We start from the raw sequence: 56,816 nt of genomic DNA, 5'->3' as shown, positions 1-56,816 counted from the left end.
ACGACCTACCCGAGATTGTGACTGCCATGAACATGCGAACCGACCACGCGTTGCTGGCCGATCCCCAACTGAGCTTCGCGAATGTCGCATCGGGCATCTGCATTCCGTACATCGAACGCGGCGCGGGTGAGCCTGTGGTATTCGTCCACGGATCGCTGTGCGACTACCGTTACTGGGATGCGCAGATCGCGCCGCTCTCCGCGCGTTTTCGCTGCATCGCTCCGAGCCTCAGCCACTATTGGCCTGCTGCCGACGCGTGCATTCAGAACGATTTCAGCTGGCACGCTCACGTCACCGAACTGGCGGAGTTCATCGATGCGCTCGATCTTGCGCCCGTTCATGTGGTGGGACATTCGCGAGGTGGCTGCATTGCGTTTCATCTGGCGCGCGAATATCCGCGTCTTGTCAAAACGCTGACACTCGCCGATCCTGGTGGTCCGCTGCAAAAGGACGGCGTGCGCGAAGCATCGCTGCCCGCTGCCACGAACGCTTTGCGCGCAAAAGTCGCGGGCATGATCGAAGAGGGTATCGTCGAGCCGGGACTCGAACTGTTCGTCGATTCCGTCAGCTCGCCCGGTGCGTGGAGAAAGAGCACAACCGCCTTTCGCACGATGGCGCTCGACAACGCGAGCACGCTGCCCAAGCAGTTTTGCGATCCGCTGCCAGCCTATTCGCGCGACGCGGCGGCGGAGGTAAAGTGCCGAACACTGCTCGTCGATGGGCAAAAGAGTCCGCGCATGTTTCGCAATAACGTCGACAGTCTTCAAGAGTGGATCTATCTCGCGGACCGGGGAACGATTGCAGGCGCATCGCACGGCATGAACGTCGCGAGTCCGGCTGCTTTCAACCGGATGCTCAGTTCATTCATCGAGTGTTGATGGCCTCACGACGCTCGCTCATTTGACGCGCAGCATCATCTCGACTTCGCGATCCGTATCGTCGTCGATTCCGTCGACGCACCGTTCGTTCTCGACGGCTTCAAATCCCGTCGATCTGTAGAGCGCGATCGCGCCGGCGTTTTCGGCGTCCGTATTCAGCGCGATATGGGTCAGGCCCATTGCGCGCGCGTGATCGATGGCGGCGGCAATCAGTTGCCGCGCGACGCCGTTCCTGCGATGCGCCTGCGCGACGAACAAACCCCACAGAAAACCCTTTTGCTGCACGGGACGCAACGGGTAACGCCTGAGCCCCGCCACGGCGATCAGCGTGTCGCCGTCGAAGGCGCCGAACACGATCTGGTTCGCCGTCGAACAGATACGCGCCTCGATTTCATCGAGCGAGCGTTTTCCCTCATCTTCGCGCGTGGACGTGAACGCATGAGGCGCTTCGTCGATAGCGCACAGGCGCAGCGACGCGTAGGCGATTGCATCGCTCGGACACAAGGGGCGAATGTGAGGGCGAACTCGGTTCATCGCGCGATTTTAAGGCACGGGCACGCGGATCAGGCGCAAGTGCGCTTCGAAATTCGTCGACATATGTCATCGTATAACATGCGCCTGCGATCACTTCTCAAATCTCTTGATCACGCATTGCCAGACATGCTAAGCGCGTATGACATGCCGATACGAAGCGCTGTAGAGAAATATGCTAGGGTAAACGCGTTATTGCAAAAATCGGTGCACCGCTTCATTCTGTCATCAGACAACCTATAAGCATATCCTTTCATGCTGCGGTTGCGAATCTTGCCGGCAGCGCGCCGGTGCGTCAGGAGGAGACGATTCATGGCCAACGTTGTGCAGGGCGTGTCTGTGGCACAGAAGACGCGAATTCGCTACGGGATCGTCGCAATGCTGTTCCTTGTCACGGCCGTCAACTATGCGGACCGTGCGACGCTTTCGATGGCGGGCACCGCGATGTCGAAAGATCTCGGTCTCGACGCAGTTGCCATGGGCTTCATCTTTTCTGCATTCGGCTGGTCGTATGTGATCGGTCAATTGCCGGGCGGCTGGCTGCTCGACCGCTTCGGATCGAAACGCGTTTACGCAGCGAGCATTTTCATCTGGTCGGTGTTCACCGTATTGCAGGGCACGGTCACTTACCTGAGCGTTTCGCTTGCGGTCAGCACGCTGTTTGCGCTGCGCTTTCTCGTCGGCTTGAGCGAAGCGCCGTCGTTTCCTGCCAATGGCCGCATCGTGGCTGCGTGGTTTCCCGCCGCCGAGCGCGGCACGGCTTCTGCGATCTTCAATTCCGCGCAGTACTTTGCGACGGTGATGTTCGCGCCGATCATGGGCTGGGTCACGCATCGCTTCGGCTGGCCGTATGTCTTCTATTTCATGGGCGCAGTGGGCATTGTCGTGAGCGTCGCGTGGATGAAGACGGTCTACGGCCCCAAAGATCATCCGCGTATCAGTCGCGCCGAACTCGACCACATCAAGGAGGGCGGCGCGCTCGTCGACATGGATGGGCCTAAGAAGCGCAACGTCGCGGATGAAGCGGCGACGCGCGAATCGAACGTCGCTGCGCAATCCACCGACGAAGCGCCGAAGTGGGCGTACGTCAAGCAGTTGCTGCGCAACCGGATGCTGCTGGGCGTTTATATCGGCCAGTACTGCATTACGACGCTCACGTATTTCTTCCTGACCTGGTTCCCCGTGTATCTCGTCAAGGAACGCGGCATGTCGATTCTCAATGCGGGTTTCGTCGCCGCCTTGCCTGCTGTGTGCGGATTCATCGGCGGCGTGCTCGGCGGGATCTTCTCCGATTTCCTGATTCGCAAGGGATACTCGCTGACCGTCGCGCGCAAGGTGCCGATCGTAGTGGGCATGTTGCTGTCGACAAGCATGATCGCGTGCAACTACGTCGACTCGTCCGCTGTCGTCGTGGCGATCATGGCGTTCGCTTTCTTCGGCAAGGGGCTGGGCGCGCTCGGCTGGGCCGTCGTCGCGGATACATCGCCGAAGCAGATCGCCGGTCTGAGCGGCGGCATGTTCAATACGTTCGGCAACATTGCCGCGATCACCACGCCGATCGTCATCGGCTACATCGTCAAGCTGACGGGATCGTTTAGTGGCGCACTCGTATTCGTCGCTTGCAATGCGCTGGTGGCAATCGTGAGTTATCTGCTGATCGTGGGTGAAATCAAGCGAGTGCAGTTGAAGTGATCTTCTGAATGCCCGCATTTCAGTTCGACCGATTGCGGGCATTTCGCGTTTGGCCAAAAACACGCGCTCGCTCGCATCCGCGCCGATAGGCGCCATCACTTAGCCGAACTTCAGCCCGGTCTGCTTCATCGCCTCCTGCAAACCGAGCTTGGGGTACCTCTTCGCGACAGTGCGCATATCGTTGCGCGTCTCTTCAATGAGCCAGTCGCGCAGGTTGGCTACGATCTGCCGCAACGGTTTGTTAGGCGGCGTGAGAAGACAGCAACGCCAATTTGTCACCATCACTTCATGTTCGGCGGGCAGTAAAGCGCCTTGCGCGAGCCAATGCGACACGACATCGAGCCTGCCGAGCGCGATGCCCTTGCCAAGCAGCGCGGCTTGCACGGCGCTTGCGTAATCGGCGAAGCTCATCGTGCCCGCGATACGTCGTCCATTTCCGATGAATGCGCTAAAGCGTTCGTGCCAGTCGTGCTGTTCGTCGTCCGTTACGATCAGCGTGTCGCCTTGCGCGCGGCCGGCGTCGGTACGAACCGTGTCGAGATAGCGCTGATTGCAGACGGGCAGCAACGTTTCCGGCATCACGAACACGGCGTTCTCGTTGATCTCGTTGTCGAGCAGAAAGCGTATGCCCAGATCCACGTCATTGAGCGGCCCGTCGCTATGTCCGCAAATCAGTTGAAACCGCAAATCGATGTGAGGGAACGCCTGCCTCACGCGGCTCGTGCGCGGCATCAGCCAGTGCGTTGCGAAGCCCGTCGATACGGACAGCATGACCGGCTCGACACCCGTCGCGCGGGCCTCGATTTCGCGTATTGCATTTTCGATGCCATCGAAGCCTTCCGAAATCGCGCGATATAGAATCTTGCCGCTTTCCGTCAACTCGATGCCGCCGCGCACGCGTTCGAATAGACGCACGCCGATATGATCCTCCATGCGTGCGAGCATGCGGCTCACGGCCGGCTGGCTCACATCGAGTTCCTGCGCGGCATGCGTGAAGTTATGGCAGCGCGCGGCCGCTTCGAACACGAACAGCGCATTGGCACTGGGCAATTTCTTGCGAAGGCTTGGCATGATGATGCCCGATCCATCGGGTTGGAAATCGCTGTCGCGATGCGCCCGCCGCCTGCCGCGCGCGAGCGATCGCGTGTCGATGAATTCGCCGCCGCGAATCAATTTTCCCGGCGCGCGTCCTCTGTCATAAGAGCACTCGCGCGCGAATGTAGTTCAATCGGGTGCAATCACGCAAGCCGATGCGCAATCGCGGCGCCCACTTCCGCCGTGTTGGCCTTGCCGCCAAGATCACCCGTGTGCGGGCCGTCCTTCAGCACACCTTCGATGGCGTCGAGAATCGCGTCGTGCGCTTCCCGTTCCTTGCCCTGTCCGTTGCCGAGAAAGTCGAGCATCATTGCTGCCGACCAGATCATCGCGACCGGATTGGCGATACCCTTGCCCGCGATATCGGGCGCGGAGCCGTGCACGGGTTCGAACAGCGACGGGAACGCGCGTTCGGGGTTCATGTTCGCCGACGGCGCAATGCCGATCGTGCCCGTGCAGGCTGGGCCTAGATCCGAGAGGATGTCGCCGAACAGATTGGTCGCGACCACCACGTCGAAGCGGTCGGGGTTCAGCACGAAACGCGCGCACAGAATGTCGATGTGCTGTTTGTCCCACGCGACGTCGGGATAACGCGCGGCCATTTCGGCGGCGCGCGCGTCCCACCACGGCATGCTGATCGAGATGCCGTTGCTCTTCGTCGCCACTGTGATCTTCTTCGCACGGCGCTGCGCGAGATCGAATGCGAACTTCAGCACGCGCTCGGAGCCTTTGCGCGTGAAGATCGACTGCTGCATCACGAATTCGCGCTCGGTGCCTTCGAACATCGTGCCGCCCACCGACGAATACTCGCCCTCCGTGTTCTCGCGCACGATCATGAAGTCGATGTCGCCCGCCTTGCGGCCAGCGAGCGGCGACGGCACGCCATCGAACAGACGCGCCGGACGCAGGTTGATGTACTGGTCGAACTCGCGGCGGAACTTGAGCAGCGAGCCCCACAGCGAGATGTGATCGGGCACGGTGGCGGGCCATCCGACCGCACCGAACAGGATCGCATCGACGCCATCGAGCTGCGCCTTCCAGTCGTCCGGCATCATCTGGCCGTGCTGGGCGTAGTAGTCGCAACTGGCCCACTCGATGTGCTGATACGTGAGGCCGATGCCGTAGCGCTTGCTGACGATGTCGAGCGCACGCAGCGCTTCGGGCATCACTTCCTTGCCGATGCCGTCGCCGGGAATCACTGCGATGCGGTAGTTACGGGTCATAGATGTGTCCTCGTCGGAAATGGGTGGGACTGGATCGGGTTCGATCAGGCCGTATGAGCGAGAGCGATTAGTCTATTCGATTCGTCATTTGCGCACTGCCGCAAAACGCATGTAACCGGGGAGCTTCAATGCGTCCTATCATGGTAATGACAGTATCCATCAGCTCAGGAGTACACCATGCCCTCCAAGCCGTCCGCTGAGCCGACTGACAAGCCTCTCGACCCCGCGCAATCCCCAACCGGCACGAAGCGCAAAGCGGCCGCGCACGCCCCGGCGAAAACCAAAGACGCCGATCGGGTCGATGCCGACGCGGCCGAGCCTGTGCCTCACGAGCATCTTCCGAGCCGAAGCGACGACAACTGATCCGGCCGCAAGCGTCGGCGCCTTCCGCAACGAGTCATGCGGCAAGCCATGGACATAATCAAATGCGCTTGCACGGAATCGATGAACGGACGCTGGTCAAGCGAAGCCTCTTCCGGCTCGAACCCGATGGGAGCAGATCATGCAGAACGTACTCGTAGGCTATGACGGGTCGCCGTCCGCGCGACATGCCGTCACTTTCGCGGTCGATCTCGCGAAGCGCTTCGACGCGCGGTTGCACGTTCTCGTCGTGGCGCGCGCGCCCGATTGGGGTGCGATAGAGCTGGAAAGAAAGGAAATGATCGACTACGAGTTGCGCCACGCCAATGAAGTGCTCGACGACATCAAGGCGAAGCTCGCGTCCTCCGGCGAACAGGCCGAATTCGATCTCGTGGTCGGGCAGCCGGCGAAGGAGATCGTGCTCTACACCGAGCAGCACGGTATCGATCATCTCGTCGTCGGCCATCGCGGACACACGCCGTTCGACCGCTGGCTGATCGGCTCGGTCGCGCGCCAGGTGCTTGCCTATGCGCCGTGTGCCGTGACGATCGTGCGCGATCCGGCGTCGGTGAAGAAGCGTCGCACAAAGAGCGAACAACGTTCGACGGAAGACGCCTCGTTCTTCTGAACGCAACGCGTGCTTCGGTACCCCCGCCTTTTCGCCGCGTGCTTACGTCTGAGCAACGGACGCGCGTTGAAGCGTCATATCCATGCCCGCTTGAATGGATCACAACATGATATAAAATGAAATGAAGCCTTCGAGCGGCTGTCGGATGAGCGGGGACTTTGCTGTCGGTACGGACGGGAATAGTCCGCACGGCAAGATCCAATACCTCCATGGAGAAGAGAGCAGTCTCCGCATCAAGGCAACCGCTACGAAGGCCCTGCTTTTTTACAGGGGAGTAGCCTTGCTCGTCACCTTCCAGTCACCAGCAACACCGGATGTCGTCATGCTTCGCGACCTCGCGCAGTATCTGCTCGGGTTGATCGGCAAGCGTCTCGACCGTCAGGGTGTGATCGTGCATGACGATTTGCCGGAAGCGATCCGGCGTCTCGAAGCTGCAATCGAAGACGATGCTCAGTCCGGTACGGTCTACGAAACGCCGGCATCCCATGCCGATCATCACAAGCCGGGTCTCTCACAACGCGCATGGCCGTTTCTCGACATGCTGCGCGAAGCAAAGCGGCAGGACGCCGATATTCTGTGGGGGCTTTAGCACCCGTTGTGCGTGCCCCGTGGCGATTCATGGAGCGCTATCCGGCGAAACTTCGAAGAGAATGCCGCAACCGACGCGATCCAGCAGTTGCGCATGCCGCTCGCCCGTCCACCAGCGCGCGAAAGGTCCGAGGTGATGATGTCCGATCACGATGAGGTCGGCGCGAAGTTTGTCGGCCATCGTCGCAATGCGATCAACGGGGTCGCCTACGCAGAAATGTCCCGTCGCGTTCACGCCGCACGCCGATAACCGCTCGATGCCGTCGCTCAAGACGTTGCGTGCGGCCTGCTCGTCGATTTCGAAGGCCATCGAAGAAAGAACGTCGTACCCGCTCGACCACCACGACGAATCCACGACCGAAAGCAGATGCGTTTCGGCTCCGAGCTGATGTGCAAGCGCGGCTCCACTGCGAAGCGCACGACGTCCTTCGGGCGTGCCGTCGTAGCACAGCAGAATGCGTTTGAACGGGATCACTTTGAGACTCCCTCACTCACGGGCCATTCGAAAGTCACTTCCGAGGGCCCCTGACATTGCCGTCCTTCGGCGCGAGATGAACCCTCGCCGTTTCCAGTGTATATCACGTTGTGAGGTAAATGGTTGCTGAGCACTCGTACGGCAAGCGATGCGGTTTAGGGGTTCGATCGCGAGAACGCTAGAAACGCCAAGCGACAACCCAGGGTAACTACCGACAAGACTGTTTAAAAATTGTCAAATGATGTGTTTAGAATGTCGGTTCTAATGGTGCTTCGCACAAGCAACCACTTAATTACGAACACTCATGCGAATCGCATGACACAGTGCGGCCCCGCTGTGCATGCGACATCTAAGGACTTAGTAATACTAATGGAGTCTCGTCAATGAGCATTCGGAATTCCGAAGGTGTCATTTCGGCGTGGGAGTCGGGAATCTCCGCTCTCAACGCGTGGGCCAATCCCGTCGTTCAGGAACTGCAATCGGTCGCGGAACTCAATCTGCGCACGATCAGCGCCGCGAACAACGAGGTACTGAAAAGCCTGAGCACGATCGGCAGTACTCGCACCGCATTTCAATGGAATACGGCGAGCGAACTGGTAAGACTATTTGCGGACTACAGCACCGAATTGGGCCGCATCGTTTCGCGCCTGAACGGCAGCCTGCAGGACGTGGCGCACGCGCAGGCCGGGAAGAATGAAGTACTGGCGCGGTCCATCGTGGAAGCGTTCCAATGCCGCGCCAATGCAGCCTCGGTGCCGCTGACGTCGGTATTCCAGACGATGCTGTCGGCAGCGCCGAATTCCGAAGCAGCTGCCCGGCAGGAAACCGAACAGGCGATCGCGGCCGCGCGCGCCGACCGTCCCGTGCCTACCAGCCGTCCCCGCAAGGCGGTTGTCGATTAATACTACGAATCCTGCGTTGCTTGCGCAATGCACGCGGTGTCGCCTGCATGACACACGCATCATGTATTGCCTATTCACGCAGTGCAATTTGATTGCGAATTACCAGAAGCAGATATCAGAAGCGGTCCGCGAGCCGGAAACGGCTCGATGGGCTCTTTCGAATCAACCGATGCGCGCGGCTCACGCCGCAGCAACCACCGACACGCGACGTCGCAACGAATAGCGAACGCGCAGGCCAATGCAAAGCGAACGGCCGGAATAAAAGGATCAGTCGGGGAGACCAGTCAACGGCTGCAACTGCGAACCAGTCATTGACGATCGGGAAGTTTCGCAATGAATGTCTGATAGGTGCAAAGGATGACTAATCGAATTGCTTTGGTAACGGGTGGCATGGGCGGTCTTGGCGAGGCCATCAGTATTCGTCTGCACGACGCCGGCTATCGCGTGATCGTTACGTATTCGCCGAGCAACAAGGGTGCGGACGAGTGGCTTGCCGCAATGGAAAAGGCTGGCCGCGCATTCTATGCCGTTCCCGTCGATGTCGCCGACTATGACTCGTGTCACGAGTGCGTGGCGAAGATTACGGCAGAGATCGGTCCCGTCGACATCCTCGTGAACAATGCCGGCATCACGCGCGACATGACGCTGCGCAAGCTCGACAAGGTGAACTGGGACGCCGTCATGCGCACGAATCTCGATTCCGTCTTCAACATGACGAAGCCGCTGTGCGAAATGATGGTGGAGCGCGGCTGGGGACGCGTGATCAACATTTCTTCGGTGAATGGCTCGAAGGGCTCGGTCGGGCAGACCAACTACGCAGCGGCGAAAGCGGGCATGCACGGCTTCACGAAGTCGCTGGCGCTCGAAGTGGCGCGCAAGGGCGTGACCGTCAACACGATTTCACCCGGTTATCTCGCAACGAAGATGGTCACGGCCATTCCGCAGGAAGTCCTCGACACCAGGATCCTCCCGCAGATTCCCGCTGGCCGTCTCGGCAAGCCGGAAGAAGTGGCCGCGCTCGTCGCGTTCCTCTGCTCGGACGACGCGGGATTCATCACGGGTGCAAATCTGGCCGTGAATGGCGGCCAGCATATGAACTGATCGAAAGAAAGCGTCTAGAGCAAAGGCCCCGCCCGAAGCGAATAAAGCGGACCGAGGGCCTGTCAAGAAGGAAGAAGTGGTGGAGACAAAACAACAGTTGTATCAATGCCGGTGCACGAACCGAGTCGTCGTCGTGAACCGGACTTTCGGGCCACGGACACCCGCAGATCGTGATGCGGGCCGATACCGCGAACTCGTATTCGAGCAGTGCACGAACGCCGCTAACTGTCCGAAGTCGGGTCAATGCCCGCTTTGACCGTGCGGCAAAGTACTGCGAGAGTGTTTGCTACAGGGGATAGCAATGAACGAAACATGGATTGCAATCGCGCTAGGCGCGTCCGTGCTGCTGTTTGCGTTGCTGTCGATGGTGCAGCACTACCGTCGCGAGCGATTGCGCGCGGAATTACTGAAAAATCTCGATCATCATAGCTGGTGTCGTTTTTCGCGCGTGCGGAGGTAAGCCGGGTTCTCTGTTTACTTCAATCGCATTCATGCGATGACGAGAAAATCACGAATGGCTGCGAAATGCGGACGCAAATCAAAGCCAGTTTCCGGACTCGATAATCTGATTTCTATTCTCAACCCTGGGGCAAAACGAAAGCCGCGCTTCATCGTGAGGTCGCATTGAACGTGCACATTACCGCTGCCGTAACGATTGGTAATCTGGACTGGACATCACGCGAGGTGAACAATGAATCGTCTCTTCAGATGGGTTGGAGCGGGTGCCTTATTGGGTTCGGTGATTTTGCCGGCAGGGGCCGCGCAAGCGGACAACGCGCAAGATCATGATCAAGGCAACCAGGGCAATGCAATCAAGCATGTGCTGCTGATCAGTGTCGATGGTTTGCATGAGCAGGACGTGGCGCGATGCATCGGCGCGAATACTTGCCCGAACCTCGCGCTGCTGGCGAAGTCGGGTGTGACTTATACGAATGCCTATACGCCGGGCTTATCGGACTCATTCCCGGGTCTCGCCGCGCTGGTCACGGGCGGATCACCGAAGTCGGCAGGGCTCTTCTATGACGTGTCCTACGACCGCACCTTGTACGCGCCTGCGGATACCGGTTGCACGGGCAAGCAAGGCTGGAACGTCGTGTTCGATGAAACGACGGGTATCGACGCGCAAGGCGGCGGGGCGCTGATTCATCTCGATGGCGGCGGCGCATTCAATCCCGATGCGATTCCGCACGCGAAGGTCGGCAACAAGTGCGTGCCCGTTTATCCGCATGACTACATCAAGACGAATACGATTTTCGAAGTCGTGAAGCAGCACGTGCGCGACTCGCGCACTGCATGGGCCGACAAGCACGCGTGGGGTTATGACTGGTTGAATGGACCCTCCGGCCGTGGTGTCGACGATCTTTCCCGCACTGAAATCAATTCGATCAATCCGGCGACAGGCAAGGACTATACCGATGCCTATCAGAACACGGAGATCTTCGATAACTTCCACGTCGACTCGATCATCAACGAAATAGACGGCAAGGATTCGACGGGAAAGCGCAATGCGCCCGTGCCGACTCTGTTCGGCACGAACTTCCAGACGTTGAGCGTTGCGCAAAAGGCGACGGTCGCAACGGGTGGCGGTTATCTCGATGCGAGCTTCACGCCTGGTCCGCAGGTAACGGCGGCAATCGCCTACGTGGATGATGCGCTCGGCAAGATGGTCGCGGAGTTGAAGGCGCGCAATCTCGCGAGTTCGACGATGATGATCGTGACAGCGAAGCACGGACAATCGCCGACCGACCATACGAAGCTCGTCAAGAACGGCGATACGGTGACGGCGCTGCTCAAAGCGAACAACTACCTCGATCCGAACGGCAACTTTGGTCAGAACAACAACGCCAAGGCGCTGAACGATGGAACGGGTCTGGTCGGAACGGGCCTCGTGCAGACCGATGACGTCGGGCTCATCTGGTTGCGCGACCAGAGCCAGGTGCAGGCGGCCGTCGCGACGCTCAAGGCGAATCTGAGTTGCAACGCGCCGGGCATCTGCGCGGACGGCCCGCAGGCGTACATCCTGTCGGGACCGCGCCTCGCGGCGATGTTCGGTGATCCGTCGAATGGCCGGACGCCCGACATCATCGTGCAGCCGAATCCCGGCGTGATCTACACGTCGAGCAAGACCAAGGATGAAGAGCACGGCGGCAATGCACCGGATGACAGTCACCTCGGCCTGGTCGTGTCGTTCCCTGATGGTCGCTTTCACGGTGAGCGCATCGGGCGCCGTGTGACGACGACGCAGGTCGCGCCGACCATTCTTCGCGCACTGGGACTGAACCCGAACAAACTGCACTCCGTCAAGGTCGAGGGCACGCCGGCTTTGCCCGGAATTGACGCCAACAACTGATCGTCATCGATAGTCCGGTTGACGTGCGGCGTCTGTTTGATTTGTCTGCCGCACGTCTTTTTCTTTTCAGTGGGTGATTGTGCACACTGCACATTGAGGCGACCCATGCAGGGCCGCCTCAATGATCACTTCGTCGAGAACACCGAAATGCCGCCATTCGGGAATGCCGCGGCGCCAGGCTGATAAGGCACATAGACCTGACCGAGGCTGCTATCCACAGCGACCGAATGCGCGCCTGTTCCCACTGCGACCGTGAAGAGCAACTTGCGCGTCGCGCCGTCGATCACGCCCATCTGCGGACTGAAGCCCGATGATGCAGCCGTGCCACTCGTTACATAGTGGCGTGCCGGCAGGAAATAGCGATTCGACGCGGGATCGTATGTCACCTGATCCACGCCGCCAAATGGAATCGATGCGAGTTGAGCACCCGTGTTGCGGTCGAGTATCAGCGTGATCAACGGATCGCCCGCGGACGGATCGCAACCGATCAGCACGTCGCTGTTAGGGCCGAGCGCAATGCCGGAAGGCCCGCATTTGCCGAGCGGAAACGACTTGCTGACGATCGGCGCACCCGCTGTGACGGAACTCGCGGTAATGACGTCGAGTTCGCCGTCGGGATTGGCCGCTGTTCCATCGTTATTGATCAGGAAGTTCTTCGAGGCCGGATCGTAGGTGCATGCCTCGAGTCCCGAAGAACCGCTGAAGACCAGTTTCGATACGACGGCTTGTGTCGTCGTCGAGATGAAGGTCACGTACGGCGGCGACTCGCCGGGGCTTGCGAACATCACGAGATGGTCGTCGGGATCGTAGCAGCCTTCGTCGACGCGCGAGCCCGTAGTGCTGATGGCGATCGTCTTGACCGTTTTCATCGCGGACGTATCGACGATCTTCACGGAATCCACGTCGCCGACATACAGCGTATTCGCTCCCGTGATGCCCACGATACCGTCAGGTCCCGAAGCATCGGTCGTCGCGCCCACGCCGGTGAAGCCGCCTTGAATCTGCGCAATCAACGCATTCGATTTCGTATCGACGACATCGACGGATTTGTTGTTGCGGTCGGCCAGATAGTATTTGCCCGCTTCGACATAGCCGATGTCGAAGCTGAACGCCGGGCTCGATGCATTGGGCACGGCAATGTTGGTCAGCAGCTTGGGCGGGGTGGGTGTCGCTGCAGTCGGCGTCGTGCTGGAGTTGTCTCCTCCGCCGCATCCGGCGATTACGGCCGTCGCCACGAGTAGACAGGCCAATAACGGTTTTTTCATCAGTGAGCTCCTTTGAGTAGCAGAAAACGCAGGTCAACGCCTGAGTGCTTCAGAAAATCTGCCGGAGCGCCTCGATGGTTCATTGCACACGCGGGCTCACGTCATCCATGTCTTTGAAGCGGCTGAATTGCAGTGCTTCGATCTGGACGTAAGGATGCGGAACGCGCGTTGATAATGCACCGAAAATAAATTGATGGTTTCCATATGAAAGTGCGAATGAATGTATGGATGCCGAAACATTTAAAGGAAGAAAGAGGAATGGTTTTAGTAAGTTTCAGTCGGTGAATGCAAAATTTGAAAATGGTTTTGAGACGCAGTGCGTGATCGGATGATTGGAATGCTGCTGCATTGCCACATTCGTTTTATTCAAGCATGGACAAAGCATTAACGGTCCGCGATCAGTTCGCTAGCGTCGAATTGATGCGATGGCACATGGAATCGTCGGCACCCAGTCGATCAGATCTGCCACGCCAGCCAGTCGTGCTGCGTTGTAAGCCGTGGTTGTCGAACCGAAAGCGCCGTTAATGGCAGGTAGGAAGTCAAGTCGCGAGAGACGCGTCCGACGTCAGGGAAAACGCCTGGCGCGGATTGATTCATCGAATGGATAAGATGGCATTAATCAGAAAGAACTGCTTCGTTTAATGAAATGAATGAATGGGTCTGGCAACAATTTCCGTGGAACGGATCAAAAGTTTTAATGCCTGGAAGGTGGAGTTTCTTAAGCTTAATCTAAGATTGAGAGAATACAATTGCAGATTAAAGAGTCCGGGTTACTCCCTCATAGATTCCGGAGCCTTCTTGCCGGCGTTATCAGGGCCGGCTTTTTTGTCGAAAGCGCCAACACAAAGCGCCAACACAAAGCGCCAACACAAAGCGCCAACACAAAGCGCCAACACAAAGCGCCAACACAAAGCGCCAACACAAAGCGCCAACACAAAGCGCCAACACAAAGCGCACCTCTCTCACTGCCCGTTTCCCGCATTCCCAAATCCGTTTCCGCCGGATATTCAGACCATCGCGCATCTGTGAATCGCACAGGGCTGAGTGTTTTTGCGCGTGATGTCCGCGATGCTCTTTCTTTGGTACGCTTTGCCATCGCGGATGCCTGAGTATTCCGACGCAAACCGGAACACAAGCCTTTGCAGGCAACGCCATCTATACAGGAGATGCCTTGATGTCCGTTTTTGATTCGAAAGTACCGCGCGTTCTTCTGACCAATGACGACGGCATCGATGCCCCGGGTCTCGCGGTCCTCGAAGCCGTTGCTGCTGAACTCGCCGATGAAGTGTGGATCGTCGCACCTGAGCACGACCAGAGCGGCACGTCGCACTCGATCAGCCTCCACTCGCCGCTGCGTGTGAGCCGCCAGGGCGAGCGCCGCTTCGGCGTCGTCGGCACGCCAGGCGATTGCATCGTGATGGCAGTGCGTCATCTGATGCGCGAAGCGCCGCCGACGCTCGTGCTGTCCGGCATCAATCGCGGCGGCAATCTTGGCGTCGAGACGATGTTCTCCGGCACCGTCGGCGCGGCGATGACAGGGCTGCTGCTCGGGCTGCCGTCGATCGCATTGAGCCAGACGTTCACGGACCGCGAGAGCGTGCGCTGGGACACGACTCGTGCGCTCGCGCCAGGCGTGATTCGCCAGTTGCTTGCGATCGAGCACGACGCGCCCGTGTGCCTGAACGTCAATTTCCCCGATGTCGATGCGTCCGCTGCAGGGCCGCTGACGCCGACGCGACAAGGCGTGGGACTGGTCCAGGATATCGAAGTGCTGCCGCAGGTCGATCCGCGCGGCCTCGAATATCACTGGCTGCGTTTCCAGCGCGGCCCGCGCGACAACGCTCCCGATAGCGAAACGGCTGTGGTCGCATCGGGGCGCGTATCGGTAACGCCGCTCTATTTCGATCGCACCGACGAGAACACCTACGCGAAGCTCGCGGCGTCATTGAGTACATGAGCACGCGCTCAAATCAACTCCATCTTCGCCGTCAGATAAGTCAGTTCGATCCGGTTCGACACGCCGAAGCGCCTGCGCAGCTTGCGCAAATGGTAGTCGACGTTGTGCGCGCTGGTGTCGAGACGACGGCCGATCTCCTTGTCGGATGCACCCTCCGCGATTCCCGTTAGCAGTTTCTGTTCGAAGGCAGTGAGCCGGTTGGCCGCATGTTCGCGCGCGGTGGCGATCAGTTTCGGTGAACCGAACTTGTGTACGGACAGGCCTATCGACAGCGCCTGTTCGACCGTCGCGGACGTGATCCAGTCGCGATTGCGGCGCGGCGCGGTAAAGCTCATGAACGCATGCAGACGCGTGCCCGGCATCGCCATCGAATACATGATTCCGCTGCACATCGCATCGTCGCGCATTGTCTGCAGGAAATCGGCGAAGGCTTCGCGTTCGTCGGGCAACGCAAGCCCATGACGCTCACCGTGTTGGCGAAGATTGCGCAAGTCCCACACGATGGGCATGTTGCACATGCGCGCGCCGAACGTGCGCGGATCGACATCGAAGTGATGACGCTGCACGTATTCGCCGCGATACGTGGACGGCGTGAACGCCTCGTGCAGAAAGAGCCGCTCAACACGGTCGCTTGCGAATTCGAGCGCAAAGTACGCGAACGTCGAAAAGCCCGTCAGATGCAGCAGGCTCGACACGATGCGCGCGCGTTCCGCTTCGCTTTGCGCGCTCGACAAGATTTCAGCTACGCCAAGCCGCGGCGCATCCTTCTGCTCGACGGCAGCCTCTTTGGAATCGTTGTACCAGACCACGGGGATGCGGCGCGCACTCAACGCGGCATCGCCAGCCGCGCATGCAGTCGCGCCTGGCGCAACGCTGCGGGCGGAAGAATGTGGGCTCGACACAACTTCAGACATTGGCGCAGTCCTTGATGCGGCATCGCCGATTTCACGCAGGATCGCCAATCAACAGGCTTTTGCGTAGAGATCGCGCTGCGCGCGTGCAATAGCTAAACGAATGTTAGAGGCGAGAGGAGCAGTAAAGGGAAGCAATAAAGGGAAGCACTAAAGCGTTCGGGGGCATTGTACATACGAAAGTAGGCTCAAGTAATATGTCGCAGGACAAAGTGCGCTAAATGAAAAACGAATGTGCGCAATACATATAAAAAGGCCAGTGATATATCGGGGTTCGAAGTGTTGTCGACAGAACAAGAGAACGAGATAACGGCTCTTTATGACACCCCACGAAGGCACGCCCATTGTCGAATGGTTTTCACAGGCGGATGTTCAAGCGCATCGAAATCATTTGTCGTCACATCACGCCGCCGATGCGCGCGGCGACAACGACGTCGTTATTACCGGCTCACAGTTCGCAGCCGGAAAATCCGACCCATTCGAACTCGATTTTTGTCAAATCCATGCGCGTATGCGCGCGGCCGGATTTAGCACGCTGAGTTACGGCGCATATGAAATGATTGGCCAGCGCGTATTGCAGGCTTATGTACTGCGCGATCTCGCGCCTGTTTCTTTCGTGCAGGCTTATTTCGATGGCATGTGGTACGCATCCGATCCGCGTTTTGCCGAAGTACAGCAAAGCGGCTTTCCTGTCGCATGGCGGCTCGATCGCATCGACGAAGAGGCGCAGCGCACGGGCGACCGTCGGGCGCTCGCGCTCGCTGCATCGTTGCGGGCGCACGGGATAAATAGCGGCGTGATCTTCAGTCTGTCCGCGCCGCAACTCGATCTGAATGTCGGCGTCGGGCTCACTTCCGAGTTGCGCGATGCAGACTGGATCAATGATCGCGTCGTCGGCACGGCGCTTGCCATGAGCCTCGCCGTGCATCGTTTCGCGCAGCCCTATGTCGCGTCGCGCGTGCGACAGGCGCGCGCCATCACGCTCGACGACGAGCAGGAAGCCGTGCTCGAACGGCTCGTGCAAGGCCTGTCCGATCAGGACATCGCCGATGCGCTGCATATCTCGCTGCACAAGGTCGGCTATCACATCCAGACACTCGAACGGCTCTTCAACGTGCAAAACCGGGCACAGCTCGCGTATCTCGCCGCGCGGCGCGTGCGCGCGTGAACGCTTCATGACGCCCCCGCGCGTTTCGTAGTGACACTCGCGGATCACCCTAAAAGCGTGCGTGTGCCTACGAGGTGCACTGAAATTTATAAACACACGCGCCGCTACACTCGATCGCATCCGGATACCCGTCGGGTGTCGGGTCGCGTGCGCGCTGCGAAAACCGTCTCGCGCATGTCCACCGATCACGCGGCGCGCCAAGCCGATCAGGACCGCTTGCGCATACGGGTCCAACCACGATTCGCCTCAGCAGATATCACAAACCGTGTTTCAAACAGGGAGTGGGCATTCGACGATGGCAGATCTCAAGGCGCTTCCGCGCGGCTGGCAGCGGATGTTTCGCGCTGGCGCGAGCGTATCCGGCGCCCGCCGCGCCGCGGCGCCGCGCGCCGATCTGTTCCTCGCGGCGTTCATCGTCGCCGTCATTGCCCTGTTTATTCTGCCGCTGCCGCAAGCGGCGCTCGACGGGATGATCTCGCTGAATCTCGCCGTGAGCGTCGTGTTGCTGACGGTGTCCACATATGTGCCGTCCGCAGTGAGCTTTTCATCGTTTCCGGCCTTGCTGCTGTTCACGACGCTGTTTCGCCTTTCGCTGAACATCGCATCGTGCAAGCTGATTCTGCTGCACGCGAATGCGGGCCACGTCATCGATGCGTTCGGGCGCCTCGTTGTCGGCAATAACGTCGTCGTCGGCGGCGTGGTGTTTCTCGTGATCGCCGTCGTGCAGTTCATCGTGATCGCAAAGGGCTCGGAGCGCGTCGCGGAAGTGGGCGCGCGCTTTTCGCTCGACGCGATGCCCGGCAAGCAGATGAGCATCGACGCCGATCTGCGCGCGGGCATCATCAGCGCGGAGGAGGCGAGGGAGCGGCGCGAAAAGCTCGAACAGGAATCGCAGTTGCACGGCGCGATGGACGGCGCGATGAAGTTCGTGAAGGGCGATGCGATCGCGGGGCTCGTCATCGCGTTCATCAATATCGTCGCGGGCATCGCAGTCGGCACGGTGATGCACGACATGAGCATCGGCGACGCGTTGCAGCGTTACGCGATTCTCACCGTCGGCGACGGCATGGCGTCGCAGATTCCCTCGCTGCTGGTGTCGATCGCAGCGGGCATCGTGACGACACGTGTCGCGACACGCGATGCACGCCAACGCCAGCTCGGCGAGCAACTCGGCGAACAGCTAGGTGCGCATCCGCGCGCGCTGCTGATTGCGGCGCTGGTGCTCGCTGGCTTTCTGATCGTGCCGGGCTTTCCGAAATGGTCGTTCGCGCTGATCGCGCTCGCGCTCGGCGGCGTCGCGATCATGCAGATGAAGCGCCGCACGGCCGCGCCGTCGTTCAACCTGATCAACATCGCGGGCCGCGTCGACGGCGCGCAGGGCGAAGGGCAGGCGGCGCGCGTCTCGCATGTCGCGGGCGTGACGTCGCTGATCGCCGTCACGCTGGCCGCCGATCTGCGCAGCGCACTCAACCTCACGCAATTGCAGTCTGCGTTGTCGGCCGCGAAGGCGCGCGTCGATGCCGATATCGGCACGGTCTTTCCGCGCATCACGTTGAACGACGACGAAAGCGCGCCCGACGGCACCTATCGAATCTATCTGCAGGACGTGCTGGCCGCGCACGGCGCATTGAAGCCCGGCTGGCTGATGTGGGACGGCGTGTCGCCGTTGCCGGAGAGCGCGGAGCGTCAGCCTGCGGAAGCGTTCGGTCCCTTCGCGACAACGCTCTGGATCAGGACGGACGCAAACGCGCCCGCGGAAGGCAAGCATCTGTTGAACGAAGCCGTGCTCGCGGCGCACGTCGAACAGATCGTGCGGCAGCACGCCGACGAGCTGATCGGCATTCAGGAAACACAGGCGCTCGTGCATCTGGTGCGGCGCGATCATCCGGAGCTCGTCGGCGAACTGACGCGGCTCGTGCCGCTGCAACGCGTGACGGAAGTGTTGCGTCGTCTGCTTGCCGAGCAGGTACCCATCCGCAATCTGCGCGTGATCTTCGAGAGCCTCATCACATGGGCGCCGAACGAGCCCGACGACGTGATCGCGCTCGTCGAACTCGTGCGCATCGATCTGCGCAGGATGATCACCGACCGCCACGCGGGCGCCGCGCGCCAGTTGCGCGTCGTGCTGTTCGAACAGAACTTGCAGGAGCGCATTGAGAACGCGGTGATGCGCACGAAGCAGGGCAATTTTCTGGCGCTCTCCAGCGCGATCAAGCAGGACATCTGCGAGCAGGTGCGTGCGATCGTCAATGCGTCGAGCGCCGCGCCAGGGCAGCACGGCAATGCGCGGCTCGCCGTGATGGTCGCGCTCGGCGCGCGCCGCTACGCGAAGTCGATCCTGCAACCGGTGCTGCCCGATCTGCCTGTGCTGTCGTATCAGGAGATCGAGGAGGATGTGCAGCTGCATACCGTGGGCTGGGTGAAGAATCCGCCCGATGACGGCACGGTTGGCGCAGGCGCCGAAGTCCGCACGTCACAGGCCACGCCATGACGAGTTCGACGATCCTCGATCTCACGCAACAGGCGCTCGTGCTGGTGTTGCTGCTGTCGCTGCCCATCGTGCTGACGGCGACCGTCGTCGGGCTGATCGTGGCGATCCTGCAGGCGGTGACGCAGGTGCAGGACGCCAACATCGGCATCGCCGTGCGGCTGATCGCCGTGATGGTCGCGCTGGTGGTGTTGTCCGGCTGGCTGGGTGGCGAGGTGCTGCGTTTCGCGCAGCAGGCGCTGACGCGTTTGTTCGTTTCTTCGACGGGTGTTCTCTGATGGGCCTACGTGCCGTTCCGTTCCAGTTCGACAGAAGGCGCGCGCAGAACGCGCTCGCGGTGCTGTCCGTGGTCGCGCTGCTGTCGATGTCGATCCTCGCTTCGCTCGCGCAGCCCGCGCGCGCGGCCGAGCTGCGCTGGCGCAACCGGCCGTTCACGATCGTCGCAAACGGCCGCAAGATCGCGGACTTCATTCGCGAGCTGGCTTCGTCGCAAGGCGTGACGGCCGTCGTCGATCCGAAAGTGGACGGCACCATCAGCGGCCGCTTCTCGGGCACGCCGCAGCAGACGCTCGATACGATCTGCTCGACATACGGCCTCACGTGGTACTACGACGGCTCGTTCCTCTACGTCGATCCCGCCGATCAATCGCAAAGCCAGGTCATCCCCATTCCGCCGAATTCGGCCGGCGAAATCGGCCGCGCGCTGGAGACGATGCAGATCACCGACAAGCGCTTTCAGCTCGTCATCAATGACCGCGCGAACAGCATCTATGTGTCCGGGCCGCGCCGCTACATCGAACTCGTGCGCCAGGCCGTGAGCACGGTTGGCAATCCGTCGTCGAACGGACAGCTTGCGGATGTGCGCGCGTTCCGTCTCAAGTACGGCTGGGCGTCGGACTTCACGATCAACCGCTCGGGCAAGGAAGTCGTGATACCCGGCGTCGCGACGATGTTGAAGCGCCTGTACGGCAAAGGCGGCACGCGCAACAACTACGTGCCGACCAACGCGACGCTCGGCGCGGCCGCGCGGCAGATGAAGCTCGGCTCGGGCGTGACGATCGCGGTGCCGCGCCTCGAGTTTCCAGACATCGCGGGCGGCCCGGCCGGTTACGGCGGCTATGGCGCGACGGGCGCATCGCCGGATAGCTCTGTGCCGTTTTCGAACGACTCGTCGGCAGGCAGCGATACGCTGCCGCAGATCGAAGCCGATCCCGCGATCAACGCGGTGCTCGTGCGCGATCTGCCGGAGAACATGTATCGCTACCAGTCGCTGATCAACGAACTCGATGTGCGTCCGCGCATCGTCGAAATCAACGTGACGATCATCGACATCGACGAGAACTCGCTCGACAGTCTCGGTATCGACTGGCGTCTGCACACGACGCACGGCGACGTGCAGATCGGCAACGGCGCCAATCCGCTCAATGGCAACACGCAATACAACGGCAGCGGCAATCCGCCCCTCACGTTCGGAGTCGGCACGACCGAGCCGGGGCAGACGGGCAACTTCATGCCGACGGGCATCGCGCTCACGGCGTCGATCGGCGGCTCGTTGCGCGACTATCTGCTCACGCGTGTCAACGCGCTCGCGCAGACGGGCAAGGCCGAACTGCATTCGAAGCCGAAGGTGCTCGCGCTCGACAACACGGAAGCGATCCTCGAAAACCTCACGCAGTTCTATGTGCAGGTGCAAGGCTTCCAGGATTCGTCGCTGTACAGCGTGACGACGGGCACGAGCATCAAGGTGACGCCGATGATCGTCGACGATGCCGCCGCGCAGGCCGCCGCCGCACATGCGCCGAATGCGCAAAGCGTGATGATGTCGATCGACATTCAGGACGGCAACGTGGTGCCGGGACAATCGGTGTCGAACGTGCCCGTGATCCAGCAGCGCAACATCGTCACGAAGACGATGATCGACGAAGGCAGGAGCCTGCTGATCGCGGGCTTCAACAACGATCAGGTGCAACTGAACAAGAGCGGCGTGCCGTGGCTCTCCGACATTCCGCTGATCGGCAATCTGTTCAAGTACACCGACAAGACGGGCGAGCACATGGAGCGCTTCTATCTGCTCACGCCGCGCGTGGTCAGCAATGCGTCGATGTATGGGCCCGATGGCGCGCCCATCAATCCGAACATCGGCAGCACGCCCGATGCGAACGGGCTGACGACGTACCGGCCGCCCGATAACGACATCGCGGTGCCGCTCACGCCGAAGCCGTTGCCGGGCACGCGCTACGGGCCGCCGCTGCCGCCGCCCGCGCCGCAATCGCCGAACGACGCGGCGTCGCAGCCGGCAGCGGTGCAGCAGACAGCGCCGCAGGGAACGCAAGGAACGCAGGATCATGCCTACGATCACCCTTGATCCGCACGCTACCGCGCTGAGCGCGCCCGCTGCGCCCTCGCGGGATGCGGCGGCGTCGCCGTGGAATCTGTGCTTCCTGAGCGGCCCGATGTACGGACGCACGATGTCGCTCGCGCGCGGCGCGAACTGGGTCGGCACGGCGGCCGATTGCGAAGTGATCCTGCCCGACCGCGAGATCGCGGCGAAGCAGTTGTGCCTTCAGGTCGGCGCGCTTGCCGTGACGGTGCAGAACTTCGGCGACGGCAAGGCATCCGTGCTCTTCAATGACGAACCGCTCGGCGCGGGCCGCCGTTCGATAACGCCCGCCGACATCGTGACGGTCGGCTCGATACGCCTCGGCATCGCGCGCAATGCGCTCTCGACGGTCGCGCTGCCCGCCGAAAGCGAAAAGCCGCCGACGGGCCGCGACGCCGCATGGCTCGGCTGGCTCGCGGATGCGGGACGGCGCGTCGGCAGCAGGCGCTTCGTGCTCGTGCTGGCCGCGCTGTGGATCGGCGTCGCGCTCGGCGCGCTGGGCTATGGGCTCGTCGCGTGGTCGGGCGGCTTGCCGTGGCAGCACGAATCGGCGCTCTCGCGCGTGCACCGCCTGCAGCAGGCGCTGCGTGTCTATCCCGAACTCGACGTCGCGCCGCGCGACGACGGCGCGCTCGTCTCCGGCTATGTGAAGGACGGCGCGGAACGCGAGAAGGTCGCGCAGATCGTCGCGAGCGTCGACAACGCGGCGCTCGGCAACATCTATGTCGTGAGCGATCTGCTCGCGACCGCGCAGACGTACTTCAGCGATACGCCGCTGAACGTGACCTACAAAGGGCGCGGCCGGATCGAACTCACGGGCACGGCGCCGCGCGCGCAGATCGCGCAGCGCATCCAGAACTACATGAAGGACGCGCGGCCCGCGCTCGAAGTCGTCGACCACGTGCGTTACGACGATCCGCGCGCGCCGGCTCGCACGGGCATGCTCGGCGGCACGGCGGGCATTCCGGAGATTGTCACCGTGTTCGCGGGCGACGGCGATCAGCGCTACATCGAGACCGTCGACGGCAGCCGCTATTTCGAAGGCGCAAAGATGAAGCAGGGGCCGACCGTCGTGTCGATCGGCGCTGACGAGGTCGTGTTCGACGCGGACGGTCGCCGCATCACGATGCCGCTCGGCGGCAAGGCGGCGGGAACACTCGTGAGCGCGTCGGCGGCTGCGTCGGCATCGGTGGTCGCGAGCGGCGCGGCGGCGGGCGTTGCGTTGCCGGTATCGGGCGTGGCGGCGTCCTCCGTTGCGGGCGCGAAGCCCGCAGCGCAAACGCCGGGTTCGTCGCCGATGCAAACGTCGACCGCAACGGGGACGCCGACGCCGACGCAAGCACACCGAACACAGCCATGAAGACTCGACAGGATTCGCGCCACACACTCGCCGCACATGTTTTGCGCGCGGCGCGGCGCAGCGGGACGCAGGCTCGCGCATCGAGGCCGGTGCGAAGGCTCGCGTGACGGCTCACGGCATGGGGCCGTGCAGCCGGATGTTTCTTGACGCATGAAGGAGCGACAGATGGGTACGACGAACAACACAGGTCCCGTGACGGACACGGGCGCAGTGCAGAACCAGGCGAACCAGCTGATCCAGGCTCAGGAGAAGCTCACCGAAATCCAGTTCCAGGTGCAAAGCTCGACGAGCACGTTCCAGACGACGGGCGCTGTCACGTCCGCAGCCGGGACGGCCGCGTCTCAGGCCGCGGAGCATATCGGTTCCGCGGGACGCTCCTGACGCCGGGCATCGCTGGTCGCCCGCCGCCCGCCGCGCCATCGTGGCGCGCGATGCCCGCATACGCCGATGAAGCGCATCGGCGGCGGCCTCGTGCGCGCGCGTTGCGGCCGGCTGCCCGTGCGTCGACCGATGAGCACAAGGAGGACAGATCATGACTGTCTCAGGTGTCGCGCCGCCTTCGACGGCCGCGCTCGCCAATGCCGTGGCGTCGACTAACGCCGACGCGGCCCAGGCGCCCGACGCGGTGCAGGTCAAGCGTTTCGACGGCTTGATGCAGACGTCGAACGCAAGCGAGCCATCCGCAGCGCAACGCACGTCGTCCACATCGGCGATGCAGCAGACACAGCAGACGCCGCCCGTATCGACGGATGTCCGCATGACGCCCGCCGACGCGAATCGTTCGTCGCTCGTCGAACGGCTGCGCACGTTCACGACCGATCTCGATACGCGCTATTCGGGCTTGCAGAAGCATCAGGAGCAGATGCTCACGTCGATCGCGCAGAACGGCAACGACCCGTTGATGTCGATGGCGCAGGCGCTCGACTTTCAGTGGAGCGCGACGACGACGATTTCCGAATATCAGCTGAGCCTTGCCGTCGCGCAGGCGACCAACGGCTTGACGCATTCGATTCTGAAGAACCAGGAATGACGGATGACGGCTTCATGCAACGCGTGCAATAAGCGCGATAGATGCGATACGGGCGACACATGCGGTACGCGCAATAGCCGCACGCGAGCGTCACGCCTCGGGCCCGCCGCGCGCGTCGCGGCGGCGGGCGCGCTCGTGCTGCTGCTCGCGGGCTGCCAGAAGGAAGTGTATTCGGGCCTCACGGAAGCGGAGGCGAACCAGATGGTCGCCGTGCTCGGCGACGCGGGGATCGCTGCGTCGAAAGACAACGATGCGCGCGACGCGTCGGACCGGCAGGCATGGCTCGTCGAAGTCGCCGACGACGACATGCAGTCAGCGCTCACCGTGCTGCACGCGAACGGCCTGCCGAAGCCGCATTACGCGAGCGTCGGCGAGCTGTTCCAGAAGCAAGGGCTCGTGTCGACGCCCGCCGAGGAGCGCATGCGCTATCTGTACGGCGTCTCGCAGGATCTGACGCATACGTTGCAGGATATCGAAGGCGTGGTCGTCGCGCGCGTGCAGGTCGTGATACCGGAGAACGATCCGCTTGCGGACAAGATCAAGCCGTCGTCGGCGGCCGTGTATATCCGCTACAAGCCGGGCGTCGATCTGCGCGCGATGGCGCCGATGGTGAAGGATCTCGTCGCGCACAGCATCGAAGGCTTGCAATACGACAACGTGTCCCTGTTCCTGCAACCAGCCGCGACGAAGGCGGCGCCCGTGAACGGCATCGGCAACGCGCTCACGGACATCGTGCGGCTGCGCTCGCCGCTCGGCTGGCTGGTCGGCGCGCTGATTCTGCTGACGCTTGCGGTGATCGCGCTGTCGGCCGCGCGGCGCGGCATGTTTGGTGGACGGCTGGCGGGGCTGCTAGGCGGCGCGCGCAGCGACGGTGCGGCGTCGAACGGCGCGTCGGGTGCCACAATCGCCGCGCGCGGCGTGCGCATGAGCGACAGCGCGCGCGACAGTGCATGACGGTGTGCAATGCGCGCGCGGAGCCCGCGAGTATTCATGACGATGACGCAGCCCTGGACACACACGCTCGCACCACCGGCGCCGCCGCAGCATGTCGCGTTCTACCGGATGGTGTGCGAGTTCAATCTGCGGCCCGACACGTATCTGCACGTCACGCGCATTCCCGCCGACTGGCCCGTCGCGTACCGGCACATATCGCGTTTCGACGACGCGGGCCGCCGCTTGATCGCGCGTCATCTGCTGTCGCTGCATCGCGCGGAGCGGACGGACTTCGATGCGTCGACACCGCTTGCGCGGCTCGCGCTGCTGCCGGGCGCGGCGCTCGAACAACTGGCGTCGTATGCGGGGTTGCTGCTGCATCGCGTGTGGCTGCGCGACGCGTTGCAGCAGCGGCGCGTGCGCGCGGAGATCGTCGGCAAGCTCAGCGCGGATGCACTCGAACTGACGCTCGAACGCGCGCCGGAGTTTGGCGCGCTCGGCGAAACGCTCGAACCTTGGCGCGACGATCCCGCCGCGTTGCCCGCGCTGATCCGCGCGCGCGGCGGCCGTCTGCTCGCCGACTTCATCGGCGCTGCGGGCGAAGCCGTCGCGCGGCGCGTGACACTCAAATTCAATCTGGCGATCGACAGCGAAGCGCCGTATCTGCTGAATAGCGCGCAACGCGACCAGCTTGGCGAACTGCTGTTTCTGTTTCTGATCCCCGAGAGGTTCGCGACATGGGACTGGCTTTTCTGATTACGAGCGACAACCTGCAACTGCTCTCCGAGCGCAAGGTGCTCAAGGAACGCGAGTACGCGGCGCTGCTCGATGCGTCGGCAGTGATCGCGACCGCGCGCGAAGAGGCCGGGCGCATCGTCGAAGCGGCGCAGCGCGAATTCGATGCGCGGCGCGAAGCGGGCTATGCGGAAGGCTTGCGGCGCGCGCAACAGGAGCATGCGGTGCAGAGCTACACGCAGGCGCTCGCGGCCGCGAAGACGATGGAATCGATGAGGGACGCGATGGCCGAGATCGTCGTGAAGGCCGTGCGCGCGATCGTCGGCGAGATGAACACGCAGCGGCTCTATGAGGCGGCGCTCGCGCGCATCTTGCCGCTCGTGCGCGACGAGCCGTTTCTCGTCGTGCACGTCGCGCCGGGACGCCGCGAAGAAATGGAGGAAGCGCTCGCCAATGCTTCCGTGCAGCACGCGCAGTCGCGGAAGATACGCATCGTCGAGGACGCGCAGATCGGCCCGCAGGCGTGCACGGTCGAAACGCCGTCGGGGCGCATCGACGCGAGCCTGGATTTGCAGATCGACGCGCTGCGTCAGGCGATTCGCCGCGAGCCGTTGAAGGGGACGACGCGATGAACACGCCATCGACCGATACCGATATTGGCGACGACGACGCGTTGCCGCTCGACAGCGGCCGACTCGTCGGCGATCTCGATGCGGGGCTCGCGTTCTTTTCGCCCGTGTCGGTGCAGGGGCGCGTGAATCACGCCGTCGGGCAGATATTGAACGCGACGGGTATTCGCGCGCGGCTCGGCGAAATCTGCGAATTGCACACGCCCGGTCAGCCAACGCGTCTTGCCGAAGTCGTCGGCTTCTCGCGGCAAACGACGCTGCTGACGCCGCTCGGCGACGTCGAAGGGCTATCGCCGGAAACGACCGTCGTGCCCTCGGGCCGTGCGCATATGTTCGCTGTTGGGCCGTCGCTGTTCGGGCGCGTGCTCGACGGGCTCGGCGCACCGCTCGATGGCCTGGACCCGGTGGCGGGCGGCGCGTGGGTGTCGACGCAACAGCCGCCGCCCAATCCGCTCGCGCGCCGCATGATCGACACGCCGTTCGTGACGGGCGTGCGCGTGATCGACGGCTTGATGACGCTCGGCGTCGGACAGCGCGTGGGCATCTTCGCGCCGTCGGGCGTCGGCAAGAGCACGCTGCTCGGCATGATCGCGCGCGGCGCGCAAGCCGATGTCAACGTGATCGCACTCGTCGGCGAGCGTGGCCGCGAAGTGCGCGAGTTCATCGAGCATTCGCTTTCGCCTGAAGTGCGCGCGCGCTCGATTCTCGTCGTCTCGACGTCCGACCGTCCCGCGATGGAGCGCGTGAAGTCCGCCCTCGTCGCGACGGCGATCGCGGAGCACTTCCGCGATGCCGGGCAGCGCGTGCTGCTACTCGTCGATTCGTTGACGCGCTTCGCGCGCGCGCAGCGCGAAGTCGGTCTCGCGAGTGGCGAGCCGCCGACGCGCCGCAGCTTTCCCCCTTCGACGTTCGCCGTGCTGCCGCGTCTGCTCGAACGCGCGGGACAGGGCGAGCAAGGCTCGATCACGGCGCTCTACACGGTGCTCGTCGAAGGCGACGAAGAGTCGGACCCGATCGCGGAAGAAGTCCGCTCGATTCTCGACGGCCATATCGTGTTGTCGCGCAAGATCGCGCTGGCGAACCGCTATCCCGCGATCGACGTGCTCGCCAGCCTGTCGCGCGTGATGCCGCTCGTGACGAACGCAAAACATCAGCGCGCGGCGGGACGTGTGCGCGAGCTGATCGCGAAGTATCAGGAAATCGAACTGCTCGTGCAGATCGGCGAGTATCGCGAAGGCAGCGACCGTCTCGGCGATCTGGCCTTGCGCGCGCGCGATGCGATCGCCGGATTCTGCGCGCAGGCCGCGAGCGACAACGCATCTTTCGAGCCGACGCTCGCGCGTCTTGCGAAACTGGCGGATGATCATGTCTGATGCCGACGACGCAGCCGTGCTCGCGACACTCGCGCGCCTGAAGCGCGTGCGCGAAATGCGCTCGCAACTCGCGCGCGTCGCGGCGGCTCGCCAGCAGCGCATCGCCGCGCAAAGCCGGCGCGCGCTCGACGAAGCGCAGCGGCGTCTCGATCAGCAGATCGCGGCGAAAGCGGCGATCCAGCAACGGCTCGCGCAGGGCGAAGGCGGATCGGCGCGTCACTTCGAGGAGGCCGTTGCCGACACGCGCACGTTCAACGTGAGCATCGGCAGGGCATGCGATTCGGTGAAGCAGGCAAGCGTCGCGCACGACGGCCACGAAGCGGAGCTTGCGCAACTGCAACGCGCGGCACGGCGCGCGCAGGCCGCCGAGGACAAGCTCCAGAAAGCGGGCGAAAAAGCGCAACGCTCGCGGGCCGCGCGCGTCGAGCGGGCCGCCGAGGAAGTCGCGGACAGCTTCGCAACGAGGCGCTTCGGCGCATCGCAAGCTGCTGGCGCATCCGACGACGGCAACGACGCGCTGCCCTTCACCCGCGACGCGCGATGCTAGACCAGGCCCAGCAATTCACCGACATCGCTTCGGGCGCGCGACCTCTGCTCTATGTGATGCCGCGCCTGTTGCCCGTGATGCTGATCGTGCCCGTCTTCAACGAAGAGATCGTGACGGGCCTCGTGCGCAACGGGCTTGCCGTCGTGATCGCGGCATTCGTCGCGCCTGTGATCGATCCCGCGCAGATCGTCGATCTGCCGTTTCTCGTCTGGTGCCTGCTCGCCGCGAAGGAAGCGCTCGTCGGCGTGCTGCTCGCGGGCGCGATGAGCGCGGTGCTGTTCGCGATCCAGGGCATCGGCTATCTGATCGACTTTCAGACGGGCAGCGGCAACGCGTCGTTCTTCGATCCGATGGGCGGTCATGAAGGCGGGCCCACATCAGGCTTTCTGAACTACGTCGCGGTCGCGCTCTTCGTGACGGCGGGCGGCTTGCAGATGATCGTGCAGGTATTCGCGCAGTCGTATTCGTGGTGGCCGATCGGCACGTTGCTGCCGAACTTTTCGAAGGTGCTGTCGACGTTCGTCGTGAGGCAGACGGACGCCGTATTCGTCTGGATGGTCAAGCTCGCCGCGCCCGTCGTGATCGTGCTGGTGCTCGTCGAGGCGGGGATCGGGCTGGTCGGGCGCGGGGTGCCGCAACTCAATGTGTTCACGTTCTCGCAGCCGGTGAAGAGCGCGCTCGCGATGATGATGATGGTGCTGTTCCTGCCCGTCGTCTACGCGTCGCTGCACGATCTGCTGAGCCCCGACAGCGGCATGGTCGCGTTGCTGCGCTCGCTGTTGCAGCCGGCGCACTGACGGGCCGCTGGGGGTCTTTGGCGATGGCGGAAAAGAGCCAGCAACCGACCGCGAAGCGCCTGCGCGAAGCGCGTGAAAAAGGCGAGGTCCCGAAGAGCGCGGAGACCATCTCGACGGCGATGTTCGTCGGCGTGTGCGTCGCGCTCGCGAGCGGCCTGTCGCAGATGTTCACGCGCGTGCAGACGCTGTTTCGTCTCGTCTTCGACGCCGTCGGCGCGCCCGACCCTGGCGAGCGGATCGCATCGCTAGTCGGTGCCGCATCGCACGCATGGCTGATGCCGACGCTCGGCTTCGTCGGCATTGGGCTTGCGGCGGGACTGCTCGCGGGCTTCGTGCAGGTAGGCGGTTTGATGGCGTGGAGCCGGCTTGCGCCGTCGCTGTCGCGGATCAATCCCGCCGAAGGCCTCAAGAACCTGTGGTCGCTGCGCAATCTCGTCAATCTCGCGAAGATGATCGTCAAGACCGTGCTGCTCGTCGCGACGCTCGGCTGGGTGATCTACGCGTCGCTCGATCCGTCGGTGCAATCGGGCTTCACGCGGCCGCTGTCGATACTCGCGCTGATCGCGCACCTGCTGCTGTTGCTGTTCGGTTGGGCCGCGCTCGTGTTCATCGTGATGGCGCTGATCGACATCGTGCATCAACGGTTCGAGTTCAACCGGAAGATGAAGATGTCGATCGAGGAAGTGCGGCGCGAGCACAAGGAAGACGAAGGCGATCCGCATGTCCAGTCGCGCCGCAAGCAGATCGCGATGGAAATGCAGTTGGCGTCGCTGGGCGACAAGATCGGCTATGCGTCGGCCGTCGTGTATTCGTCGCGCGTGGCCGTTGCGCTGTACTACAGCGGGCTGGGTACGCTGCCGTGGGTGCTCGCGCGCGGCGAGGGCGAAGCGGCCGAGCGTATCGTGAAGCTCGCGCAAGCCAGCTTGCGGCCGACACTCGCGAACACGGGGCTTGCCGAAGCGCTTTATGAATCGACGCCCGAAAACGGCACGATCTCGCCGCATCACTTCGAGGAAGTGGCGCGGCTGCTGAAATGGGCGAAGGGCAGCGGATGACTGCGCGCTTCAATGCGCGTCGAGACAGCGCACGCACAGCACGCGAATCTGGGCCGCGCTGAGTCCGTGGCAGACGGTCACGAGCGGATGCGCGCTGCACGACGGCGCATCGTGTCTGGTGCTGCTCACAGGAGTGACGTGTGTCGTCGCGTCATGATTCGCCGGGCTTGCATGGCTTCGCACTTCGTTCAACGTCTCGTCGACTCTTGCATTGAGCGCCTTGTCGCGCGCAAGTGGCGGCGCGTGCGCATCGCTGACGACGGGTATCGGCTCGACGCCGCCGCGCACCGCGTTCATGCGCGCGCTCATCACTACTTTGCCGACATAGCCAGCACGAAAGCCCGTCGTGAAGTTGCCGCTGTAGTAGCACGACAAGGCCGCGCGCAATGCCATCTGCTGATCGACGGGCGCGCGGCTCGAACGCGCGAAGCAATCGGTGAGAATGGCGGCGCCGGCGCGCAGGTTGCGGCACGGCTCGAAGAGCGTCGCCGCCGTCTCGCCGTACTTCGCGAAGTTGCGGTTGTTCACTTGCGACAGGCCGACGCTGTAGCTGTAGCCGCGTGTTTCGAGCACCTGTACAGTCGCGAGCGCTTCCGCAAGCGACGCCGGCTGATGCGCGAGATGCGCGCCCACCACGCCGATCGCCAGCGGGTTGAAGCCCGACTCCGTGCGCACGAGCGCCGCGAGTGTGACGACATCGACGTTCGGCGCGCAACTGTGCGCGAGCTGAGCGAAGCCGTTGCGGGGATCGGCATGCGTTTGCGCGGCCGCATCGTTTGCGATGCTTGCCGCAAGCGCCATGAGCGCCGCAAGAGCCGCGAGCGCGGCGACGCTGCATGACAGCAGACACGCGATACGCGACAGCAGCGGCCAGCCCGCGTAGGCCGCGCGTTTCATCCCGCCACCCGGTATGACAGCACGAGGCCGTGCACGAGCAGCGACCATCCGTCGAGCGCGACGAACAGAAGCAGCTTGAACGGCACGGAGATCGTCGTCGGCGAAATCATCTGCATGCCGAGCGCGAGCAGGACGTTCGCGACGAGCAGATCGACGACGATGAACACGATGTAGATCACGAAGCCGATCTGAAACGCCTTCGTCAGTTCGGCGAGCGTGAAGCTCGGCACGAGCACCAGCAGATCGTCGTCCTTGAGGCCGTCGGCGCGGCTTTTCGGCCAGACGCTCGTGGCTGTCTTCACGAAGAACTCGCGATCGCGCAGCCGCGTGTGCGCAACGAGAAAGTCCTTGATGGGCGGCAGCGCGGCGTCGGCGAGCGCGCCGATGTCCGCCGTCGAGAGCTGGCCCGAAGGATTGAAATTGCGCTGTTGCAACGCGTCGCGGATGTTCATGCCGACGGGCGCCATGATGAACAGCGACAGGATCAACGCGATGCCGTTGAGCACCATGTTCGGCGGCACCTGCTGGATACCGAGCGCCGAGCGCAACAGGCCGAGCACGACGACGAGCTTCGTGTAGCTCGTCACCATCAACGCGGCGAACGGCGCAATGCCGAGCGCGACGATGACGGCGATCAGCGAGACGGGATTCGGCAGATTACCCATCCTGACGCTCGCGCGGCGCGTGCGCAGCGAGCGGCGTGAGCGAAGTGATGCGCACGCCGAGCTTCTGGCCCACGGCGATCAGATGGCCGGTGCCGATCTGCGTGCCGTTCGCGACGATGTGAATCACGCTCTGATTGATGCCCTGCTGCAACTCGATCACACCGCCCGGCTGCAGCGCGTTCAATTCGCCGAGCGGCATCGTGCAGGAAGGCAGCTGGAACGTCAGTTCGACCGCGAGCCCGTCGAACAGGCGCGCGGACTGCGTGGAAGAAGAAGCGGACGTGGTGTCCGATTGGGACGATTGCGCGCGAGGCGCTTCTGGCGATTGCGTAGGTTCCAAAGGCATCTCCCTGATTCGCTCGACGACGATGCGGTTGCCCGACGGCATGCCGAGAATTTCCCATGCGGGCGTCGCGTCCAGGTGCGCGACGCACAGCAGGTTTTGTCCTTGCGTGCGCCAATATTCGATCGCGACGATGTCGCCGGCTTCGACGTCGGCGAGTTCTTGCGTGGTCAGCGTCGTGCGGCCCAGCTCGAACGCGAGCGGCACGGGCAGCGTCGCGAACGCGTTTGCGGCTTGCGCGCGCGATGCGGCATCGTCGGCGGGCGGCGCGGCGAAGAACACACCGAGCGCGTCCGGCACATCGAACAGCAATGCGCCATGACAACGCCAGCCATCGTCGGTGCGGCGCAGTTCGAAACGCAGCGCTGCGCTGTCGGCGTGGGACGGCTGCGCCGGCTGTTCATCGCTTTGAGCGGCTGTTGGATCGATAACGGGCGGCAGCAATTCGACAAGTTGACGCGTGAGCGTTTGCAGCGCCTTCGTCAACGGCGCGCACAGATCGGCGAGCAACGCGGCGCGCAATACGGCGGGCACGGCGGGATCGGCTGCGTCGCCGAGCCATTCCGCTTCCGCCGATGGATCGATCCATACCGTGCCGTGCGCCGGGCCGACGACGAAGCGATACGCGTGCGCATTCGCGACGGGCTCGGCATCCGCTCGCCAGGCGACCTCGTATGCGTTGTCGCCGAGGCGCAGCGGCAGGGGCGCGCGCGCCGCGTAGGCGTTCGTCAATCCGCGCGCCGCGGCGGCGGTGAGGCGCGGCAGGTAAGGCGACGCATCGAGCGCGGTCGCGGGCGGCGTCTGTGCGGGCTCGGCCCGACGCGTGCCGTGCGCATGCGGGTCGCCCATCACCTGATCCATACGCTCGTCGACGTTGGCTCGCAAGAAAGGCAAGGCATGCACGGCGGAATCAAGTCGCGTTGAGTGTTGTTTGTGCCGGGAACAGAAGGGCGCGCTGCCGCAACGGCAACGTGCCCAGTCTGTCGATTGTAGGGATAGGCGCGCGCGATTTTGCGGCGCGACTCGTAGTCTCGCGACCACTCGGCCGCCGCGCGGATGGGGAAACTACGAAGGCGGTTGCGTGCGCATGCCTTCGCTGAAGCATTGCGCTGCGCAACCGCTTTGGATCATCAACCGCGCCGATGCTTCGACAGCGTGACGGTCTCGAAGAGTTCATATGTCTGCGTCGGCGTTTTGTCGGCGCCCGGCGCGTGGTAGTAGTTCATCGTGATCGTCGTCTTGCCGCCGTGCTGGCCCGGATCGTAGTCGAACACGGCGATGCCGTAGCCCGTGCCCGTGTCGCGTCGCGCGGACCAGATCGCATCTTCCAGGGCATCGGCGTTCGCGCGCGTGAAGGTGCCCGCCGTCGTGCCCGGTATCGGCCGGTTGGGCTTCGTGAACACCTTCGCTTGCGGATTGCCGTTACCGGTATCGACGCCATACACATCGAGCGGCGCGCTCGTGCCGCCGCCGCCGAGAATCAGGTGAATCGTGCCGTGGCTCGTGTCGAACGTGTTGACGCTGCTCGCATGCGGATGGATCGCCGGCTTCGGTTGCAACGTGTCGACTTTCTCGCCCGTCGTCGCGTCGATGCCCGCGTGGTGGTTGCAGCCGCGCACTGGGTAGCTGCGCTCGTAGTCGTGATCGTGGCCGCACAGTACGAGATCGACGCCATAGCGATCGAAGAGCGGCAGCCACGCTTCGCGGATGCCTTTGTCCGAGCCGTTGCCCGTGCTCGACGAGCTCAACGCGTCCTGGTGCATCTGCACGATGATCCAGTCGATGTCGTCATCGTCGGCGGCGTGGCGCAGCGTTTTTTCGAGCCAGCGCGTCTGTTCGCCGTTGCTGTAGCCGCGAATATAGAACGACGTGCCCGGCTGGATGGCGGGGTTGCCTGTGCTAGCGGCAGGCACGAGCGGGTTCGGTCCGGCGACGAAGGCGGCGCCGTCCTGATAGACGACATCGTCTGCATCGAGCGAGATGAACAGCACCGAGCTCACGCGGAAGCTGTACCAGCGGCCCGGAAAGCGCGTGCCGTTGCCCGGCAGCGTGTAGCGCGTCAGATACGAATCGAAGCCTTGCGCGCCGTTGTGGAATTCGACTTCGTGATTGCCGGGGCACGGCATCCACGGACGATTCGCCGCCGATGTCTGCGCGTTGTTGCCGAAGTCGCGCCACACTTCCGGCTGCTGCGTCGGGTTCAGGTTCGCGTAGCACAGGTCGCCATTCAGCAGATGAAAGAGCGGCTGAAAGCGCTCGACGGCCTGCACCGCGAAGCGGCTTTGCGACGACGACAGGACCCAGCCTGTGTTGGGCGTCGCAAGATCGCCGTAGCTCGTGAAGCGGAACGGCGCGCGGCCGCGCGGCGCTGTCGTGAAGGTCGCGGAAAAGGGCGTGCCCGAGTTGCTGTCGTTATCCGCCGTTACTTCGTATTGGTACGTCGTCGCGGCATGAAGGTCATGCAGACGCGCGTGATACGTGAACACCACTTCGCCGTTCAGGCCGTCGGTGTACGTGCGCTGAACGGCATGCACCGTCTCCTTCTTTTCGCCCGATGCGCCGAAGCGCACGCGCGGATTCGCAGCCGCCGCCGTCGATCCCCACGAGACCACGACTTCGCTCGTGGGGTCTTCGCCCCAGGTCAGATGGATCTGTTCCGGCGTGCCGTCGGGTGCCGACGGCGCGGCTTTGGCGGGGCCTGCGAACGTGCCCGCTGCAGTCGCGAATCCGGATGCGCCCGCGAGCTTCAGAAAGCCGCGGCGCGAAAACGTGGTTGACGGGTTGGCAGCCTGCTCGGCTGGCGATGCATCATCGGGAGTGTTCTTGTTCGACATGTCGTTTGTTCTCGCGGTGGAAGGCAGACGACGCAGAAAACGCAGTGGGGCGGGCGCGTCGGCGCGGGTAGGGAACGGAGAATGCAGTGTGATTCCGGGCAACACGATATTCCGAACTGTGTTACCTCGCTGTGACAACGTTTGCGTCGCGCATGCCGTCGTTTATCAGCGGAATCCCCACGCGTATGCGTAGCCGCGATGATGTGATAGACGATCAGGCGCGCGTTGTTTTCATGCTGTCATGCAGCGCGATCGGGCCGACGTAGTGTTGTATCGACGCACGCCCGTTACAGTTCGTCCCGTGTGCACGGTGCAGCGCGAGCGGAATTCACGTTTGCTTACACACGTACACAGATTCCCGATTGCGGTTTGCATATAGTCGCTCCCGAGATCAGAAGCCAGGAGTGAACGATGAAAGCAACACTCGCATGGACCACGTTCGCGCGCTTGCGTCGAAGCGCACTTGCCGGGCGCGATTGATCATGGCCACTTCATACGAACATCTGCACGACGGGGATGTGATCGTCAGCGTGGAGGAGCAACCGTCGTCGAAGGGCACGTGCGTGACCGTGCATCTGAACGGCAAGTCGATGTCCGCTGAATTCAGCGAGCTGACGGGGCAATTGTGTCTGCGCGAAAACGGCGCGATGGTGCAGGAGTGGTTTCCGCCGCATTCGTGGTTCGCGATTGCGTCGGTGGCGGGCGCCAGTAGATGGGGTACGCAGCCTAGTGCGGAAGATCTGCATGCGCTTATTTGCAATGAGATGTTGGCGAGGCGGGTTGGCTGACCGGGTTGCCTGATTTGGTCGCATTGCGTGGGGCGGCTGATCCACCAGTGCGGCACTAGCCCGCGCCCAACCACAAAAGCACCTGCTGCCAGCGTTCACCCGTCATTGCATCGAACCAGTCGTCGTGGTTCGCATCCGTCAACAGCATCGGATGAGCGCCCGGATGCGCGCTCGCGAGCGCGCGGGCGTGCGCGACAGGGATCAACGTGTCCTCCTGCGCGCCGATCACGACGACGGGGCTCGCATAATGCGCGAGCGCGGCGATCGAATCGAACGGATCGTGCAGCATCCAGCGTACGGGAAAGATCCATAGCGTCTCTGCGGCGACGCTTGCAAGTGTGTCCCATGGCGTGATGAGCACGACGCCCGCGACCGTCGACTCATTGCCTCGAATGACCTGCGCGGCCATCCCTGCGCCCAGCGATTCGCCCGCCAGAAAGACACGCCCGTTCCATTGCTCGCGGGCTGCGGCGAGCGCGTCTCGCGATGCGTTCAACGCGGCCTTCATCGTGCGCGAGCCCTCGCGCTTGCCGTGCCCCGGATACTCGGCCAGCACCACGCGATAACCTGCACGCAGGAAGACTTCGGCGAGCGGCAGCTTGTTCTCCGCCGATTCCGCATTGCCGTGATAGACGATGAACGTGCCACGTGGTTGATCGACAGCAGGCGTCGCGACATAGCCTGCATAGTGGCCATTCGCGTGCCACGGCTCGACGTCGTAGCCCGCGTGATGTCCCGTCGGCGGCTCGGCGTCATACAGCGTGGCAGGCAGCAGCATCCTGTCCTGCATGAAGTAAAGCGCGATCAGCGCGATCACATACGCGACCAGCGCGAGTCGAATACAGAAAGCGAGCAGAGGCATGCGATGACTCGCGCGTCGAACGTCGCGAACGGATGCGGCGAACGCATCGACGCATCGACCGTTACACGTCGAAGTACAAATAGAACTCCCACGGATGCGGCCGCAACCGGATGCTGTCGACCTCTCTCGCGCGCTTGTACGTCAGCCACGTGTCGATCACATCGTCGGTGAAGACATCGCCCTTGCGCAGGAACGCGTGATCCATTTCGAGCGCGGCGAGCGATGCATCGAGCGATCCCGGCACCTGCCGAACCTTGCGCGCTTCTTCGGGCGGCAGATCATAGATGTTGCGATCGAGCGGCTCGCCCGGGTCCATCTTCTTCTCGATGCCGTCGAGTCCCGCCATCAGCATCGCGGCAAACGCGAGATAGGCATTCGCCGACGGATCGGGACAGCGGAACTCGACACGCCGCGCATTCGGCGAATCCGAGTACATCGGAATGCGCGCCGCCGCCGAGCGGTTGCGCTGCGACATCGCGAGATTCACAGGTGCTTCGTAGCCCGGCACGAGCCGTTTATAGGAGTTCGTCGTCGGCGCGCAGAAGGCCATCAGCGCCGGCGCGTGCTGAAGCAGGCCGCCGATGTACCAGCGGCACATCTCGGATGTGAGCGCCCAGCCTTGCGCGTCGTAGAAGAGATTTTCGTTGTCGCGCCACAGGCTCTGGTGACAATGCATGCCGCTCGCGTTGTCGGCGAAGAGCGGCTTGGGCATGAACGTCGCCACCTTGCCGTAGCGCCGCGCGATGTTCTTGCAGATGTACTTGTAGATCATCACGTTGTCGGCCATGCGCGTGAGCGTCGCAAAGCGCATGTCGATTTCGTTCTGCCCCGCCGTCGCGACTTCATGATGATGCACCTCGACCTGCACGCCCACCTCTTGCAGCGTCAGCGCGATGTCGCTGCGGATGTCCTGCAGCGTGTCGTGCGGCGGCGTCGGGAAGTAGCCTTCCTTGTAGCGCGGCTTGTAGCCGAGATTGCCGCCGCCATATGCGCCTTCGTCGCGGCCCGTGGTCCAGTCGCCTTCCGCCGATTCGACGTAGTAGTACCCGCTATGCTGATCCTGGCCGAAGCGGATCGAGTCGAAAATGAAGAACTCCAGCTCAGGGCCGAAGTAGCAGGTCGTCGCGATACCCGTTTGCCGTAGATAGTTCTCGGCCTTCTTCGCGATGTAACGCGGATCGCGCGAATAGGGCTGCCTGAGCACGGGGTCCACGACGTCGCAGATCACTGAAAGCGTGGGCGTGTCGCACATCGGATCGACGAATGCCGTCGACGGATCGGGCCGCAACAGCATGTCCGATTCGTGAATCTCCTGAAAGCCGCGAATCGAAGAGCCGTCGAAGCCGATGCCGGCTTCGAACAGACCGTCGTGAACTTCGGGAAGCGTGATCGAGAAGTGCTGCCACAGTCCGGGCAGATCGGTGAACTTCAGGTCGACGATCTGAACCTCGTGCTGCCTGATCATATCGATCACGGCGTCGGCGCTGTCGGGCCGCGTGACCCGATAGCTGCCCGCGTCGACCGACACGCCAACGGACGATCCTGACTTGTCTTTCTTGCTGGCCATGGGATGCTCCTTGTGCGGCGCCTGGCCGGTGATGCATGTCCCCATGCTGAAGGGCCGAGGACGGCTATGCGTGAGCCTGACGGTCCTGCTCGAGCGCTTTCAGGCGCGCGTCGCCGGCGTCTTTCGCGGCGGCGCGGGTTGAGTATTTCTCGTCGGAGACGAGCGCGCGCTTCACGTCGCGCGCGGCGAAGTCGACGAGCGCGATGACCCAGACGTAATCGCCTGCCTGTTCAGCCGTTTGTACGAAGGCGTGCATGTCGCCTCTTTCGTCCGCTTTCATTGTGACCTCCACAAAAGGTTCGAATGCAATAGACGGCGCAATCGGACGACCGGGTCCGCCACGCGCCTTAATCGATTCTAGGCGATGAATCCGCGCTGTACGAATGCACGTAACCACGTACGAAAAAGCGCGTGACAAGCCCCAAAACCGTGCCCTTCGGCGAAATTGGCAGGCGTTACGTGGTGGCGTCCCGGTCCGGTAATCTGGCTGATGTATGCTGCTGGTTTTTCACGCAGATTGACAGCGAGAGGGGACACATGCGGCGCGTGGTATTCAATCAGAAAGGCGGTGTCGGCAAATCGACTATCGTGTGCAACCTGGCGGCCATCAGCGCCACCGAAGGTTTGCGTACGCTCGTCATCGATCTGGATGCGCAGGGCAATTCGAGCCAGTATCTGCTCGGCGCGCGCGTGAACGAGGTGAGCCCGACGGTTGCCGGCTTCTTCGAAACCGCGTTGACATTCAGCTTCAAGCCGGTGGACGTGACGTCGTTCATTCATCCGACGCCGTTCGAGAATCTCGACATCATGCCCGCGCACGCCGATCTCGACACGCTGCACGGCAAGCTCGAATCGCGCTACAAGATCTACAAGCTGCGCGACGCGTTGAATGAATTGGATATGTACGACGCGATCTACATCGATACGCCGCCCGCGTTGAACTTCTACACGCGCTCGGCGTTGATCGCGGTCGAGCGCTGCCTGATTCCGTTCGACTGCGACGACTTTTCGCGCCGCGCGCTCTATACGCTGCTCGACAATGTGAAGGAAATCCAGCAGGACCACAACGATGCGCTGCACGTCGAAGGGATCGTCATCAACCAGTTCCAGCCGCGCGCGAGCCTGCCGCAGCAACTCGTCGATGAACTCGTCAGCGAAGGGCTGCCCGTGCTGGGTTCGAGATTGTCTTCGTCGGTGAAGATCCGCGAATCGCACCAGCATGCAACGCCCGTGATCCATCTCGATCCGCGGCATAAGCTGGCGCAGGAGTATCTCGCGTTGCATCGCGAACTGGCGGGTTGAGCGGTCGCCTGCGGGCTGTGAACGAGCGCACGCGCGCGGCAGTCGCCAGGCCGCGCGCATGCGTTCATGTTGAACCGGGATACGCTTCGATGATCGCGTGATTCAAACCGAAGGCTTTCAACCGTTTTAATGCGCGCTCTGAAACGACGAGGCGCGAATCATCGGCGATGCCTAAATCGTCCTTGCCGGCTACACCCGGCACACATAGCCAGAGAAATTCAGGCAATTCCCGGTCGGGATAAATTTCCTGAAACGAGTCGCTAACCGTTATTTCAACGGTGCGATACGCCATTCCACTTGCTCCCATTGCCTGCAACGCATCAGCGGCCTCGCGGGTGATGATCAGTGCCGGGAAGCTTTCCAGTAGCGCGTCGCCGAGCCAATTGATAATTCTGTAGTGCAATTGCGTGACGTTCGGCGGATACACGCTTGAATCGAGAACGGTATGCTTTCCGAGGCCGCCAGCCACTTCGGGTTCGACAAAGTAAAACGCCATATGACATTCGAGATCGGGCTGATCGCTAGTTTGGTTTGGCTCAATTTCCCGTTTATAGCATAACGGCGGTCAATTTATTCTCTCGATGCTAAAAGACCGCCGAAAGCGGCTGTCATGCGTTCAATGTAATTTACGCACCAGGCATAAAAGCCAATCACCGTTATAGTGGCGAGCCCATGCCTGTGCATTGCCGTCATCCAATGTGGGCGGAGAAACCCGATTGTTCCGGAGCAACGTCGGCGCGCAGTGTGAGGGCCGGAATGTCGTATGCTCCGGCGTTTTGAGGTCGAAACCGGATGGGCGCCGTGGTCCACAGATTATCCAGCTGGCTGGCGAGGGCTTCGCAGGTTTTCGCGTACCTTGTTTCGTCCATCCGGTTTGTCCGATAGATCACGAATGGCGGCAGCACATCGAAGCCGGGGTGGTACGGCGGATTCAACCGGCCGTCGCAAGGTGCACGATACCGTTGTCAACTCCGGAGCCGAGAATGCCATTGAGTTTTTCCACGGCTACACGTACACGGCGCACCCGGCAGCAGCCGCGGCTGCAATCGCAACACTGGACATCTACAAGCGTGACCGGTTGTACGAGCGTGCGAAAGATTTGTCCGGTGCGTTCGAAGATGCTGTGCACGAACTGCATGGGTCTGCGCATGTGAAGGACATCCGCAATCTGGGTCTGGTCGCCGGTGTCGAGCTTGAGTCGCGCGCGGGTGCGCCGGGGGCACGTGCATACGAGGTGTTCCTGAAGTGCTTCGAGGCCGGCGTGCTTGTGCGTTACACGGGTGACATCCTTGCCTTCTCGCCAACGCTGATTGTCGACGAGCAGAAGATTGGCCAGATTTTCTCAACGGTGCGTGACGCCCTGCGTAACGTTGCCTGATTTGAACCGACGGGCCGCATCGGCCAGACCACGCATCCGGAGTTTTGAAATGAACGTAGCAAACGAGAAAGCAAATCTCACTGTCAAGCAGGTAAGTCACTTCATCAATGGTCGCGTCGTTGCAACGTCGAGCGACCGATTCAAGGATGTTTTCAACCCGGCAACAGGCGAGGTAACCGGCGCTGTTGCGCTTGCCTCGGTAGAAGAAGTCAACGCTGCGGTACAAGCTGCTGCGGCAGCTTTCCCGAGCTGGAGCGAGACCGCTCCGCTCAAGCGCGCACGTATCCTGTTCAAGTTCAAGGAACTGCTGAACCAGCACCACGACGAACTCGCGATGCTGATTACCCGCGAGCACGGCAAGGTGTTCACCGATGCTCAGGGGGAAGTCGTTCGTGGCATCGAAGTCGTCGAATTCGCCTGCGGCATCCCGAACCTGCTGAAGACCGACTTCACCGACCAGATTGGCGGCGGCATCGACAACTGGAATCTGCGTCAGCCGCTGGGCGTCGTGGCAGGCATCACGCCGTTCAACTTCCCGGTGATGGTCCCGATGTGGATGTTTCCCGTGGCCCTTGCGTGCGGCAACACGTTCATCCTGAAGCCGTCGGAGCGTGACCCCTCGGCTTCGCTCCGTCTCGCGGAACTGCTGAAGGAAGCGGGTCTTCCTGACGGTGTCTTCAATGTCGTCAATGGCGACAAGGTGGCGGTGGATGCACTCATCGACCATCCGGACGTTGCGGCACTGTCATTCGTTGGCTCGACGCCGATTGCCGAATACATCCACACGGAAGCGTCCAGGCGCGGCAAGCGTGTGCAGGCACTCGGCGGTGCTAAGAATCATCTCGTCGTGATGCCGGACGCCGACCTTGACCAGGCCGTCGACGCACTGATTGGCGCCGCCTATGGTTCGGCGGGCGAGCGCTGCATGGCCATCTCGGTAGCGGTTGCGGTCGGGAACACGGGCGACCAGCTCATCGAGAAGCTGATTCCTCGTGTCAAGTCGCTCGTCATCAAGAATGGCGAAAATCTCGATGCTGAGATGGGGCCCCTCGTCACCGCTGAACACAAGGCGAAGGTATCAGGCTATATCGCTTCCGGAGAGGCGGAAGGCGCAAAGCTCATCGTCGACGGTCGTGACCATCCCGTGTACGCAGAAAATGGATTCTTCATCGGCGGCACCCTGTTCGACGATGTCCGTACGGACATGAAAATCTATCGGGAAGAAATCTTCGGCCCGGTTCTTGCCGTGATTCGTGTGCCGGACTTTGCTAGCGCCGTAAAACTGATTAACGCGCCTGAGTTTGCCAACGGTGTTTCCTTGTACACGTCGGACGGTGGCGTGGCCCGGGCTTTCGCGCGGCAGATTCAGGTCGGGATGGTCGGCGTCAACGTGCCTATTCCTGTTCCGATGGCGTGGCATTCGTTCGGTGGCTGGAAGCGTTCGCTGTTTGGCGACCATCATGCCTACGGTGAGGAAGGCGTGCGCTTCTATACCCGCTACAAGAGCGTGATGCAAAGATGGCCCGACAGCATCGGCAAAGGCGCGGAATTTACCATGCCTGTTGCGAAATAAAGCGTCAAGGGTTCTCTCCAGCGGACCCACGCATGGTCCGCTGGTGGCGTTCGTGACCATCGCGTCGAGCAGCGCCTTGTTCGCGTCCGTCTCCTTGGTGGCGACCTACCATCGAGCGAATCGAGAACGCGCGCAGCGCATCCGTGACCGAGAGCGTGCCTTTCGCGGAGTCCTTTTTTCGTCCCGCAAACGGAAAAACGTCGGGACCGCGCTGGCACTGACAATTAAGATTGACGTGACACACCGGATTGACGAGCGGGTCGACGAGCGCGCCAATCTGCGCGGAGTCGCTGCCGAAAATGCTGACCTGCTGTCCGTGGTCCGAAGTGATGACATACTCAAGCGGTGTTTCAATGTCGTCGAAGGGCATAACCGGCATAATCGGCCCGAACTGTTCCTCGCCTTCAACGCTAGGATTGTGTCCTGCATGTAACTGATGGTGCGGTCGAACTCCTTCTGCGAATCGGCAAGGCTCTTCCACGCCTAACCCCTCGAGACAACGAAACCATCCTTGCCAGCTTCCGCGATGGCGGCGTCGTACCGGGCACCGTTTCCGCCTAAGGCGAGCGTTGCGCGTTTCGCGTTTTCAAGAAGATTGTTCAGCGCCGCAGTGATGACCGGTGGAGTATCGAATCGTCCTTTCGGCCCAGACAAAGTAAGTGCGCCGACGAGCTCACCAGTGGCTCCGAAGACTGGCACCGAGACAGACGCCGTTTCCGGGTCACGCTCTCCATAAGAGACGGCCCACGACTGTCCGCGCACGTCATTCCAGCGTGTGTCCTGCGATTCGGAAAAGGCCAGCAGCACCTTGCCTGATGCTCCTTTGTCAATCGCGAACTCCTCGCCGACGCGTATCGATACTCGCACGCTTCTGGATGGTTCGACACGGTACAACACGAGGCGGTAGTCACCCTGTCGCACGTAGAAGGAAGCGGTCTCACCAAGGTCACGGCTTATCTGCTGGAGTATCGGTTCGATGACCGGCCCCACCTGGAACGAACGCTGGTAGAGCGCGGCAAGCCGCAAAGGTTGGTGACCGACGGCATATTGACCGTCTTCAAGCTTCCGAATAAACCCGCCATGCTCTAAGGCACCGAGCAACCGCAGTACCGTGCTTTTGTACAAACCCGTTCTCCGGGACATCTCCGTAAGCGTCAGCCTTTCGTCTGTCGGTCCGAAGGAATTAAGAATCGCGAACGCTCTGTCCAACACGGCGACGCCGCTGGAGGGTTCTTGTGACTCCGGCGGTTGCACTGCCTTGTCGTCCAAATCTGCGGGCACTTCCGTCTCTCCTGAAAAATGGCTTCCACATCACTTTAAAGTTTCGCTGGACAGAACTCAAGTTCTAAAAAATGCCATTTTCGGGGTAAACCCGTCTTATCCGAGTGTCGTCATCATTTTATAGTTCTCTTCAATAGAACTATGGTCTGTCAGATAGAACAAAGGAATGAAGGGATGTCTGATTCCAAAGTGTTGATTAGTGAGGTCGGGCCTCGCGACGGCTTGCAAAGCATCAAGAGCGTCATGCCGACAGCGGCAAAGCTACGCTGGATTTCCGCACTCGCGGCAGCCGGTTTGAGGGAAATTGAGGTCGGTTCGTTCGTCCCGCCGAAGTTGCTTCCGCAGATGGCAGACATCCGCGAAGTCGTCGCCCACGCGTTGTCGATTCCCGGTCTGCGCGTTGCGGTGCTCGCGCCCAATCTGCGTGGTTGCCAGAAAGCCTTCGAAGCAGGAGTTCACAAAGTGACACTCCCGGTCTCGGTGACCAACGAACACGCGATGGCGAATATCCGCAAGACCACCGCGCAGTTGATTGATGATGTCCGCGAGATTGTCGCTTTGCGCGACGCTCAATACCCCAGCATAGAGATTGAAGCGGGCGTCTCCGTCGCATTCGGTTGCACCATCGCTGGTACGGTCACAGATGACCAGACGATGCGCATGTGTCAGTCGATGGCCGATTGTGGCGTCGATGAGATTGGTCTGTCCGACACGAGCGGCTACGCCAATCCGACCCAAGTCCGACGGCTGTTCCGCCGCCTGCAGTCCGAGTTTGGCAACAAAGCAGGTGGAGCGCACTTTCACAACACGCGTGGTCAGGGTCTGGCCAATGTCGTTGCGGCGTTGGACGTAGGTGTCACGACCATTGATGCGAGCCAGGCGGGTCTCGGCGGATGTCCATATGCGCCGGGCGCTACCGGCAACATCGTCACCGAAGACCTCGTCTTTCTTCTCGAAGCAATGGGCTACGACACCGGCATTGATGTGGACGCACTTGTTGCCGCTCGCTCCATTCTTGCAGAGGCGTTGCCCGGCGAAGCGCTCTACGGTCACGTGCAGGACGCGGGGCTTCCCAAAGGGTTCACATACGCGGACGGGCGCGCGCCGAGCGCGCCGCAACCGGAAGGCTGTCTCTTGGGAGTGGCGCAATGAGCGAAGTGCAGGCGAATCATTCTCTGCCGTATAGCGGCGTGCGTGTCGTCGAGATGACGCACATGGTGATGGGTCCGACGTGCGGCATGGTACTAGGCGATTTGGGCGCCGAGGTTATCAAGGTCGAACCCATCGCGGGCGACAGCACGCGCGCGCTTCGCGGCTCCGGCGCGGGATTTTTCAGCACTTTCAATCGAAACAAGAAAAGCATTTCCGTCGACGTGAAAGACGCGCGGGGCGTAGAAGTCGTTCACAAGCTTCTTGTGGGCGCCGATGTCTTCAGCGAAAACTTCAAGAGCGGCACGATGGACAAGCTCGGGCTCGGGTACGCCGCGTTGTCGAAGCTCAATCCGCGTCTCGTCTATGTCTCGCACAAGGGCTTCCTCCCCGGACCCTACGACCATCGGACCGCACTCGACGAGGTCGTGCAAATGATGGGGGGGCTCGCCTACATGACCGGACCCGAAGGCAGGCCATTGCGCGCCGGCACGAGCGTCAATGACATCATGGGCGGCATGTTTGGCGCCATCGGTGCGATGGCGGCGCTGGCTCAGCGCGAGCGTACAGGGCGCGGCCAGGAGGTTCAGAGCGCATTGTTCGAGAACAACGTGTTCCTCGTCGCCCAGCACATGATGCAATTCGCGGTGACCGGGAAGGCGGCAGCGCCGATGCCGAGCCGTATTTCAGCTTGGGCCGTTTATGACGTGTTCGCGGTCAAAGGCGGTGAGCAGATTTTCCTTGCGGTCGTGTCCGATACGCAATGGGCGATTTTCTGCGACGCGTTTGGTCTCAATGAACTTAAGTCCGACGAGCGCATTGCTACTAATAACCAACGCGTACAGGCCCGTGACTGGCTGCTTCCGCAACTGCGCAAGCACATGGAGGCGTTCACTGCTGCTGAAATCAGCGCCGTGTTCGAGCGGTGCGGTCTGCCATACGCACCCATCACGAAGCCTCAAGACTTGTTCGAAGATGAGCACCTGCTGGCAACGGGTGGCCTGGCTGACGTGATTTTGCCGGCCGACGCCAGCGGCGCGGGACAGCCTGTTGTCACCAAGACAGCCTTGTTGCCCCTGACGTTGAGCGGTGAGCGCCTTCGACTGCGAGCAGCGCCGCCGTCGCTCGGGCAAGACACCCGCACACTACTTCTACAGGCCGGTTACACGTCAGAGGACGTCAGGCAGTTGACCGAGGCAGGGGTCGTGAAGTGCAACGACCAGAAGCCAGGCGAAGCATCGAATCCGTCGGCGAACGAACTCGCTAGCGCCTGACGCTCACCAGCACATAAAGAAACAATGGCCGCAAGGACTTGGTGCTTTGCGCGGCCGAGATTTGCCGGAGACGAATCATGACATCCATTTCCTCGAATATGACGGCCGATAACGCTGCCGATTCGACGCTTGAGCAACGAGCCGTGCAGAAAGCGGCCTGGCGGTTCATTCCGATTCTCGCGCTTGCGTACTTCTTCAACTATCTTGACCGCACAAGCGTCGGCTTCGCCGCGCTGACGATGAATCGCGACCTCGGGCTAACTGCGACGCAGTTTGGCTGGGGCGCAGGCATCATGTTCGCGGGTTACTGCCTCTGCGAAGTTCCAAGCAACCTCGCGCTATATCGTTTTGGCGCACGGCGCTGGCTCGCCCGCATCATGATTACGTGGGGCTTCTTTGCAGCAGCCACGGCACTTGCCGTGGGACCGACGAGCTTCTACGCGATTCGCCTTCTGCTTGGAATCGGCGAAGCAGGCTTTTTCCCCGGTGTGATTTTCTTCCTTGCCGTCTGGTTTCCCGCAAACTACCGGACTCGCGTGCTTGCATGGTTCACCGTGTCGACGCCGCTGTCCTCGCTTGTTGGCGGCCCCCTCTCCACTTGGCTGCTCAAAATGGACGGGACGCTTGGTCTCGCTGGCTGGAAGTGGATGTTTATCGTAGAAGGTTTGCCGGCTTGTCTGCTCGGTTTCCTCGTTCTGAAACTGCTTGCGGACAAACCTGCCGATGCTAAGTGGCTTTCTCTCGAAGAGCGCGAAGCTCTCCAGAGCGCGTTCGACCGCGAAGGCTCGGCGGCCCAGAAGAAAAAGAACTTTGCCGCTGCGCTCAAGGACGTGCGAACGTACATCCTTGCACTGATTTCCTTTGGCTTTACGATGGGCTCCTACGGCATTGGTATCTGGTTGCCGCAGATGCTCAAGGCCCACGGTATGACCGTGATGCAAACTGGCTGGGTCTCTGCGGTTCCGTATTTCTTTGCGACCATCGCGCTTCTGTGGTGGGCGAAGCAGGTGGACCGTCGCGGCGGCCATATCGCAAACCTGGCGGCGGGCCTTTTCATTGGTGCCATCGCGCTTGGTGTTTCGACCTACTTCCTGCAACTCGTTCCGGCTATGACCGGGATTACCTTGGCGCTCATTGGCACAATTGCAGGGCGCACCATCTTCTACACGTTGCCGGCGAAGTTTCTTTCGGGGCAGGCCGCGGCGGGAGGATTGGCGCTGATTAACTCTATCGGCGCACTGGGTGGCTTTGCAGGCCCGTACCTCGTGGGCTACCTGAAGGACAGCTTTGGCACTTTCACAGCGGGCCTACTGGGCTTGTCCGTCGTGCTTATCGTCACGACTTTCCTGACGCTCTCGCTCTTCGCGTTCAACAAAGGAGAGCAAGCATGAACACCGGCTACTCTTCGCAGCGTCGAAGACTACTTCGTGCGGCAGCAGCATCAATGATGGTTCCAGCGCTTAGTCAAGGGCGAGCGTTTGCAGAGGAGAAGCACACCATGAGCACAAGCAGCAATTACCTTCCGGTTCGAGCGGATTGGCTTGCGTCCGGCACCGAAGCGGCGCTTGAGCCGGACTTGCCCATCATTGATGCACACCATCATTTTTATGAGCGCCCGGGCTGGACCTACTTGCTTGATGAATATCTGCAGGATGCTCGCTCAGGCCACAATATTACGGCGTCGGTCTTCATGCAGGCGCTGACACGTTACCGGAAGGATGGGCCAGTAGAACTGCGCCCGGTTGGGGAGATTGAATACGTCGCCAATGTCACAAAGCTGTTGCAGGCCGAAAAACCGCAGGTCGGGAAAGGAATGGTGGGGTATGCAGACCTGCGTCGCGGAGCGGCGGTGCGCGACGTGCTCGAAGCCGAACTGAAGGTCGGCGATGACCGCTTTCGCGGCGTAAGGCACCTGGTTACCTGGGACGCTGACCAAAGCCTGATGAACCCGCTGTCCGCCGGGCCACGCGGTCTGTTGCTTGACTCCCAGTACCGCGCGGGCGTCGCGCAACTCGCTCCTCTCGGACTGTCCTACGACGCGTGGCTGTTCTTCCCGCAGCTGCCTGAACTGTTCGATTTGGCAAAGTCCAATCCAGACACACCAGTCATTATCAACCACTGCGGTGGTGTCGTACGCATCGCAAGCTACGAGGACAAACGCAAGGAAGTGTTCGACACTTGGTCGAGTTCGATGCGTGAACTTGCCCAGTTACCTAACGTGTACGTGAAAGTCGGCGGCTTAGGCATGCGCGTCAACGGGTTCGACTTCGAGAAAGGCGAGCGCCCTCCGTCCTCCGCGCAACTGGCCGAGGCATGGAAACCCTGGATGCTCACATGCATCGAAACCTTCGGCGCTGACCGTTGCATGTTTGAGAGCAACTTCCCGGTCGACAAGGGCTCATATCCGTTCAGCAATGGATGGAACGCGTTTAAGCGGCTCACAGTGCATGCGAGTGAATCGGAGCGGGACGCGTTGTTTCGAGGCACGGCGAGAAAGGTATATCGGCTTGCCTGATTACAGGAATTGTCGGAAGCGAGCTCCGAGCATGTCGTTCCCTATGAGCGCGCACCGCGTTCGCGTGAAAACATTCTCATAGTCGGTCATCATTTCTTGCCTCGATGGAACAAGCTCACGAGGTGTCGACTATCTCGATGTGCAGCGCGACGAGGTTGCTTGCGGAGTTCGAAGTTTTGGAAACTGTGACGAGTAGCCAGTATCGATGTCGCACATCCGCGCGAGGCATCTATAAAAAAAGCGCGGAATGCCAGGTCACGGCGTTCCGCGCTACAAGGTACTGCAAGGAGTCGGTTATCGAATGAGGAAACAGTAAGTCAGCGGGTCGTGCTCCTCCACAATTCCTTTTGACGTCACCGGCCGTACGGCACCGGAAGGCCGTTTTTGATGACATATACGGTCGTGGGTGCGCCCTTCAGGTCGCCGTATTCATCGAAGGTGTAGGTGCCTGCCACACCCTTGTAGTTGGTCTTGGCCAACTGGGCGATAAGCTTTGCCTTGTCGGTCGTGGTTCCAGCTTTGACCATCGCATCGGCCAACAGCTTCACGCCGTCATAGTAGCTGACCCCATACACTTGCGTGTCCGTGTTGTACGCGGCTTTGTACTTCTTCAAGAACTCGCGGCCGGCTGGTGTCTTATCGAGCGAAATACCGCCTTGTGCGCAGTACACGATGGACGCCGCATCGCCCGCCACCTTGCCCATATCGGCTGAGCAGATGCCGTCGCCACCGAGCAGCTTCGCACGAAGTCCCCGTGCTTTCATCTGCTTCGCCATCGGCGCGCCCTGCGAAGCGTAGCCGCCGAAGAAGATGACATCCGGATTCTTGGACTTGATGCTCGTGAGAATGCCCAGAAAATCAGTCGCCGACGAGTTCGTGAACTGCTGGTCGACGATTTGGATTCCGTTTGCCTTCGCCTCTTTCACGAACTGCTCGGCCACCCCTTGCCCATAAGCCGTGCGGTCGTCGATAACCGCGGCGGTCTTGGCCTTCAACGTCTTGGCAGCAAACTGGCCCATCGTCCCGCCTAACTGCTCGTCACTCGCGCCGATACGGAAGATGTTCTTGAAGCCTTGCTTGGTCAGCGCCGGATTGGACGCCACCGGCAGCATCGGTACCCCGCTGGTGTTGTACACGCGGGATGCCGGAATAGCCACGCCCGAATTGTACGGGCCCAAGACAGCAATCACGCCGCTGTCAACGAGTTTCTGTGCGACTTGGACGCCAACCTTGGGGTCTGCCTGGTCGTCTTCGGAATCAAGTTTGAACGTTACCTTCTGGCCCGCAACCGTAACACCGCTTTTATTGAGTTCATCGATAGCCAGGCGAGCGCCGTTTTCGTTGTCTTTGCCGTTCGGCGCCTGCGGGCCCGTGAGTGGGGCAGAGTGACCGATTGTGACGACCGTTTGTGCATCGGCGGTTGCGATGAAGCCGACGGCTGCAAGGACGGCCATTGTTGTATTCAGGCGGCGCATGTAGTCTCCGAGGATTGGACCGGTGAGTGCCAAGACTAACCGCGCTTTGCCTCTTGAGCAACCTATCGAAAGTACGAAAGCCCCGGTCGACTGACGAATTTGGAGTGGATGCGGAAACAGTCCCGAGGGCAGACCGACGGTCTGCAACCGAGGTAAAAGAGTAAAGAGGGCTTCCGTCCATCTGATGGCAAATTGCGTTGCGTAGCGGAGCGTTTCGATGAGCGGTGTTGCGTCCTTGGGAACACCGGGCGGGTATACATGCCAGCAGCCGTCGGTAAGTCGGAAGAAATACATCGAGCGCACGTCCGTCTGCGACTATACCTCGACAAAGGAATAACGCGCCCCCCGGCGCAGTCGGCCATAGTTGATTACGCGAACCAGGTCGGCCGTTTCAGGAGCGAGCCACTCTTGCACTTGGTCCCGTAGCGAACGGGCGCTTTCGGACTTCATCACATATTCCAGAAGCCAGATAACTTGAGACTGTTGACAGCGCCGCAACGGTAGCACCACGCGGCGCTGACAATGTCGGCGTTACTGGCCGATTTGTCGGCTAACCAGTTTCTCTTGTTGGTTGAGCACACGCTTCTCCTGCCGCATATATCGCCACTATTCTTGCTTGCCATCAGATGTTCTTCGCGACGGATTTGATGGTCATCGCGATGCAGACGCATCGCGTCTGCATGGGATATTTCGCCTTCCCAGACTTCCTGATGAATTCGGCGGTCCTGATTGGCCAAGCGATGATTGACCTCGGCCAGGCCCGGTCCGGCCCGGCGCCGGTGCGATGCATAAATGTCGAAAAGCAATTTGTTGCCTAAATGAGAAGTGGCAATTCGAAGGTTTCGTGCCTAGAGCTTTCTCGCACACGCCAGCACAGCGGGCATGGGTACTCGAACTCCTCTTTCATCCTTATACGCGGCCGCTCTATCAGCAACAGCCTTCTCGATAAGAGTCAGCGCCTCTGGTGTTTGCGCCTTGAGGATTGCGGCGACCCGAACGCCGCCACGCATCAGTGCATGAAAAGGGGTTTCCGGTGCGGGATGGCCCAGGTCTGATTCACGGTCTGGACTTTTGGCTCCGTGAATCCCGCTTCCCGCAGTACGCGCATGCATTCCTGCTCGTCACTGAATCGGAAAAACGGCGTCCCCTCGGGCAGACCAATGTCCGTTTTGCCATGAGTTTCGATTGCCCTAAGTACCATGTCTAGCGCAACGGCCTTGTCGCGGCTCGCCCAGACCGTGAATCCAATCCGGCCACCCGAGCGCAGAACCCTGTATGCCTCGAGCGGCGCTTTTTCCGGGTGCGAGAAATGGAACATGCCGAAATTGATGCCGACCGCATCAAAGCTCGCCCCCGGAAACGGCAGGTCCTCTGCGTTGCCCACTTTGAAAGTGAGCCAGGGATTGAGACGACTCGCCTGTTCGACCATCGCTGCCGCGATATCTACACCGACCGCGTCGGCACCTCGGGCGAACGCTGCTGCAGCCACATACCCTGGCCCTGTCGCAATATCAAGAAAGCGCGTGTCGGGCCCGACTTCCAAGATGTCCAGCAATGCGTCATTAGACTGCGTTGTCAAATCGGCGTAGTAAGAGTGATACGGTTGGGCAAGCTGCTCCCAGCCTCGGCGTTCGAACGCAGTAAAGGCATCTTCTTCCATTTCACGTCTCACCCTTCCATTGCTTACGAGCGAGCGCCATCGGAGTCCAGGTAGTGCATGGCGCGCTTCCCTTGACGACCGGCAGGTTACCAACCTGCTTCGCAATGCCACTACCGCGGAGCGGACCCTGCCGCCGATATTGCGCTCAAGGCAATTTGCTAAGGACCCTCTTTATCTCGTCAAACGAAAACGCGCGCACGGTCTGCGTCCGCACGTTTCCCATCGCACCGACCGCCAGTCCAACAGCGGCGAGTGCTTCTTCGTTTGGGGCCTCAAAAATGACGACGCCGTCGTAGGTTCCCAAGGTCCAGTAAATGTCCTTCACAGTCACGCCGGCTTTCTGTGCTATCTCTTTTACTATGCCGGCTCGGCTCGTGGTGTCCTTCACTGCACGGATGCCCTGGTCCGTAAAGTTCCACAGGCTGATGTAAGTTGCCACGATGTATCTCCTAATCCAAAGATGGGTCCTGACACGGACGCGTTGGATGTCAATCTTTTTCCATCCCGGCGGTTAGGGGCTCAGTGCCGTCGGAGTCACCGCCTCCGCCCGACACCGAACCGTGACTGTGACCAGTGATGTACTGGCTGCTTTCAACATACGGCTGAGACCGAGCGAGCGGTCGCCGCGCGCGACAGGCTGTATTTCCAGGATGCCGCCCTGGACGCATTGCTTACCGCCCACGTTTCGTCACCACTACCCGAGCGGATGCAAGTCGACCGACTCCGCAGGGAACGCATCCAAAGCGACGCGGCTGTTTGAATTAGTCGAGATTGCGAGAAGCCCTGTCTGGCTGACAGCGCATCGACCGAGCGTTCCCTCAGGCACCCCATATTGAGCTGAGTAATACTTCGTTAGCGGCCCTGTTGCTTGCGACCGGAAGCCTACGCGTTGCAGGTTAGCCGCGAGCAAGTCGACCCAGAGGTTGCCCGGAGTCGTGACGTACGTGAGGTCGAGGAATGAATCCCCTAGACACGCCCCGGAAAGTGACGCGCCGGTAACGGGACGAACGCCGAACAGTTCGGGATTGGTCGACAATTGAGTATTGAAGTCGGGCGGGAGTTGCCCATTAACGACGCCCGTCAGCTGAATCACCCACGTGTTCGCGTTGTGCGTGTAAAGCAGCACGTGCACCGAGACATTGCCGCTGCCGTCGGTAAGTGGTTGCACGATTGCCTGGCTATTCTGATAGTCAATTGTCGTGCCGAAATTGAAGAATTGATTCGCCAAGCCCGCATAATCGACCGTAGCGAGGAGAATCGGTGGCGTTGGCGCATTGTGTAACGTCGCGAGGCGCGAAAACCAGTCGGCGTAATTTGCCGCGGGCGGGAGTTGCCCGAAAAACTGCCCTTGTGCTTTCAGCCAACTGTCAATCGGGTAGATGGTCGCAGCCGTTGCTTCACGTGGTAACAGACCCAGGCTGCCGACAGCTGCACCGGCCGCAATCCCGCCAGCGGTCTTGAGCCAGCCACGACGGGAGAAAAGGAGAGAACGCGCGTCTTTCATGGGGACCTCCTAATTGCAAAACGTGTTCTACGGGAGGGGCCGGACCGTGTGGACGGCGCAAAGAGGTGCGCACAGCGGTCAACGCGATGCCGGCAGCAGTGGCTCAAGAGGTTGGCCAGAGGTATTCCTCAACTGCACGCACCGTGCGAATTGCTGTCTTCGCACCGCGTCGATTTGTGTTGCGCGACATCAGCGTTTCCGATGCGCGCCGCACGAGCGAATTGCGAACTGTTCGGCCAGCCTAGTACCAACGAGTAGGCTCGAATTCCGGCAGTTAAATGCATTTCGCATTAGTCGTTATAGGCTGATGGCCTGAAGACAAGCTGAAGTTGTTTCCTGTTGCACGAAGAACAGGCGCATTTTCGATGGCAGAGTTTTCTGGAAGTGTCCCACGAAGAGATAACGTGACTGATGTCCCGTTGGACCTAAGCCTGCCAACATACTGCCGCCGTTTCCGTCGCGATGGCTTACGCACGCTACTCGACCGAGACATCAGGTTCCCCATCGTCTGACGCCGGACGGATGCGTGTAATCGGCCCGATTCGCCAGAGGTCGACTTGCATGTCAACTATCGGCGTCGCAGTCACCGCGACAGCTACCCCATCTGATGCAGGCAGTAGCCCAGAAAACGCAGCAATACCGACGCCGCATACTGGTATAAGCGCAAACGTGGCGACGGCGACAATGGCAACTGTGCGTATCGACTTTGATTGGGCCGTATCTGGAAATGCGTTCGTCATGTCTATCTCCTGTCTGGCCTCATTAGACGCAACGACCATGCCGACGAAGATTCGCTCGGGGTGTCACCATCCGGACCAAGGCCGCCGCGGTATCGTTGTGTGGCGTGCATGAACGCAACACGGCAAAGTTGGATACCGGTGAACGTTTCGGTAAGGACGTTGTACCGAACGGTACGCAATGCGAACGCTTGCCGCGTGTCGGGAGGTAACGCATCGTGGAGGCCCTCTCTCAAGACACGGCTCAGAGTGTTCACGGCAGACACACCGCATGCTCAATCTCTGACCATAACGAGTGCTCGACTTGCCTCCCAGGCGGACAGATTTTTGCCACTGCAGAGACTTTGGACGTTTCGGTTGCCGTAAGTGGGATAACGATGGCAGTTGCGGATTTATACAGGGCGGTCGATGGACAGGAGGGAATTGACACCCACTGTTCGCACGACAGGGGTGCTCTGCTCTGTTCTCGTTCGGTTAAATGCGGCAGATGGGACACCTGTGAAGAAATTGGGTCACGAGAATTTCTGAATCGCAACGAGGTGTTAATGTGAAGCCGAATACTCTTCAAGAAGATGGAAGTCTCGAGCAATAACCGTTGGCATGAATTGCCGCAGAAACTAAATCCACGTTCGAATTCGTGCGTCGATGTACCTTCGCGAAGGATGAAGCGCGTAGGTGTTCATCTTCTGCAAAGTGTACTCGGGAAGAACACGAAGCAAGCTGCCGTCCGTGAGGCCTTCGAGCGCCGTATAAACCGGCACGACCCCGATTTCCATGCTCGCACGTGCAGCCATGGCCACACCATCCTGCTCCTTCCACGCGAGGTAGTGCTCACGCATAGCTTGTTTGACTGCGCCTGACGAGAACTCTTCCGACGGGCTTGATAACAAAGAAGCCGGCACAGGTATTTGCCCTTGCCGGCTTTTGACCTCAGAGAAGCGATGACGCTATCGACGACGATTGTTCACGAGAGTGGCGGGAACAAAGAGGACAAGAAGTCCGCCGATGACGAGGCTCACTGCAAGCGCCAGCACCCCAGCACCTGCCGAGCCGGATGCCTGCTTGATGACACCAATCAGGGAGGGGCTGACAACGCCAGAAATGCTGCCGACCGAGTTGGCGAGTGCCAACCCTGCGGCGGCAGCTGCACCGCCGAGGAAGGCGGGAGGAATTACCCAGAACTGCGAGATGGTGGTCATCACGCCCATTGTGCCCACCGTCAACGCAATCATCGCCGCCAGGGGCGAGCCCGAGAACCATACGCTCATCGCGAGGCCAAATGCACCGACGAGTCCCGGGATAATCAGATGCCAGCGACGTTCGCCGGTTCGGTCCGAGTTGTGACTCACGAGCACCATCGCAAGCGCGCCAGCTGCGTAAGGAACCGCAGTTAGCAACCCCACATGGAACGCATCCGACACCCCGCTCGATTTAATCAGAGTTGGAAGCCAGAAGCTGACACCATACAAACCCATCGTATAGAAGAAGTAGATGGCGCTGACCAGAAGCACCTTCGGGCTGACCAGACCGTCCTTCAGCGAATGCAATGCGCTCGGCGCCGACTCTTCTCTGAGCTTCTGCTCAATCAAATCCTTCTGCTCTTCGTTCAGCCACGTTGCGTCGCGCACCTTGTCATCGAGATAGAAAAACGCAGCGACACCTAGAAGTGCAGTCGGCACGCCTTCGACCAGAAACAGCCATTGCCAGCCGGCAAATCCGTGCGCACCATTGAACGCCGTCATAATCCAGCCGGAGAGCGGGCCGCCAATGACGCCAGACATTGGGATGCCAGTAAGGAAAAGCGCGGTAACTTTTGAGCGCCGTGATGCAGGGAACCAGTACGTCAGGTAGAGCACAATGGCCGGAAAGAAGCCCGCTTCCGCGACGCCCAGAAGAAACCGCATGACGTAGAACATCGTCGGCGTTTTGACGAACATCATTGCGGCAGAGATTAGACCCCATGTGACCATGATTCGCGCAATCCAGCGCCGCGGACCGACGCTCAAAAGCAGCAGATTGCTTGGAACTTCGAAGAGCAGATAACCAACAAAAAAGACGCTTGCACCAAATCCGTAGACCGCCTCGCTGAAGCCAAGGTCGCTAAGCATTTGCAACTTGGCGAATGCGACGTTGATGCGGTCGAGATAGGCGAACAGGTAACAGACAAAGAGGAACGGTAGTAGGCGCCACGTCGCTTTCGTAAAAGCGGACGTGTCCGCGCTTTCCACGTAGGTGGCTGGGCTGTGGGAACTCACATATGTCTCCTAGCAGGTTGTTGAAAAGCACCTCGTCATGAGGACCGAAGCGATGATCAGGAGTGTTTCGTGTGCAATTTCCAACTGAAATCCGGATGCGCCGATCAGTTTGCGCAGGCAACGCGCCTGCGCGGGGATGCCAGGCCTCGCGGGCCGCGCGCATCGGCGGCTCATTGCACCGCTCCGGTATGCCCCGCGCCCATTATTCGCGCCATGCGCGTGAGATTGCTCGCGACCATTGTCAGCTTGAAGTGCTGGTCGACCCGCTTGATGCCGCGATACACCGTCTGCCGGATCCGACCGACC

At 61.2% G+C, this 56,816-nt stretch carries 51 protein-coding genes and 6 pseudogenes; 33 read left to right on the top strand and 24 right to left on the bottom strand.

Annotation, left to right across the window (positions count from 1 at the left end):
* The first annotated feature begins 26 nt into the window (after positions 1-26).
* Positions 27-878 carry an alpha/beta fold hydrolase gene (locus GCT13_RS27520; RefSeq protein WP_152763404.1) on the top strand — a complete coding sequence of 284 codons (852 nt, stop codon included), beginning with the start codon at positions 27-29 and terminating at the stop codon, positions 876-878.
* A gap of 18 nt (positions 879-896) precedes the next feature.
* On the opposite strand, the gene GCT13_RS27515 is transcribed toward GCT13_RS27520, so the two are convergent.
* Positions 897-1,412, bottom strand: a complete 516-nt coding sequence (locus GCT13_RS27515; protein WP_152763402.1) for a GNAT family N-acetyltransferase — start codon at positions 1,410-1,412, stop codon at positions 897-899.
* Between the two features lie 309 nt (positions 1,413-1,721).
* On the opposite strand from GCT13_RS27515, the gene GCT13_RS27510 reads away from it, so the two are divergent.
* Complete coding sequence (locus GCT13_RS27510; RefSeq protein ID WP_152763400.1) at positions 1,722-3,101, top strand: MFS transporter; 1,380 nt, start codon at positions 1,722-1,724, stop codon at positions 3,099-3,101.
* A 99-nt stretch (positions 3,102-3,200) separates the two neighbouring features.
* Here the strand turns inward: GCT13_RS27510 and GCT13_RS27505 are convergent, their stop codons facing one another.
* Positions 3,201-4,172 carry a LysR family transcriptional regulator gene (locus tag GCT13_RS27505; RefSeq protein ID WP_152763398.1) on the bottom strand — a complete coding sequence of 324 codons (972 nt, stop codon included), beginning with the start codon at positions 4,170-4,172 and terminating at the stop codon, positions 3,201-3,203.
* Between the two features lie 167 nt (positions 4,173-4,339).
* The gene (locus tag GCT13_RS27500; RefSeq protein ID WP_152763396.1) at positions 4,340-5,419 is read right to left on the bottom strand and encodes a tartrate dehydrogenase; all 1,080 of its coding nucleotides are present in this window, start codon (positions 5,417-5,419) and stop codon (positions 4,340-4,342) included.
* A 177-nt stretch (positions 5,420-5,596) separates the two neighbouring features.
* Here GCT13_RS27500 and GCT13_RS27495 point away from each other — a divergent pair, with 177 nt between their 5' ends.
* From GCT13_RS27495 to GCT13_RS27485, 3 genes are all read left to right on the top strand, one after another.
* On the top strand, positions 5,597-5,782 hold the full coding sequence (locus tag GCT13_RS27495; RefSeq protein ID WP_152763394.1) for a hypothetical protein: 186 nt from the start codon (positions 5,597-5,599) through the stop codon (positions 5,780-5,782).
* 139 nt (positions 5,783-5,921) lie between these two features.
* Positions 5,922-6,407 carry a universal stress protein gene (locus GCT13_RS27490; RefSeq protein ID WP_152763392.1) on the top strand — a complete coding sequence of 162 codons (486 nt, stop codon included), beginning with the start codon at positions 5,922-5,924 and terminating at the stop codon, positions 6,405-6,407.
* A 280-nt stretch (positions 6,408-6,687) separates the two neighbouring features.
* Positions 6,688-6,996 (top strand): DUF1840 domain-containing protein, encoded by a 309-nt coding sequence (locus GCT13_RS27485; protein WP_152763499.1) that lies wholly within the window; start codon positions 6,688-6,690, stop codon positions 6,994-6,996.
* Between the two features lie 27 nt (positions 6,997-7,023).
* Here GCT13_RS27485 and GCT13_RS27480 read toward each other — a convergent pair whose 3' ends face one another.
* On the bottom strand, positions 7,024-7,470 hold the full coding sequence (locus GCT13_RS27480) for a universal stress protein (protein ID WP_321574657.1): 447 nt from the start codon (positions 7,468-7,470) through the stop codon (positions 7,024-7,026).
* A gap of 383 nt (positions 7,471-7,853) precedes the next feature.
* Here GCT13_RS27480 and GCT13_RS27475 point away from each other — a divergent pair, with 383 nt between their 5' ends.
* From GCT13_RS27475 to GCT13_RS27465, 4 genes are all read left to right on the top strand, one after another.
* Entirely contained in the window at positions 7,854-8,372 is a 519-nt protein-coding gene (locus GCT13_RS27475; protein ID WP_152763389.1) for a Phasin protein, read from the top strand.
* A 357-nt stretch (positions 8,373-8,729) separates the two neighbouring features.
* Complete coding sequence (gene phbB / locus GCT13_RS27470; RefSeq protein WP_152763386.1) at positions 8,730-9,473, top strand: acetoacetyl-CoA reductase; 744 nt, start codon at positions 8,730-8,732, stop codon at positions 9,471-9,473.
* Positions 9,474-9,774: 301 nt separating this feature from the next.
* Positions 9,775-9,933, top strand: a complete 159-nt coding sequence (locus GCT13_RS48555; RefSeq protein ID WP_162849300.1) for a hypothetical protein — start codon at positions 9,775-9,777, stop codon at positions 9,931-9,933.
* A 231-nt stretch (positions 9,934-10,164) separates the two neighbouring features.
* On the top strand, positions 10,165-11,823 hold the full coding sequence (locus GCT13_RS27465; protein WP_152763383.1) for an alkaline phosphatase family protein: 1,659 nt from the start codon (positions 10,165-10,167) through the stop codon (positions 11,821-11,823).
* A gap of 125 nt (positions 11,824-11,948) precedes the next feature.
* On the opposite strand, the gene GCT13_RS27460 is transcribed toward GCT13_RS27465, so the two are convergent.
* On the bottom strand, positions 11,949-13,088 hold the full coding sequence (locus GCT13_RS27460; RefSeq protein WP_152763380.1) for a YncE family protein: 1,140 nt from the start codon (positions 13,086-13,088) through the stop codon (positions 11,949-11,951).
* A 654-nt stretch (positions 13,089-13,742) separates the two neighbouring features.
* Between GCT13_RS27460 and GCT13_RS27455 the strand changes: the two genes are divergently transcribed.
* Both GCT13_RS27455 and surE read left to right on the top strand, forming a co-directional pair.
* Positions 13,743-14,117 carry a hypothetical protein gene (locus GCT13_RS27455; RefSeq protein WP_152763377.1) on the top strand — a complete coding sequence of 125 codons (375 nt, stop codon included), beginning with the start codon at positions 13,743-13,745 and terminating at the stop codon, positions 14,115-14,117.
* Between the two features lie 145 nt (positions 14,118-14,262).
* Positions 14,263-15,045 carry a 5'/3'-nucleotidase SurE gene (gene surE, locus GCT13_RS27450; RefSeq protein ID WP_152763374.1) on the top strand — a complete coding sequence of 261 codons (783 nt, stop codon included), beginning with the start codon at positions 14,263-14,265 and terminating at the stop codon, positions 15,043-15,045.
* An 8-nt stretch (positions 15,046-15,053) separates the two neighbouring features.
* Here surE and GCT13_RS27445 read toward each other — a convergent pair whose 3' ends face one another.
* Complete coding sequence (locus GCT13_RS27445; RefSeq protein ID WP_152763371.1) at positions 15,054-15,959, bottom strand: helix-turn-helix transcriptional regulator; 906 nt, start codon at positions 15,957-15,959, stop codon at positions 15,054-15,056.
* 316 nt (positions 15,960-16,275) lie between these two features.
* Between GCT13_RS27445 and GCT13_RS27440 the strand changes: the two genes are divergently transcribed.
* The 14 genes and pseudogenes from GCT13_RS27440 (at position 16,276) to GCT13_RS27375 (ending at position 30,451) form a co-directional block, all read left to right on the top strand.
* Positions 16,276-17,124 carry a helix-turn-helix transcriptional regulator gene (locus tag GCT13_RS27440; protein ID WP_152763367.1) on the top strand — a complete coding sequence of 283 codons (849 nt, stop codon included), beginning with the start codon at positions 16,276-16,278 and terminating at the stop codon, positions 17,122-17,124.
* A 295-nt stretch (positions 17,125-17,419) separates the two neighbouring features.
* Positions 17,420-19,615: a type III secretion system export apparatus subunit SctV gene (sctV, locus tag GCT13_RS27435; RefSeq protein ID WP_152763365.1), complete on the top strand. Its 2,196-nt coding sequence runs from the start codon at positions 17,420-17,422 to the stop codon at positions 19,613-19,615.
* A complete protein-coding gene (sctS, locus tag GCT13_RS27430) occupies positions 19,612-19,890 on the top strand; it encodes a type III secretion system export apparatus subunit SctS (RefSeq protein ID WP_090870913.1) in 279 nt (92 codons plus the stop codon). Before sctV ends, sctS begins: the two co-directional genes overlap by 4 nt.
* The gene (gene sctC / locus GCT13_RS27425; RefSeq protein WP_152763363.1) at positions 19,890-21,977 is read left to right on the top strand and encodes a type III secretion system outer membrane ring subunit SctC; all 2,088 of its coding nucleotides are present in this window, start codon (positions 19,890-19,892) and stop codon (positions 21,975-21,977) included. Before sctS ends, sctC begins: the two co-directional genes overlap by 1 nt.
* Positions 21,958-23,352, top strand: coding sequence for a type III secretion system inner membrane ring subunit SctD (gene sctD, locus GCT13_RS27420; RefSeq protein WP_152763361.1), 1,395 nt, complete (start codon positions 21,958-21,960; stop codon positions 23,350-23,352). Before sctC ends, sctD begins: the two co-directional genes overlap by 20 nt.
* Positions 23,353-23,517: 165 nt before the next feature.
* Positions 23,518-23,733, top strand: coding sequence for a hypothetical protein (locus GCT13_RS27415; protein WP_090870907.1), 216 nt, complete (start codon positions 23,518-23,520; stop codon positions 23,731-23,733).
* Between the two features lie 151 nt (positions 23,734-23,884).
* On the top strand, positions 23,885-24,382 hold the full coding sequence (locus tag GCT13_RS27410) for a hypothetical protein (protein WP_152763359.1): 498 nt from the start codon (positions 23,885-23,887) through the stop codon (positions 24,380-24,382).
* A 3-nt stretch (positions 24,383-24,385) separates the two neighbouring features.
* A complete protein-coding gene (sctJ, locus tag GCT13_RS27405; RefSeq protein ID WP_152763357.1) occupies positions 24,386-25,336 on the top strand; it encodes a type III secretion system inner membrane ring lipoprotein SctJ in 951 nt (316 codons plus the stop codon).
* A gap of 36 nt (positions 25,337-25,372) precedes the next feature.
* The gene (locus tag GCT13_RS27400; RefSeq protein WP_227747035.1) at positions 25,373-26,071 is read left to right on the top strand and encodes a SctK family type III secretion system sorting platform protein; all 699 of its coding nucleotides are present in this window, start codon (positions 25,373-25,375) and stop codon (positions 26,069-26,071) included.
* A complete protein-coding gene (sctL, locus tag GCT13_RS27395) occupies positions 26,053-26,682 on the top strand; it encodes a type III secretion system stator protein SctL (RefSeq protein WP_152763353.1) in 630 nt (209 codons plus the stop codon). Before GCT13_RS27400 ends, sctL begins: the two co-directional genes overlap by 19 nt.
* Positions 26,679-28,052, top strand: a complete 1,374-nt coding sequence (locus GCT13_RS27390; RefSeq protein WP_152763351.1) for a FliI/YscN family ATPase — start codon at positions 26,679-26,681, stop codon at positions 28,050-28,052. The genes sctL and GCT13_RS27390 overlap by 4 nt, the downstream gene beginning before the upstream one ends.
* Positions 28,045-28,554: pseudogene (locus GCT13_RS27385) on the top strand (hypothetical protein); the annotation flags it as partial. The gene GCT13_RS27390 and the pseudogene GCT13_RS27385, both read left to right, overlap by 8 nt.
* A gap of 38 nt (positions 28,555-28,592) precedes the next feature.
* The gene (gene sctT, locus GCT13_RS27380) at positions 28,593-29,396 is read left to right on the top strand and encodes a type III secretion system export apparatus subunit SctT (protein WP_152763349.1); all 804 of its coding nucleotides are present in this window, start codon (positions 28,593-28,595) and stop codon (positions 29,394-29,396) included.
* Between the two features lie 23 nt (positions 29,397-29,419).
* Positions 29,420-30,451 (top strand): EscU/YscU/HrcU family type III secretion system export apparatus switch protein, encoded by a 1,032-nt coding sequence (locus tag GCT13_RS27375; protein WP_152763347.1) that lies wholly within the window; start codon positions 29,420-29,422, stop codon positions 30,449-30,451.
* A gap of 9 nt (positions 30,452-30,460) precedes the next feature.
* Here GCT13_RS27375 and GCT13_RS27370 read toward each other — a convergent pair whose 3' ends face one another.
* The 4 genes from GCT13_RS27370 to GCT13_RS27355 form a co-directional block, all read right to left on the bottom strand.
* Positions 30,461-31,348 carry a lytic transglycosylase domain-containing protein gene (locus GCT13_RS27370; RefSeq protein ID WP_152763345.1) on the bottom strand — a complete coding sequence of 296 codons (888 nt, stop codon included), beginning with the start codon at positions 31,346-31,348 and terminating at the stop codon, positions 30,461-30,463.
* Positions 31,345-32,013 (bottom strand): type III secretion system export apparatus subunit SctR, encoded by a 669-nt coding sequence (gene sctR / locus GCT13_RS27365; protein WP_152763343.1) that lies wholly within the window; start codon positions 32,011-32,013, stop codon positions 31,345-31,347. Before sctR ends, GCT13_RS27370 begins: the two co-directional genes overlap by 4 nt.
* Positions 32,006-33,217 (bottom strand): type III secretion system cytoplasmic ring protein SctQ, encoded by a 1,212-nt coding sequence (gene sctQ, locus GCT13_RS27360; RefSeq protein WP_152763341.1) that lies wholly within the window; start codon positions 33,215-33,217, stop codon positions 32,006-32,008. The genes sctR and sctQ overlap by 8 nt, the downstream gene beginning before the upstream one ends.
* Positions 33,218-33,486: 269 nt before the next feature.
* The gene (locus tag GCT13_RS27355) at positions 33,487-35,190 is read right to left on the bottom strand and encodes a purple acid phosphatase family protein (RefSeq protein WP_152763339.1); all 1,704 of its coding nucleotides are present in this window, start codon (positions 35,188-35,190) and stop codon (positions 33,487-33,489) included.
* Between the two features lie 482 nt (positions 35,191-35,672).
* On the opposite strand from GCT13_RS27355, the gene GCT13_RS27350 reads away from it, so the two are divergent.
* Positions 35,673-35,978: a hypothetical protein gene (locus tag GCT13_RS27350; RefSeq protein WP_152763337.1), complete on the top strand. Its 306-nt coding sequence runs from the start codon at positions 35,673-35,675 to the stop codon at positions 35,976-35,978.
* Between the two features lie 55 nt (positions 35,979-36,033).
* On the opposite strand, the gene GCT13_RS27345 is transcribed toward GCT13_RS27350, so the two are convergent.
* The 3 genes from GCT13_RS27345 to GCT13_RS27335 form a co-directional block, all read right to left on the bottom strand.
* Positions 36,034-36,840 carry an alpha/beta hydrolase gene (locus GCT13_RS27345; RefSeq protein WP_152763335.1) on the bottom strand — a complete coding sequence of 269 codons (807 nt, stop codon included), beginning with the start codon at positions 36,838-36,840 and terminating at the stop codon, positions 36,034-36,036.
* Positions 36,841-36,901: 61 nt separating this feature from the next.
* The gene (glnA, locus tag GCT13_RS27340; RefSeq protein ID WP_152763333.1) at positions 36,902-38,407 is read right to left on the bottom strand and encodes a type I glutamate--ammonia ligase; all 1,506 of its coding nucleotides are present in this window, start codon (positions 38,405-38,407) and stop codon (positions 36,902-36,904) included.
* Positions 38,408-38,471: 64 nt separating this feature from the next.
* Positions 38,472-38,687 carry a hypothetical protein gene (locus GCT13_RS27335; protein WP_152763331.1) on the bottom strand — a complete coding sequence of 72 codons (216 nt, stop codon included), beginning with the start codon at positions 38,685-38,687 and terminating at the stop codon, positions 38,472-38,474.
* Positions 38,688-38,944: 257 nt separating this feature from the next.
* On the opposite strand from GCT13_RS27335, the gene GCT13_RS27330 reads away from it, so the two are divergent.
* The gene (locus GCT13_RS27330; protein ID WP_152763329.1) at positions 38,945-39,709 is read left to right on the top strand and encodes a ParA family protein; all 765 of its coding nucleotides are present in this window, start codon (positions 38,945-38,947) and stop codon (positions 39,707-39,709) included.
* A gap of 64 nt (positions 39,710-39,773) precedes the next feature.
* Here the strand turns inward: GCT13_RS27330 and GCT13_RS27325 are convergent, their stop codons facing one another.
* Entirely contained in the window at positions 39,774-40,205 is a 432-nt protein-coding gene (locus GCT13_RS27325) for a hypothetical protein (RefSeq protein WP_152763327.1), read from the bottom strand.
* 193 nt (positions 40,206-40,398) lie between these two features.
* Positions 40,399-40,632: pseudogene (locus tag GCT13_RS49540) on the bottom strand (NAD(P)H-dependent oxidoreductase); the annotation flags it as partial.
* Positions 40,633-40,652: 20 nt separating this feature from the next.
* On the opposite strand from GCT13_RS49540, the pseudogene GCT13_RS27315 reads away from it, so the two are divergent.
* Positions 40,653-41,087: pseudogene (locus tag GCT13_RS27315) on the top strand (aminotransferase class III-fold pyridoxal phosphate-dependent enzyme); the annotation flags it as partial.
* A 49-nt stretch (positions 41,088-41,136) separates the two neighbouring features.
* Entirely contained in the window at positions 41,137-42,660 is a 1,524-nt protein-coding gene (locus tag GCT13_RS27310; protein WP_152763323.1) for a CoA-acylating methylmalonate-semialdehyde dehydrogenase, read from the top strand.
* Positions 42,661-42,708: 48 nt separating this feature from the next.
* Here GCT13_RS27310 and GCT13_RS27305 read toward each other — a convergent pair.
* Both GCT13_RS27305 and GCT13_RS27300 read right to left on the bottom strand, forming a co-directional pair.
* Positions 42,709-43,060 (bottom strand): annotated as a pseudogene (locus GCT13_RS27305) (aldehyde dehydrogenase family protein); the annotation flags it as partial.
* A gap of 83 nt (positions 43,061-43,143) precedes the next feature.
* Positions 43,144-43,941 (bottom strand): IclR family transcriptional regulator, encoded by a 798-nt coding sequence (locus GCT13_RS27300; protein ID WP_321574656.1) that lies wholly within the window; start codon positions 43,939-43,941, stop codon positions 43,144-43,146.
* Between the two features lie 174 nt (positions 43,942-44,115).
* Here GCT13_RS27300 and GCT13_RS27295 point away from each other — a divergent pair, with 174 nt between their 5' ends.
* The 4 genes from GCT13_RS27295 (at position 44,116) to GCT13_RS27280 (ending at position 48,879) form a co-directional block, all read left to right on the top strand.
* Complete coding sequence (locus tag GCT13_RS27295; protein ID WP_152763322.1) at positions 44,116-45,093, top strand: hydroxymethylglutaryl-CoA lyase; 978 nt, start codon at positions 44,116-44,118, stop codon at positions 45,091-45,093.
* Positions 45,090-46,364 (top strand): CaiB/BaiF CoA transferase family protein, encoded by a 1,275-nt coding sequence (locus GCT13_RS27290; RefSeq protein ID WP_152763319.1) that lies wholly within the window; start codon positions 45,090-45,092, stop codon positions 46,362-46,364. The genes GCT13_RS27295 and GCT13_RS27290 overlap by 4 nt, the downstream gene beginning before the upstream one ends.
* Positions 46,365-46,441: 77 nt before the next feature.
* Complete coding sequence (locus GCT13_RS27285; RefSeq protein WP_152763317.1) at positions 46,442-47,755, top strand: MFS transporter; 1,314 nt, start codon at positions 46,442-46,444, stop codon at positions 47,753-47,755.
* Positions 47,752-48,879 carry an amidohydrolase family protein gene (locus GCT13_RS27280; RefSeq protein ID WP_152763315.1) on the top strand — a complete coding sequence of 376 codons (1,128 nt, stop codon included), beginning with the start codon at positions 47,752-47,754 and terminating at the stop codon, positions 48,877-48,879. Before GCT13_RS27285 ends, GCT13_RS27280 begins: the two co-directional genes overlap by 4 nt.
* A 353-nt stretch (positions 48,880-49,232) precedes the next feature.
* Here the strand turns inward: GCT13_RS27280 and GCT13_RS27275 are convergent, their stop codons facing one another.
* The 7 genes and pseudogenes from GCT13_RS27275 to GCT13_RS27240 all read right to left on the bottom strand — a co-directional run.
* On the bottom strand, positions 49,233-50,354 hold the full coding sequence (locus GCT13_RS27275) for a branched-chain amino acid ABC transporter substrate-binding protein (protein ID WP_152763313.1): 1,122 nt from the start codon (positions 50,352-50,354) through the stop codon (positions 49,233-49,235).
* Between the two features lie 531 nt (positions 50,355-50,885).
* A pseudogene (locus GCT13_RS50940) lies at positions 50,886-51,118 on the bottom strand (hypothetical protein); the annotation flags it as partial.
* Positions 51,119-51,363: 245 nt separating this feature from the next.
* Positions 51,364-52,014, bottom strand: a complete 651-nt coding sequence (locus GCT13_RS27265) for a class I SAM-dependent methyltransferase (RefSeq protein ID WP_321574655.1) — start codon at positions 52,012-52,014, stop codon at positions 51,364-51,366.
* Between the two features lie 145 nt (positions 52,015-52,159).
* Positions 52,160-52,453 carry a GYD domain-containing protein gene (locus tag GCT13_RS27260; RefSeq protein ID WP_321574654.1) on the bottom strand — a complete coding sequence of 98 codons (294 nt, stop codon included), beginning with the start codon at positions 52,451-52,453 and terminating at the stop codon, positions 52,160-52,162.
* 255 nt (positions 52,454-52,708) lie between these two features.
* Positions 52,709-53,518, bottom strand: coding sequence for a hypothetical protein (locus GCT13_RS27255; RefSeq protein WP_152763309.1), 810 nt, complete (start codon positions 53,516-53,518; stop codon positions 52,709-52,711).
* A 1,684-nt stretch (positions 53,519-55,202) separates the two neighbouring features.
* Positions 55,203-56,510, bottom strand: a complete 1,308-nt coding sequence (locus GCT13_RS27245) for an MFS transporter (protein WP_321574653.1) — start codon at positions 56,508-56,510, stop codon at positions 55,203-55,205.
* A 170-nt stretch (positions 56,511-56,680) separates the two neighbouring features.
* Positions 56,681-56,816 (bottom strand): annotated as a pseudogene (locus tag GCT13_RS27240) (IS5/IS1182 family transposase); the annotation flags it as partial.

The organism is Paraburkholderia franconis (assembly GCF_009362735.1).
Classification (GTDB): domain Bacteria; phylum Pseudomonadota; class Gammaproteobacteria; order Burkholderiales; family Burkholderiaceae; genus Paraburkholderia; species Paraburkholderia franconis.
This window is presented reverse-complemented; position numbering and strand designations above follow the sequence as displayed.

Coding starts and splice junctions, on each gene's coding strand:
- GCT13_RS27390 (WP_152763351.1), top strand. CDS start 26,679: ATGAACACGCCATCGACCGATACCGATATTGGCGACGACGACGCGTTG.
- GCT13_RS27520 (WP_152763404.1), top strand. CDS start 27: ATGAACATGCGAACCGACCACGCGTTGCTGGCCGATCCCCAACTGAGC.
- GCT13_RS27255 (WP_152763309.1), bottom strand. CDS start 53,518: ATGAAAGACGCGCGTTCTCTCCTTTTCTCCCGTCGTGGCTGGCTCAAG.
- GCT13_RS27515 (WP_152763402.1), bottom strand. CDS start 1,412: ATGAACCGAGTTCGCCCTCACATTCGCCCCTTGTGTCCGAGCGATGCA.
- surE (WP_152763374.1), top strand. CDS start 14,263: ATGTCCGTTTTTGATTCGAAAGTACCGCGCGTTCTTCTGACCAATGAC.
- GCT13_RS27265 (WP_321574655.1), bottom strand. CDS start 52,014: ATGGAAGAAGATGCCTTTACTGCGTTCGAACGCCGAGGCTGGGAGCAG.
- sctJ (WP_152763357.1), top strand. CDS start 24,386: ATGACGGCTTCATGCAACGCGTGCAATAAGCGCGATAGATGCGATACG.
- GCT13_RS27475 (WP_152763389.1), top strand. CDS start 7,854: ATGAGCATTCGGAATTCCGAAGGTGTCATTTCGGCGTGGGAGTCGGGA.
- GCT13_RS27345 (WP_152763335.1), bottom strand. CDS start 36,840: ATGCCTCTGCTCGCTTTCTGTATTCGACTCGCGCTGGTCGCGTATGTG.
- GCT13_RS27335 (WP_152763331.1), bottom strand. CDS start 38,687: ATGAAAGCGGACGAAAGAGGCGACATGCACGCCTTCGTACAAACGGCT.
- GCT13_RS27455 (WP_152763377.1), top strand. CDS start 13,743: ATGGGTCTGGCAACAATTTCCGTGGAACGGATCAAAAGTTTTAATGCC.
- GCT13_RS27325 (WP_152763327.1), bottom strand. CDS start 40,205: ATGGCGTTTTACTTTGTCGAACCCGAAGTGGCTGGCGGCCTCGGAAAG.
- GCT13_RS27495 (WP_152763394.1), top strand. CDS start 5,597: ATGCCCTCCAAGCCGTCCGCTGAGCCGACTGACAAGCCTCTCGACCCC.
- GCT13_RS27465 (WP_152763383.1), top strand. CDS start 10,165: ATGAATCGTCTCTTCAGATGGGTTGGAGCGGGTGCCTTATTGGGTTCG.
- GCT13_RS48555 (WP_162849300.1), top strand. CDS start 9,775: ATGAACGAAACATGGATTGCAATCGCGCTAGGCGCGTCCGTGCTGCTG.
- glnA (WP_152763333.1), bottom strand. CDS start 38,407: ATGGCCAGCAAGAAAGACAAGTCAGGATCGTCCGTTGGCGTGTCGGTC.
- GCT13_RS27285 (WP_152763317.1), top strand. CDS start 46,442: ATGACATCCATTTCCTCGAATATGACGGCCGATAACGCTGCCGATTCG.
- sctC (WP_152763363.1), top strand. CDS start 19,890: ATGGGCCTACGTGCCGTTCCGTTCCAGTTCGACAGAAGGCGCGCGCAG.
- GCT13_RS27415 (WP_090870907.1), top strand. CDS start 23,518: ATGGGTACGACGAACAACACAGGTCCCGTGACGGACACGGGCGCAGTG.
- GCT13_RS27510 (WP_152763400.1), top strand. CDS start 1,722: ATGGCCAACGTTGTGCAGGGCGTGTCTGTGGCACAGAAGACGCGAATT.
- sctT (WP_152763349.1), top strand. CDS start 28,593: ATGCTAGACCAGGCCCAGCAATTCACCGACATCGCTTCGGGCGCGCGA.
- sctD (WP_152763361.1), top strand. CDS start 21,958: ATGCCTACGATCACCCTTGATCCGCACGCTACCGCGCTGAGCGCGCCC.
- GCT13_RS27330 (WP_152763329.1), top strand. CDS start 38,945: ATGCGGCGCGTGGTATTCAATCAGAAAGGCGGTGTCGGCAAATCGACT.
- GCT13_RS27280 (WP_152763315.1), top strand. CDS start 47,752: ATGAACACCGGCTACTCTTCGCAGCGTCGAAGACTACTTCGTGCGGCA.
- GCT13_RS27490 (WP_152763392.1), top strand. CDS start 5,922: ATGCAGAACGTACTCGTAGGCTATGACGGGTCGCCGTCCGCGCGACAT.
- sctR (WP_152763343.1), bottom strand. CDS start 32,013: ATGGGTAATCTGCCGAATCCCGTCTCGCTGATCGCCGTCATCGTCGCG.
- sctS (WP_090870913.1), top strand. CDS start 19,612: ATGACGAGTTCGACGATCCTCGATCTCACGCAACAGGCGCTCGTGCTG.
- GCT13_RS27355 (WP_152763339.1), bottom strand. CDS start 35,190: ATGTCGAACAAGAACACTCCCGATGATGCATCGCCAGCCGAGCAGGCT.
- GCT13_RS27400 (WP_227747035.1), top strand. CDS start 25,373: ATGACGATGACGCAGCCCTGGACACACACGCTCGCACCACCGGCGCCG.
- GCT13_RS27310 (WP_152763323.1), top strand. CDS start 41,137: ATGAACGTAGCAAACGAGAAAGCAAATCTCACTGTCAAGCAGGTAAGT.
- GCT13_RS27375 (WP_152763347.1), top strand. CDS start 29,420: ATGGCGGAAAAGAGCCAGCAACCGACCGCGAAGCGCCTGCGCGAAGCG.
- phbB (WP_152763386.1), top strand. CDS start 8,730: ATGACTAATCGAATTGCTTTGGTAACGGGTGGCATGGGCGGTCTTGGC.
- GCT13_RS27410 (WP_152763359.1), top strand. CDS start 23,885: ATGACTGTCTCAGGTGTCGCGCCGCCTTCGACGGCCGCGCTCGCCAAT.
- sctQ (WP_152763341.1), bottom strand. CDS start 33,217: ATGGATCAGGTGATGGGCGACCCGCATGCGCACGGCACGCGTCGGGCC.
- GCT13_RS27290 (WP_152763319.1), top strand. CDS start 45,090: ATGAGCGAAGTGCAGGCGAATCATTCTCTGCCGTATAGCGGCGTGCGT.
- GCT13_RS27460 (WP_152763380.1), bottom strand. CDS start 13,088: ATGAAAAAACCGTTATTGGCCTGTCTACTCGTGGCGACGGCCGTAATC.
- GCT13_RS27275 (WP_152763313.1), bottom strand. CDS start 50,354: ATGCGCCGCCTGAATACAACAATGGCCGTCCTTGCAGCCGTCGGCTTC.
- GCT13_RS27445 (WP_152763371.1), bottom strand. CDS start 15,959: ATGTCTGAAGTTGTGTCGAGCCCACATTCTTCCGCCCGCAGCGTTGCG.
- GCT13_RS27350 (WP_152763337.1), top strand. CDS start 35,673: ATGGCCACTTCATACGAACATCTGCACGACGGGGATGTGATCGTCAGC.
- sctL (WP_152763353.1), top strand. CDS start 26,053: ATGGGACTGGCTTTTCTGATTACGAGCGACAACCTGCAACTGCTCTCC.
- GCT13_RS27295 (WP_152763322.1), top strand. CDS start 44,116: ATGTCTGATTCCAAAGTGTTGATTAGTGAGGTCGGGCCTCGCGACGGC.
- GCT13_RS27505 (WP_152763398.1), bottom strand. CDS start 4,172: ATGCCAAGCCTTCGCAAGAAATTGCCCAGTGCCAATGCGCTGTTCGTG.
- sctV (WP_152763365.1), top strand. CDS start 17,420: ATGGCAGATCTCAAGGCGCTTCCGCGCGGCTGGCAGCGGATGTTTCGC.
- GCT13_RS27370 (WP_152763345.1), bottom strand. CDS start 31,348: ATGAAACGCGCGGCCTACGCGGGCTGGCCGCTGCTGTCGCGTATCGCG.
- GCT13_RS27500 (WP_152763396.1), bottom strand. CDS start 5,419: ATGACCCGTAACTACCGCATCGCAGTGATTCCCGGCGACGGCATCGGC.
- GCT13_RS27440 (WP_152763367.1), top strand. CDS start 16,276: ATGACACCCCACGAAGGCACGCCCATTGTCGAATGGTTTTCACAGGCG.